The organism is Pseudomonas sp. 2822-17, from assembly GCF_002742485.1.
Classification (GTDB): domain Bacteria; phylum Pseudomonadota; class Gammaproteobacteria; order Pseudomonadales; family Pseudomonadaceae; genus Aquipseudomonas; species Aquipseudomonas cyclaminis.
Genome location: NZ_LJRZ01000926.1, coordinates 1 through 57671, shown reverse-complemented (window position 1 = coordinate 57671; position 57671 = coordinate 1). Strand labels below are relative to the sequence as shown.

The window sequence follows — 57671 nt, the reverse complement described above, 5'->3', positions numbered from 1 at the left end:
CGGCGACTGGAACATGGGCCCCTACGAAACCATGCAAGGCCCCAACGAATTCCTCTACGTCGGCAACCTCAAGGACTGGAACCGCATCCCCGAGATGGCCGACTTCACGATGCCGATCCTGATCACCACCGGCCAGCACGATGAGCTCACCCCGGCCTGCGCCATGCGCATGAAGATGGCGGCCAAGCACGCCGAACTGCACGTATTCCCCAACAGCAGCCATATGCCGTTCTACGAAGAACCCCAGGCATATTTCCCGGTGCTGCTGGACTTTCTCGCTCGCCACCGAGGCTGACGGATGAACCTGGCGCGCTACCGTTTTGTGCTGTCCCGGCCACTGCAATTGCTGCCGGTGCTGTTTGGCATCAGCCTGATTACCTTTGTGCTGGTGCGCTCCATTCCCGGCGACCCCGCGCGAGCCTTGCTCGGCTCGCGCAGCACACCGGACGCGTTGCTGAAGATCCGCGCCCAGTACGGCCTTGATCAGCCGTTGTGGCTGCAATACTTCTACTTTCTCAAGAACCTGCTCAAGGGCGACCTCGGGCAATCCCTGCTGTACAAAGTCGACGCGCTGAAGCTGATCGTCACCCGTATCGAGCCGACCTTGGTGCTGGTATTCGGCAGCGTGGTGCTGGCGCTGCTGATCGCGGTGCCGCTGGCGACCTGGGCGGCGCGCAATAAAGGTGGCTGGGCGGACAACCTGATTCGCGTGTTCACCACGGTGGGCCTGGGCATGCCGGCGTTTTGGCTGGGCTTGATGCTGATCCTGCTGCTGAGTGTGAAATGGGGCCTGTTCCCCGTGTCCGGCTACGGTCGCACCTGGCCGGACAAGGCGCACCATATGGTCCTGCCGTGCCTGACCATCGCGCTGGCGCTGTCGGCGGTGCTGGTGCGCAACCTGCGGGCGAGCATGTTGATGGAGTTGCAGGCGGACCACGTCACCGCCGCCCGTGCGCGCGGGCTGTCGGAAGCCGCGGTGTTTCGCCGCCATGTGCTGCCCAACTCTCTGGTGCCGGCGGTCAATCTGCTGGCGGTGAACATCGGCTGGCTGATCAGCGGCACGGTGGTGATCGAAAGCCTGTTCGCCATTCCCGGTATCGGCCAGTTGTTGGTGCGCGGCATCTTTACCCGCGATTACATGGTGGTGCAGGGCGTGGCCATGGTGTTGGCCTGCGCCACGGTGGTGGTCAACTTCATCGCGGATGTGGCGACAGTGGCCCTCGACCCACGGGTGAAGATGCAATGAGCAGCCGCCCGATGATCGCCCCATGGCGCTTGCGCCTGCGTTTTGGTTTTCGCAATGGCCGGCTGACTGCCGCGTGGGGGCTGTTGATCCTGTTGATATGGTTGGCCCTGGCGCTGTTTGCGCCGTGGATCGCGCCGTTTGATCCGATTGCGCAGAACACCGATATCAGCTTGATCGGTCCCAGCCTGGCTCATCCATTTGGCACTGATAACTACGGCCGTGACATTCTTTCGAGGGTGATTTGGGGCGCACGCATCGACCTGCAACTGGCGATCATCGGGGTGATTTTCCCGTTCATGATTGGCACCTTTGTGGGCGCAGTCTCGGGTTATATCGGCGGGCGTTTCGACAGTGTTTGCATGCGAGTGATTGATGTGATCCTCGCGTTCCCCTTCCTGGTGCTGATGCTGGCGATCATGGCCATCCTCGGCCCTGGCTTGAAGAGCTTTTATATCGCCATGGCGCTGGTGGGTTGGGTTTCGTATGCGCGGCTGATCCGTTCGCAGATCCTGGTACTCAAGGAAAGCGACTTCGCCCTGGCGGGCAAGAGCCTGGGCTTTGGTCACGGGCGCATCCTGTTCCGGCATTTGCTGCCCAACGCGATGTTTGGCTCGATTGTGTTTTCCATGTCCGATGCGGTGCTGGTGCTGCTTAACGGCGCCGCCGTGAGCTACCTGGGCCTGGGCGTGCAGCCGCCGACGGCGGAGTGGGGCACGATGGTCGCCGAGGGCCAGGCCTTTATCACCACGGCCTGGTGGATCTGCACCTTTCCTGGGCTGGCCATCGTGACCCTGGCCATGGGCTTCAGCCTGCTGGCCGATGGCGTTGCCCAAGTGCTGGGGGATCGCGCATGAGCCTGCTGCAAGTGCGCGACCTCAGTGTTATCGCCAACAATGCCGGGCGTGATGTGACGCTGGTCGATCGTGTGTCTTTCGACCTCGCCGAAGGAGAAATCCTGGGTCTGGTGGGCGAAAGCGGCTCTGGCAAAACCATGGCCTGTCGCGGCCTGATGCGCTTGCTGCCGTCGCCCAGCCTGCGGGTGCAGGGCGGTGCGGTGCGCCTTGCCGGCAAGGATCTGTTGCAACTGGATGACGCGGGCATGCGTGCCATACGCGGCGGGCAACTGGGCATGATTTTCCAGAACCCCAGCAGCCACCTCGACCCGTTGATGCGCATCGGCGAGCAGATCGCCGAGGGTATTCGCCTGCATCAGGGCGCGTCGAAAAAAGACGCCCGGCGACTGGCCATCGACGTGCTGCGCCAAGTGGGCATTCCCGATCCCCTGGCGCGGGTCGACAATTATCCGCACGAGTTTTCCGGCGGCATGCGCCAGCGCGCCATGATCGCCGTGGCCTTGGGCTGCAACCCCAAGGTGCTGATCGCCGACGAGCCGACCACCGCCCTGGATGTGACCGTGCAGGCGCAAATCCTGCGCCTGCTGCTGGACCTGCGCGACCAGCGTGGCCTGTCGATCATCATGATCACCCACGACCTGGGCGTGGTGGCGCAAACCTGTGATTCCATCGCGGTGATGTACGCCGGACGCCTGTGCGAGCACGGCAGCAAGTACGACCTGCTGGCCCATCCGCAACATCCCTACACCGCTGGCCTGATCGACTGCCAGCCGGCCCACAGCAGCGGCCACGCCTTGTTGCGCACCATCCCCGGCCAGCCGCCGTTGCTGGATGCGTTGCCCAATGGCTGCCGGTTCAACCCGCGCTGTCCGCAGGTCGGCGCCTTATGTACCGAGTTACTGCCCGAAGGCGCGCGCGTAGCCTGTCACTATCCGCTGGGAGAGCGTCCATGAGCCTGTTGCAGATCAAGGATCTGGAGGTGCGCTTCGCGGCGTCCGGCAGCGGTTTGTTTGGCCTGAACAAGCAGTGGGTGAGGGCGGTGAACGGTGTATCGCTGAACCTGGCGGCGGGCGAAACCCTGGGGTTGGTGGGCGAGTCCGGCAGCGGTAAAAGCACCCTCGGCCGGGCGATCCTGCACCTCAACCCGATCAGCGCCGGGCAGGTGTTGTTCGATGGCGTCGACATGGCCCATGGCAGTGCCATCGACATCGCCCGCCTGCGCCATGAAACGGCGATGATCTTCCAGGACCCCTATGCGGCGTTGAACCCGCGCCACACCATCGGCGAAACCATCGCTGAAGTGCTGCGGGTACAGCGCAAGGTTCCCGCCGAGCGCATCCCGGCGCGTGTCAACGAACTGCTTGATCTGGTCGGCTTGCGCCCCGAACTGGCCAATCGCAAGCCCGGTTCCCTCAGCGGCGGCCAATGCCAGCGGGTGGGCATTGCTCGCGCCCTGGCGGTAGAGCCGCGGTTGATCATCGCCGATGAGTGTGTGGCGGCGCTGGATGTGTCGATCCAGGGGCAGATCATCAACCTGCTGCTGGAACTGCAACAGCGCATGAACCTGGCCATCCTGTTTATCGCCCATGACCTGGCCATCGTGCGGCGCCTGTGCGACCGCGTGGCGGTGATGTACCTGGGCAAGATCGTCGAGGAAGGGCCGGTGGAGGCGGTGTTCAGCGCACCGCGCCATCCGTACACAGCGGCGTTGATCCAGGCGATCCCGGAGATCGATCCCCATCGGCCGTTGCCTGCAGAACCTTTGCTCGGTGAGCCGCCGAGCCCATTGAGTTTACCCACCGGCTGTGCCTTTCACCCACGTTGCCGGTATGCGCGCGCGATGTGTTCCGTGGTGTTGCCGCCTACTCATTTCCTGCACGAGCATCGATACAGTTGCGTGCTTGAAGCACCTTTGCTTTGACCTTTCCCTGCCATTCATGAACAAGGAGTTATGACATGCAATCCCGTCACTTGAAGTTGCTCGCCGCCGCTACGCTTACGGCTTGGTCCCTGACCGCTGGTTTGGCTCAGGCCGCTGGCGTGCTCACCATCGGCTGCCGTGAAGACAGCACCACCTTCGACCCGATCAAAAGTGCCCAAAACCGCGACACCTGGGTGTTCGCCAACGTCTACGACACCCTGGTGCGCGTGGATAACCTGGGCACCAAGATGGAGCCGGGCCTCGCCGAAAGCTGGGACATCTCCAAGGATGGCCTGACTTACACCTTCAAACTGCGCGATGCGAAATTCTCCGATGGCTCGGCGATCACCGCTGAAGACGCGGCGTTCAGCCTGTTGCGCATCCGCGATAACAAAGCCTCGTTGTGGGCTGATCCGTTCAACCTGATCAACACGGCCAAGGCCGCCGACGCGAAAACCCTGGTCGTCACCCTGAAGACGCCGGCCGTGGCTTTCCTCTCGCAACTGGCTTCGCCGACGGTCTCGATCCTGTCGGAAAAAGCCATGACCAAAATGGGCGAAGACGCCTACTCGGAAAACCCGGTGACGTCCGGCGCGTTTACCGTGGAAGAGTGGCGCAAGGGTGATCGGGTGATCCTGAAGAAGAACCCGAACTTCTGGCAGGCCAAGAACGTCAGCCTGGATGGTGTGGAATGGGTCTCGGTGACCGACGACAACACGCGCATGCGCATGGTGCAGAACAACGAACTGGACACGGCGATCTTCGTGCCGTTCTCCCGTGTTGAAGAGCTCAAGAAAGACCAGAACGTGGTGATCCACGCCGACCCGTCCACCCGTGAAGATCACCTGTTGATCAACCACGCCCACGGCCTGCTGGCCAAGCCCGAAGTGCGTCAGGCGCTGGACATGGCCATCGACAAGCAATCGCTGGTCAAGACCGCCACCTACGGTCAGGGCACCGTGGCGTATTCCTACATTCCAAAAGGCTCGCTGTACCACTACGCCAACAATCTGCAACGCCCGTACGACCCGACCGAAGCCAAGAAACTGCTGGCCGCTGCCGGTGCCAAGGATTTGAAGCTGAACTACGTGGTCAACGCGGGCAATGAGGCTGACGAGCAGATTGCGGTGATCATCAAGGACCAACTGGCCAAGGTGGGTGTGACGGCCAACCTGCAGAAGGTCGACCCGACCCAAAGCTGGCAGATGCTGGTGGACGGTGAGTACGATATTTCGGTGATGTACTGGACCAACGACATTCTCGACCCGGACCAGAAAACCACCTTCGTGCTGGGCCACGACACCAACCAGAACTACATGACCCGCTACAAGAACGACAAGGTCAAGGACCTCGTGGCCGCAGCGCGCATCGAGGCCGACCCGGCCAAGCGTGAGCAGATGTATGTCGAACTGCAGAAACTGGCGAAACAGGATGTGAACTGGATCGACTTGTACTATAGCCCCTACATCAACATCTCTCGCAAGAACGTGAGCAACTTCCTGCAGAACCCGCTGGGGCGTTTCACGCTTGAAGAAGTGGTGAAGAACTAAGTTCTAGAGAGCACTGCAATACCAATGTGGGAGGGGGCTTGCCCCCTGCCACATTCAAATCCAGGGCGTGTCAGATGTTACTGCGCGTCAAACGCCTGCCCGTTGATGCCGGTACTGTCCGGCCCCATCAGGTACAGGTACACCGGCATGATTTCTTCCGGCGCCGGCCTTTCCATCGGGTTTTCCCCTGGATACGCCTGGGCCCGCATGCTGGTACGTGTGCCGCCGGGGTTGATGCTGTTGGCCCGCACCGCCGCCACATCTTCAAGCTCATCGGCCAAGGTCTGCATCAAGCCTTCAGTGGCAAACTTCGACACCCCGTAAGCGCCCCAGTACGCCCGGCCCTTGCGCCCGACGCTGCTGGAGGTGAACACCACCGACGCATCCTGGGACAGCTTGAGCAGCGGCAACAAGGTGCTGGTGAGCATGAACATCGCGTTGACGTTGATGTGCATCACCCGCATGAAGTTCTCACCGGACAACTGCTCGATGGGCGTGCGTGGGCCAATGATCGAGGCGTTGTGCAACAGGCCGTCGAGGTGGCCGAACTCCTTTTCGATCATCGCTGCCAGCTCATCGTACTGATGGGGCAGGGCGGTCTCCAAATTGAATGGGATCACCACTGGCTGCGGCCGGCCGGCGGCTTCGATCTCGTCGTACACCTGGGCCAGGTTGGCTTCGGTCTTGCCCAGCAGCAAGACGGTGGCACCATGGGCGGCATACGTCTTGGCCGCCGCAGCGCCAATCCCGCGACCGGCACCGGTCACCAGGATGACCCTGCCTTTGAGCAGTTCTGGACGTGCGGAGTAATCAAACATAAATAGCCTCGACAGAATTCAGCAGCTTATGAACCCCAAATCTGAAAACACTGAAGATCCCCTGTGGGAGGGGGCTTGCCCCCGATGAGGGCCTGTCAGTAATAGGGGTGCGGGCTGGCACACCGCTATCGGGGGCAAGCCCCCTCCCACATTGCATCTTCATAGGGGGCGTTGAATAGTCAGCAACTGCACAGCGCGTTATCCAGCACCTTGCGCAGTTCCAGCGGGTGATCCACCACCACATCCGCTCCCCAATGGCGCGGGTTGTCGTCCGGGTGGATGTAGCCATAGGTCACCGCCGCCGTGCGTGTGCCGGCATCGCGGCCGGACTCGATGTCACGCAGGTCATCGCCCACGAACAACACGCTGGCCGGGTCCAGGCCGAGCATCTTGCACGCCAGGATCATCGGCTCCGGGTCCGGCTTGCTGTTTGTCACGTGGTCCGGACAGATCAGCAAGGCCGAGCGCTCGGCCAGGCCCAACTGCTGCATGATCGGTTCGGCGAAGCGCAGTGGCTTGTTGGTGACTACGCCCCAGACCAGCTTGGCCTTCTCGATGTCTGCCAGCAGCTCGGCCATGCCGTCGAACAGCTTGCTGTGCACCGCGCAGTCCTTCAGGTAGCGCTCCAGGAATTCCTGGCGCAGTTCCTCAAAACCCGGCGACTCCGGGTCCATCGAGAAGGTCACGGCGACCATCGCCCGCGCACCGCCGGAGATTTCATCGCGGATGTGCTGCGGGTTGACCGGTGGCAGGCCACGGTCGGCGCGCATGGCCTGGCAGATGGCGATAAAGTCCGGCGCGGTGTCCAGCAGGGTACCGTCCATGTCGAAGAGAACCGCTCGCAACTTCACAGGCTTACTCCTCGCGCAGAGTCTGGATCATGTAGTTGACGTCAACGTCGTTGGCCAGCTTGTAGTGCTTGGTCAGCGGGTTGTAGGTCAGGCCGATGATGTCCTTGACGGTCAGGCCGGCCTGGCGGCTCCACGCGCCCAGCTCGGACGGGCGGATGAATTTCTTGAAGTCATGGGTGCCGCGCGGCAGCAGCTTCATGATGTATTCGGCGCCGATGATCGCGAACAGGTAAGCCTTGGGGTTGCGGTTGATGGTGGAGAAGAACACCTGGCCGCCGGGCTTGACCATGCGGAAACAGGCGCGGATCACCGAGGACGGGTCCGGCACGTGCTCAAGCATCTCAAGGCAGGTGACCACATCGAACTGCTCGGGCATCTCTTCAGCCAGGTCTTCGGCGGTGATCTGGCGGTATTCCACGCTCACGCCGGACTCCAACTGGTGCAACTGGGCCACGGCCAGCGGCGCTTCACCCATGTCGATGCCCATTACTGTGGCGCCGCGCTGGGCCATGGCTTCGCTGAGAATGCCGCCGCCGCAGCCGACGTCCAGCACCTTCTTGCCGGCCAGGTTGACGCGTTCGTCAATCCAGTTGACCCGCAGCGGGTTGATGTCGTGCAGGGGCTTGAACTCGCTTTCGCGGTCCCACCAGCGGTGGGCCAGGGCTTCAAACTTGGCGATTTCGGCGTGGTCGACGTTGCTCATGGTGCATCCTCTAAATCTGATAAATCGGGTTGTCGGTCCTGGACACGCGGGTCCAGGGCCGGCGTTATTCGGTGTGCCCGCTGATGCGTTTGCCCCAGGCAATGGCCGTGGCGGTCAACTGGTGTTCATCCATGCGGGTCAATTGCCGGTCGTCGAGCAACTGCTTGCCGGCGGCCCAAACGTGTTTCACGCAATCGCGTCCGGTGGCATATATAAGCTGTGAGACCGGATCGTAGATCGGTTGTTGCGCCAGTCCTGACAGGTCGAACGCGACGATATCCGCTGCCTTGCCCACTTCCAGTGAGCCAATCTCGCTTTCCAGGCCCATGGCTCGCGCACCGTTGAGCGTAGCCATGCGCAGTGCACGGTGCGCGTCCAGGGCAGTCGCCGAGCCGGCGACCGCCTTGGCCAGCATCGCAGCGGTGCGGGTTTCACCCAACAAATCCAGGTCATTATTGCTGGCGGCGCCATCGGTGCCGATGGCCACATTGACCCCAGCCTGCCACAGACGCTCCACCGGGCAAAAGCCGCTGGCCAGTTTAAGGTTGGATTCCGGGCAATGGATGACGCTGGTGTTGCTTTCTACCAGTAAAGCCAGGTCGTCCTCGCTGATTTGGGTCATATGAACGGCCTGGAAGCGCGGACCGAGCAGCCCGAGGCGGCCCAGGCGTGCCAGCGGGCGTTCGCCGGTCTGTTCGACGGCTTGCTGCACCTCGAAGGCGGTCTCGTGCACGTGCATATGGATTGCGGCGTCCAGCTCTTCGGCAATTACCCGGACCTTTTCAAGGTTGGCATCGCACACGGTATAGGGCGCGTGGGGGCCGAACGTGATCTTGATGCGCGGGTGGTGCTTGAGGTCGCCGAACAGCTCGATGCCCTGACGGATCGCCTCATCGGCGCTGCTGGCGCCGGGAATCGGGAAGTCGAGGATCGGAATTGCGATCTGTGCACGTATGCCGCTGTTGTGCACGCAATCGCTGGCGACTTTGGGGTAGAAGTACATGTCAGAGAAGCAGGTGATGCCGCCCTTGAGCTGTTCGGCGATGGCCAGGTCGGTGCCATCACGAACGAAGGCTTCATCGACCCACTTGGCCTCGGCGGGCCAGATGTATTTTTCCAGCCAGGTCATCAGGGGCAGGTCATCGGCGAGGCCGCGAAACAGGCTCATCGCCGCGTGGCCGTGGGCGTTGATCAGGCCGGGGCTGAGCAGCATGCCCGGCAGTTCGCGCACTTCGCTGGCCGCCAGCTTCAACGCCGCGGCCCGTGGCCCGATAAAGGCAATGCGCCCATCGCGGATGCCCACGCCATGTTCCTTGAGCACTACGCCAGCAGGTTCGACAGGTACCAGCCAGGTTGGCAGTAGCAGTAAGTCGAGCGGGGCGGCAGTGGAGGTCATCGCAGGCTTCTTCCCGGGCAGCTATAAAAGAAGCGCGAAGTATACCCGAGCGTCCTGGCTGGCGGATCGCTATAATCGGCGGCTTTTGTTCATGAGTGCGGAGTAAGGGATGCGCGATCGACTGTTGGCAGCGGAGAAAGTGAAGGCCATCGATTGGCGTGATGGCACGCTGTACCTGCTCGATCAACGTGCCTTGCCCTCCCAGGAAACCTGGGTGGCCTGCTCCACCGTCGATGACGTCGCTGCCGCCATTCGCGCCATGGTCGTGCGCGGTGCGCCGGCCATCGGTATCAGTGCGGCCTATGGCCTGGTGCTGGCCGCCCGTGATCGCGTTGCCGAGGGCGGTGACTGGCAGGCCGCGTGGGAGGAAGACTACGCGCTGTTGGCCGATACGCGTCCCACTGCGGCGAACCTGTTCTGGGCCCTCAAACGCATGCGTGACCGCCTGGATCGCGTCAAGACACACGCTGACCCGCTGGCTGTCCTGGAAACAGAGGCCATTGCAATCCATGAAAGTGATCGCGAAGCCAATCTGGTGATGGCCCAACTGGGCGTCGAGCGGATTCGCAAGCACCAAGGCAACGCCCAGGCGATCCTGACCCATGGCAACGCCGGCGCATTGGCGACGGGGGGTGTCGGCACGGCCCTCGGGGTGGTGCGTGCCGCCTTTCTTGAGGGGTTGGTCGAGCACGTCTATGCCAATGAAACCCGGCCCTGGCTGCAAGGTTCGCGGCTGACGGCCTGGGAGTTGGCGGGCGAGGGCATCCCGGTTTCGGTGAATGCTGATTCTGCGGGCGCACATATCCTCAAGACCAAAGGCGTGACCTGGGTAATCGTCGGGGCTGACTGCATTGCGGCCAATGGCGATGTGATCGGCCCGATCGGCACGTACCAGTTGGCGGTGTGCGCCATGCATCACGGCGTGCGCTTTATGGTGGTGGCGCCGAGTTCGACTCTGGATCTGATGATGGCCACTGGCGATGATGTTGCGTTGGAAGAACGTGATCCCGGCGAGTTGCTGGACGTGAAGGGTCAGCGCCTGGAAGTGGCTGCTTTTAATCCGGTATTTGATGTGACCCCGGCTGATCTTATTGATGTGATCGTGACCGAGAAGGGGGTTGTCGAGCGGCCGGATACAGCCAAACTGGCCAAGTTGATGTGCCGTAAGCGGTTGCATTGAGGGCCTTGGCGTCTGTGAAAATGCTATCGGGGGCAAGCCCCCTCCCACACTTGGATTGTGAGCACAGTCAAAATGTGGGAGGGGGCTTGCCCCCGATGGGTCTATAAAGTCAACAAAACCCTCGGATCCGATCTCAAAAAATGGCACCACCGCGCCTCTGAGCCCCTCTCGTCTCCCTCACGCCTGTCATCCGTCAAATTACTAGTCTCCATGCGCATCAGGGGGATAGGTGCGTGGCGGCGATTGTGATAACATCCGGCGGTTTCCAGGGCCGCCCCGAGGGGTTGCCTATAACGTGCAGATCCGTGTCATAACTCGTTGATTTGTCGTAAGTCGTTGTCAGGCACTCTGCCGGCAGCGGCGAGCTTCGTTCGTCCCATATGGATGTGACGAGGTTTCACCCGAAAAAGGAATCAGGCTTCTCATGGGCGAACTGGCCAAAGAAATCCTCCCGGTCAATATCGAAGACGAGCTGAAACAGTCCTACCTCGACTACGCGATGAGCGTGATTGTCGGTCGGGCACTGCCTGATGCGCGCGATGGCTTGAAGCCCGTGCACCGGCGTGTGCTGTTCGCGATGAGCGAGCTGGGTAACGACTGGAACAAGCCGTACAAGAAATCTGCCCGTGTTGTCGGTGACGTGATCGGTAAGTATCACCCTCACGGCGACACTGCGGTGTACGACACCATCGTTCGGATGGCCCAGCCGTTTTCCCTGCGCTACCTGCTGGTAGACGGCCAGGGTAACTTCGGTTCCGTCGACGGCGACAACGCCGCGGCCATGCGATACACCGAAGTGCGCATGACCAAGCTGGCACACGAGCTGCTGGCCGACCTGCATAAAGAAACCGTGGACTGGGTGCCGAACTACGACGGCACCGAAATGATCCCGGCTGTCATGCCGACCCGTATTCCCAACCTGCTGGTCAACGGTTCCAGCGGTATCGCCGTGGGCATGGCGACCAACATCCCGCCGCACAACCTCGGTGAAGTCATCGACGGTTGCCTGGCCCTCATCGACAACCCCGAGCTGACCGTCGATGAGCTGATGCAGTACATCCCGGGTCCGGATTTCCCGACTGCCGCGATCATCAACGGTCGCGCCGGCATCATCGAAGCCTACCGCACCGGCCGTGGCCGCATTTACATGCGTGCCCGCTCGATGATCGAAGACATCGACAAGGTCGGTGGCCGCCAGCAGATCGTCATCACCGAACTCCCGTACCAGCTCAACAAGGCGCGCCTGATCGAGAAGATCGCCGAGCTGGTCAAAGAGAAGAAGCTGGAAGGCATCACCGAACTGCGCGACGAGTCCGACAAAGACGGTATGCGCGTCGTGATCGAGCTGCGTCGTGGTGAAGTGCCTGAGGTGATCCTCAACAACCTCTATGCCCAGACCCAGCTGCAAAGCGTGTTTGGTATCAACGTGGTTGCCCTGATCGATGGCCGTCCACGCATCCTGAACCTCAAGGACCTGCTGGAAGCCTTCGTGCGTCACCGCCGCGAAGTGGTCACCCGCCGCACCGTGTTCGAACTGCGCAAGGCCCGCGAACGCGGCCACATCCTGGAAGGCCAGGCGGTTGCACTGTCGAACATCGACCCGGTTATCGCCCTGATCAAAGCTTCCCCGACCCCGTCGGAAGCAAAAGAAGCACTGATCAAGATGCCGTGGGAATCCAGCGCCGTAGTGGCCATGGTTGAACGTGCCGGTGCCGACTCGTGCCGTCCGGAGACGCTGGACCCGCAATACGGTCTGCGCGAAGGCAAGTATTTCCTGTCGCCGGAACAGGCCCAGGCCATTCTGGAACTGCGTCTGCACCGTCTGACCGGCCTGGAACACGAGAAACTGCTGGCCGAGTACCAGGAGATCCTCAACCAGATCGGCGAGCTGATCCGCATCCTCAACAGCGCCGTGCGCCTGATGGAAGTGATCCGCGAAGAGCTGGAAGTGATCCGCGCCGAATACGGCGACGTGCGTCGCACCGAAATTCTCGATGCCCGCCTCGACCTGACCCTGGGCGACATGATCCCGGAAGAAGAGCGCGTGGTGACCATCTCCCACGGCGGCTATGCCAAGACCCAGCCATTGGCTGCGTACCAGGCCCAGCGTCGTGGCGGTAAAGGTAAATCGGCTACTGGCGTGAAGGATGAGGACTACATCGCTCACCTGCTGGTCGCCAACAGCCATACCACGCTGCTGCTGTTCTCCAGCAAGGGCAAGGTGTACTGGCTCAAAACCTACGAAATCCCGGAAGCCTCCCGCGCCGCCCGTGGTCGTCCGCTGGTCAACCTGCTGCCGCTGGACAGTGATGAATACATCACCACCATGCTGCCGGTAGACGAATACACCGAAGGTCACTTCATCTTCATGGCGACTGCCAAAGGCACCGTGAAGAAGACCCCGCTGGAATCCTTCAGCCGCCAGCGCAGCGTGGGCCTGATCGCCCTGGAGCTGGACGAAGGCGACGTGCTGATCTCCGCCGCCATCACCGACGGCGAGCGTGAAGTCATGCTGTTCTCCGACGGCGGCAAGGTCACGCGCTTCAAGGAATCCGACGTGCGTGCCATGGGCCGTACCGCCCGCGGTGTGCGCGGCATGCGTCTGCCGGAAGGGCAGAAGCTGATTTCGATGCTGATCCCGGAAGAAGGCAGCCAGATCCTGACCGCTTCGGCGCGTGGCTATGGCAAGCGTACGGCCATCGGCGAGTTCCCGGAGTACAAGCGTGGCGGCCAGGGCGTTATCGCCATGGTCAGCAACGATCGCAACGGCCGTCTGGTCGGCGCAGTCCAGGTGCTCGACGGCGAGGAGATCATGCTGATTTCCGACCAGGGCACCCTGGTGCGTACCCGTGTGGCTGAAGTGTCGAGCCTGGGCCGTAACACCCAGGGCGTGACGCTGATCAAGCTGGCCAGCGACGAGACACTGGTTGGCCTGGAGCGTGTCCAGGAACCATCGGAAGTGGAAGGTGAAGAGCTGGACGAGGCCGATGCCGAGTTCGCACGTGAGGTAATGGCAAGCGGCGATGATATCGTCGACGAGCCAACCCTCGACGCTGCCGCAGACGAAGAAGAACCGCAGGAATAAGCGGACACACAGGGGGCGGATGAAGATTCGCCCCCTTGTTGTTTGTCCCTTATGAAAGTATTGAAATACCCGTTTATTGCACCACCCCACCAGATCAGAGTGAGATTGGATGTGAGCAAGAGAGCCTATAACTTCTGTGCCGGTCCCGCGGCGCTTCCTGAAGCAGTCCTGCAGCGTGCGCAGGGTGAACTCCTCGACTGGCATGGAAAAGGCCTCTCCGTGATGGAAATGAGCCATCGCAGTGATGAGTTCGTGTCCATTGCGACCAAGGCCGAGCAGGATCTGCGCGACTTGCTGGACATCCCCTCCCATTACAAAGTGCTGTTCCTGCAAGGCGGCGCGAGCCAGCAGTTCGCTCAGATCCCGCTGAACCTGCTACCGGAAGACGGCACGGCCGACTACATCGACACCGGCATCTGGGGTCAGAAGGCTATTGAAGAGGCCTCGCGCTACGGTCACGTCAATGTGGCCGGCACCGCCAAGCCCTACGACTACTTCGCCATTCCCGGTCAGAACGAATGGAAGTTGTCGAAGGACGCTGCCTACGTGCACTACGTGCAGAACGAAACCATCGGCGGCCTGGAATTTGACTGGGTGCCGGAAGTTGGCGATGTGCCATTGGTGTGCGACATGTCTTCGGACATCCTTTCGCGCCCGATCGACGTGTCCAAGTACGGCATGATCTACGCCGGTGCGCAAAAGAACATCGGCCCAAGTGGCATCCTGGTCAACATCGTCCGCGAAGACCTGTTGGGGCGTGCCCGTTCGCTGTGCCCGACCATGCTCAACTACAAGGTCGCGGCCGACAATGGCTCGATGTACAACACCCCGCCGGCGTTTTCCTGGTACCTGTCCGGCCTCGTGTTCGAGTGGCTGAAAGAGCAGGGCGGTGTCGCCGCCATGGGCAAGCTCAACGAAGAGAAGAAGCGCACCCTGTACGACTTCATCGACGCCAGCGGCCTGTACAGCAACCCGATCAACCTGACCGACCGCTCGTGGATGAACGTGCCGTTCCGCCTGGCTGACGACCGTCTGGACAAGCCATTCCTGGCCGGTGCCGACGAGCGTGGCCTGCTGAACCTCAAGGGCCATCGTTCAGTCGGCGGCATGCGCGCCTCCATCTATAACGCTGTCGACATCCACGCGATCAACGCGCTGGTGGCCTACATGGCAGAGTTCGAAAAGGAACACGGCTAATGTCTGAACAAGAGCTCAAGGCCCTGCGTGTACGCATTGACAGCCTGGACGAGAAAGTCCTGGAACTGATCAGTGAGCGTGCGCGATGCGCCCAGGAAGTGGCACGGGTGAAGATGGCGTCCCTGGCTGAAGGCGAAGTGCCGGTGTTCTACCGTCCCGAGCGTGAGGCCCAGGTGCTCAAGCGCGTGATGGAGCGCAACAAGGGGCCGCTGGGCAACGAAGAGATGGCGCGGTTGTTCCGTGAAATCATGTCGTCGTGCCTCGCGCTGGAGCAGCCGCTGAAGGTGGCTTACCTCGGTCCTGAAGGTACGTTTACCCAGGCGGCAGCCATGAAGCACTTCGGCCACGCGGTGATCAGCAAGCCGATGGCGGCCATCGACGAAGTGTTCCGTGAAGTCGCGGCCGGTGCGGTGAACTTTGGCGTGGTACCGGTGGAAAATTCCACCGAGGGCGCGGTCAACCACACCCTGGACAGCTTCCTTGAGCATGACATGGTGATCTGCGGCGAAGTCGAGCTGCGTATCCACCACCACCTGCTGGTGGGCGAGAACACCAAGACCGACAGCATCAGCCGCATCTACTCCCACGCCCAGTCCCTGGCCCAGTGCCGCAAGTGGCTGGATGCCCATTACCCGAATGTCGAGCGCGTGGCGGTGTCCAGCAACGCCGAAGCGGCCAAGCGGGTCAAGGGGGAGTGGAACTCGGCGGCGATTGCCGGCGATATGGCCGCAGGCCTGTACGGCCTGACGCGCCTGGCCGAGAAAATCGAGGATCGCCCGGATAACTCCACGCGCTTCCTGATGATCGGCAGCCAGGAAGTGCCGCCGACCGGCGACGACAAGACCTCGATCATCGTCTCCATGAGCAACAAGCCCGGCGCGCTGCATGAGCTGCTGGTGCCGTTCCATGACAACGGGATTGACCTGACGCGCATTGAGACTCGTCCTTCGCGCAGCGGTAAATGGACCTACGTGTTCTTTATCGACTTCATCGGCCATCACCGCGACCCGCTGGTCAAAGGTGTGCTCGAGAAAATCAGTCAAGAGGCCGTGGCACTCAAGGTGCTGGGCTCTTACCCGAAAGCGGTTTTGTGAGGCGTTAACATGAGTGGCAACTTCCTCGCCCTGGCTCAGCCGGGCGTGCAACAACTGTCGCCTTACGTCCCGGGCAAGCCTGTGGACGAGCTGGCGCGTGAGTTGAACCTGGATCCTTCGAAGATCGTCAAGCTGGCGAGCAACGAGAACCCGCTGGGCCCGAGCCCCAAAGTGCTCGCGGCGATTCGCGAAGAGCTGGCCGAGCTGACCCGTTATCCCGATGGCAACGGCTTTGCCCTCAAGTCGTTGCTGGCGGAAAAATGTCGGGTCGAGCTGAACCAGGTGACGCTGGGCAATGGCTCCAACGACATCCTTGAGCTGGTCGGTCGTGCCTACCTGGCGCCGGGCCTGAATGCGGTGTTCAGTGAGCACGCGTTTGCGGTCTACCCGATCGTCACTCAGGCCGTCGGTGCTGACGCGCGTGTGATTCCTGCCAAGGATTGGGGCCATGACCTGCCAGCGATGCTGGCGGCCATCGATGCCCAGACCCGCGTGGTGTTTATCGCCAACCCGAACAACCCGACCGGCACCTGGTTCGATGAGCAGGCGCTGAACGAGTTTTTGCAGGATGTGCCAGAGCACGTGCTGGTGGTGTTGGACGAGGCCTACATCGAATACGCCGAAGGCGGCGACCTGCCGGATGGCCTGGACTTCCTGGCGGCGTACCCGAACCTGCTGGTGTCGCGCACCTTCTCCAAGGCTTACGGCCTGGCCTCGCTGCGGGTTGGTTATGGCCTGTCCACGGCGGTCGTGGCTGATGTGCTGAACCGCGTGCGCCAACCGTTCAACGTCAACAGCCTCGCCCTGGCGGCGGCCTGTGCAGCGGTGAAGGATGCCGAGTACCTGGAAGAGGGTCGCCGGATCAACGAAAGCGGCATGCTGCAGTTGCAGGCAGGCTTGCATGAGTTGGGCCTGGGCTGGATTCCGTCCAAGGGCAACTTCATCTGCGTCGACCTCGGCCAAGTGGCTGCGCCTGTGTTCCAGGGCCTGTTGCGCGAAGGCGTGATTGTGCGTCCGGTGGCCAACTACGGCATGCCGAACCACCTGCGTATCACTATCGGTTTGCCGGCTGAAAACAATCGTTTCCTGGAGGCGCTGGCCAAGGTTCTGGCTCGTGGTTGATGTCACTGCATTGCAACCTGCTGTGCCTATGATCGGTCGCCTGGTGGTGGTCGGGCTGGGGTTGATCGGCGGCTCTTTCGCCAAAGGCCTGCGTGAAAGCGGGCTGTGTGGCGAAGTGGTCGGCGTCGACCTGGACCCGCAGTCGCGCAAGCTCGCGGTTGAGCTGGGCGTGGTGGATCGCTGTGAAGCAGACCTGGCGCTCGCGTGCCAGGGGGCTGATGTGATCCAACTCGCGGTGCCGATCCTGGCGATGGAGAAGTTGCTGGCAGTGCTGGCTGGCATGGACTTGGGTCAGGCGATTCTTACGGACGTCGGCAGTGCCAAAGGCAATGTGGTGCGCGCGGCGCAACTGGCTTTTGGCGGTATGCCTGCGCGCTTCGTGCCGGGCCACCCGATTGCTGGTTCCGAGCAGAGCGGGGTGGAGGCGTCCAATGCGCAGCTGTTCCGTCGGCATAAGGTGATCCTGACGCCGCTTGAACAAACCGACCCGGCTGCGTTGGCCGTGGTGGATCGTCTCTGGCGCGCGCTGGGAGCGGACGTCGAACACATGCAAGTCGAACGCCACGACGAAGTGCTGGCGGCGACCAGCCATTTGCCGCATTTGCTGGCATTCGGCCTGGTGGATTCCTTGGCCAAGCGCAACGAAAACCTGGACATTTTCCGCTACGCCGCCGGTGGCTTCCGCGATTTCACGCGGATTGCCGGCAGCGACCCGGTGATGTGGCACGACATCTTCCTTGCCAATCGCGAAGCGGTGTTGCGCACCCTGGACACCTTCCGCAGTGACCTCGACGCGCTGCGCGATGCGGTCGATGCGGGTGATGGTCATCAGTTGTTGGGCGTGTTCACCCGTGCGCGGGTGGCGCGTGAGCATTTCAGCAAGATCCTGGCGCGGCGTGCCTATATGGAAACCGCTGTGAACGTCGATGAGCTGGCCTTTCTCGCCAATCCGGGCGGCCGCTTGAGCGGGCGTATCCGGGTGCCGGGTGACAAGTCGATCTCCCATCGGTCGATCATGTTGGGCTCATTGGCTGATGGCGTGACCGAGGTTGAAGGTTTTCTTGAGGGCGAAGATGCCCTGGCGACCTTGCAGGCGTTTCGCGACATGGGTGTGGTCATTGAAGGCCCGCACCATGGGCGCGTGATCATTCATGGCGTGGGCTTGCATGGCTTGAAGCCAGCGCCGGGGCCGATTTATCTGGGGAACTCGGGCACGTCCATGCGGCTGTTGTCCGGGTTGCTGGCGGCGCAACGCTTTGACAGCGTGCTGACAGGCGATGCGTCGTTGTCCAAGCGGCCGATGAGCCGGGTGGCCAAGCCGCTGCGGGAAATGGGCGCAGTGATCGAGACCGCGCCGCAAGGGCGTCCGCCGCTGACCATTCGTGGCGGGCAGTCGCTTAAAGGCTTGGACTACGCGTTGCCGATGGCCAGCGCCCAGGTCAAATCCTGCTTGTTGCTGGCCGGGTTGTATGCCGACGGCAAAACTGCAGTGACCGAGCCTGCACCGACCCGCGATCATACCGAGCGCATGTTGCGCGGTTTTGGCTATCCGGTGCTGGTGGAGGGCGCTACTGCGTCGGTTGAATCGGGACATGCACTGACGGCTACCCATATTGAAGTGCCAGGGGATATTTCCTCTGCTGCGTTTTTCCTGGTGGCGGCGTCGATTGCCGAGGGTTCCGAGCTGCTGCTGGAGCATGTCGGCATCAACCCTACTCGCACCGGGGTAATCGATATCCTGCGGCTGATGGGCGCAGATATCACCCTGGAAAACCAGCGCGAAGTCGGTGGTGAGCCTGTCGCAGACCTGCATGTGCGTGCTGCGTCGCTGAAGGGTATCAAGATCCCAGAAGCCCTTGTGCCATTGGCCATCGATGAATTTCCAGTGTTGTTTATTGCGGCGGCCTGCGCAGAGGGTCGGACCATTTTGCGTGGGGCTGAGGAGCTGCGCGTAAAGGAGTCTGACCGTATCCAGGTGATGGCCGACGGTCTGCTGGCGCTGGGCGTGAAGTGTGAAGCCACCTCCGATGGGATTATCATTGACGGCGGCCTGATGGGCGGGGGTGAAGTTCATGCCCAGGGTGATCACCGGATTGCCATGGCGTTCAGCGTAGCGTCCCTCAGGGCGACTGCGCCGATTCGTATCCGTGACTGCGCCAATGTTGCTACGTCTTTTCCGAATTTTCTTACACTGTGTGCCCAAGTCGGCATCCGTGTTGCCCAAGAGGCTCAATTGTGAATATCAAATCACCGGTGATTACCATCGACGGGCCAAGTGGCTCGGGCAAAGGCACGATCGCCGGCATCCTGGCCAAGCGCCTCGGCTGGTGCCTGCTGGATTCCGGCGCGCTGTATCGCCTGCTGGCATTTGCCGCACGCAACCATGGCGTGGACCTGACCAACGAAGAATCCTTGAAACTCCTGGCGGCGCACCTTGATGTGCAGTTCGTCGGGGCGACGGAAGGTCATCCTCAGCGCATTATCCTGGAAGGGGATGATGTGACGGATGACCTGCGTAACGAACAAGTGGGTTCCTGGGCCTCCCAGATCGCCGCGCTGCCGGCGGTGCGCGACGCGTTGCTGCAGCGTCAGCGGGCTTTTCAGGAGCCACCGGGCCTTGTGGCAGATGGTCGTGACATGGGCACGGTGGTGTTTCCCGAGGCGCCGCTGAAGATTTTCCTCACCGCCAGCGCCGAGGAGCGGGCACGCCGCCGTTACTTGCAGTTGAAGGGCAAAGTCGATGGTGTTAGTCTGTCGAGTCTGCTAGATGAGATCCGTGCACGCGATGAGCGTGATACCCAGCGCGCAGTAGCCCCGCTCAAGCCGGCGGCTGATGCCATACAGCTGGATTCCACGGAGTTGTCCATCGAGCAGGTGCTGGAACGCATCATGAGTGAAATCGCCATTCGCGATATCGCCGGGTGATCAAGAAGGCCGCAGGGGACCAGTCATAGTCCTGCGGTGGCTTCTTTTAACTGAAACTGACCCACACCGTCTGGGGTGTGGAGATGGGCGTATTATTCGCCCTTATCAACAGGAATTAAAATGAGCGAAAGCTTTGCGGAACTCTTTGAAGAAAGCCTAAAAACCCTGAACCTTCAGGCAGGCTCCATCATCACCGGTGTTATCGTTGATATCGATTACCAAGCTCGCTGGGTAACCGTTCACGCTGGTCTGAAGTCTGAAGCTCTGATCCCGCTGGAACAGTTCTACAACGATGCTGGTGATCTGACAATCAATGTCGGTGACGAAGTTCACGTTGCTCTGGACTCGGTTGAAGACGGTTTCGGTGAAACCAAGCTGTCCCGTGAAAAAGCCAAGCGCGCTGAATGCTGGATTGTTCTCGAAGCAGCCTTCGCAGCTGAAGAAGTGGTCAAGGGCGTTATCAACGGTAAGGTTAAAGGCGGCTTCACTGTCGACGTTAACGGCATCCGTGCGTTCCTGCCAGGTTCTTTGGTCGACGTTCGTCCTGTGCGCGACACCACGCACCTGGAAGGCAAAGAACTCGAATTCAAGGTCATCAAACTCGACCAGAAGCGCAACAACGTTGTCGTTTCCCGTCGCAGCGTCCTGGAAGCAGAGAACTCCGCCGAGCGTGAAGCTCTGCTGGAATCCCTGCAGGAAGGCCAACAAGTCAAAGGTATCGTCAAGAACCTCACCGATTACGGCGCATTCGTCGATCTGGGTGGCGTCGATGGCCTGCTGCACATTACCGACATGGCTTGGAAGCGTATCAAGCATCCTTCCGAAATCGTCAACGTTGGCGACGAGATCGATGTCAAGGTTCTGAAGTACGATCGTGAGCGTAACCGCGTTTCCCTGGGCTTGAAGCAGCTGGGCGAAGATCCATGGGTTGCTATCAAAGCTCGTTACCCAGAAAGCACCCGCGTAACCGCGCGTGTTACCAACCTGACCGACTACGGCTGCTTCGCTGAGCTGGAAGAAGGCGTGGAAGGCCTGGTGCACGTTTCCGAAATGGACTGGACCAACAAGAACATCCACCCTTCGAAAGTCGTACAAGTCGGCGACGAAGTGGAAGTTATGGTTCTGGACATCGACGAAGAGCGTCGTCGTATCTCCCTGGGCATCAAGCAGTGCAAATCTAACCCATGGGAAGATTTCTCTGGCCAGTTCAACAAGGGCGATAAAATCTCCGGCACCATCAAGTCGATCACCGATTTCGGTATCTTCATTGGTCTGGACGGCGGCATCGACGGCCTGGTTCACCTGTCCGACATCTCCTGGAACGAAGTTGGCGAAGAAGCTGTTCGTCGTTTCAAGAAGGGCGACGAGCTGGACACCGTTATCCTGTCGGTTGACCCAGAGCGCGAGCGCATCTCCCTGGGTATCAAGCAACTGGAAAGCGATCCGTTCTCCGAGTACGTTCAAGAGAACGACAAAGGCGCCATCGTTAAAGGCACTGTGAAAGAAGTTGACGCCAAAGGCGCCATCATCGTCCTGGCCGACGATATCGAAGCGACTCTGAAAGCCTCCGAAATCAGCCGTGACCGCGTTGAAGACGCGCGCAACGTTCTGAAGGAAGGCCAGGAAGTAGAAGCCAAGATCATCAGCGTTGACCGCAAGAGCCGCGTGATCCAACTCTCCATCAAGTCGAAAGATGAAGTTGAAGAGAAAGAAGCTATCCAGAGCCTGAAATCCGCTCCGGAAGCTGCAACTGGCGAGACCACCATGGCCTCCCTGCTGCGCGAAGCAATGGCTAAGCAGAACTAAGTTCTGTAAAGCTGTAAAAAGGGCGACTTCGGTCGCCCTTTTTTGTGCCTGAAATTCGTTGAATCAACAAGTGAGAACCAAGGCCTACAGCTCAGTGTCAGAGCTGACTATAGTCTTGATAAAAGCACTCTCCTGTTGCTGTTTTAATAAGGTTCCCAATGAACAAGCTTGTCGTAGTGTTCTTAGTGGTAATGCTTGCAGGCTGCTCCGCCACCAGCGCCAAAACTCACGCCAGGCGCGGCGTCAGCGGGATTGAAGTCGACTGCTCGGGACTTGGCAATCATTGGGAGAGATGCGAGCAGCGCGCCGCCCGCGAATGCAAGATGCAAGGCTACAAGGTCATCACCAGGTCAAGCGAGGCCAAGGATGAGGAGGGCGACTACCTGTTCGGCTGGAACCCGGCTGGGGCAGTTACTCGCACGATGCTTGTGATCTGCAATTAAGCGCATTACGTGTTCGCCACGAGTGCTTATTCAGCCAGCAGATAAGTTGATGCATGGGCTGTTCAAATTCATCAAGTCATGCTAAAACCTTCGAAGCGCTTTTCCTAGCTGCTTGAAAAAGAAGGGAAAAATATGACGAAGTCGGAGTTGATCGAACGAATTGTCACCCATCAAGGGCTGCTTTCATCCAAGGATGTGGAGCTGGCTATCAAGACCATGCTTGAGCAAATGTCCCAATGTCTGGCTACCGGCGATCGGATTGAGATTCGCGGGTTTGGGAGCTTTTCGCTTCACTATCGCGCGCCGCGGGTTGGGCGAAATCCCAAGACCGGGCAGTCTGTGAGTCTTGATGGTAAGTTCGTGCCTCACTTCAAGCCAGGCAAGGAGTTGCGGGATCGGGTGAACGAAGACGAAGAAGAGGGCGTCTGAGTGTTTTTGGATAGGGGGAAAAGTTATGAGTGGGGTTAAGCGCGTTTTGTTGGTGTTGACCATTCTGGCGTTTGTCTTGGTGACCCTTGCGTTTGTGCTTGAGAATCAGCAGGGCGTCGCGCTGTCGTTTTTGGGTTGGAGTAGTGCGCAGTTACCCGTGGCGGTGTTTGTAACGCTGGCGTTGATTGCGGGCATGCTGATTGGACCGTTGCTCGGTGGAGTGATCAGGCTTGCGGGGCGTCGTAAACAAGGTTTATAGCCCTTGGATGCATACCCCGCTCAACCCTGATCTGCCTGCGGCCAGTGAACGCAGTTGCTCGTCCATCACATCCAGCGGTTCTGCCAAGTCATGAGGCTGGTCGTTTACGCAATTCGTAGAGCTTGAATGGCAGTTTGAACAGCAGCATCAGTATGTTGGTGTAGAGCCCATTCGTGCGACAGGCATTAACGATTTCCAGGTTCAACTTCAAGCTGCTCCTTAGTCCAGCTGTACTGGCGCCTCCTGATCGCATCCGTACCAGCACTTGATTAATATAAGAATACTTGAGGGCGTGCACCTTAAACAGTCGTACAAAAAACTCGTAATCCGCAGAAATCCTGTACTTCAACGAGTACTGGCCGACGACGTTGTAAGCTGATTTACGAATGAATGTCGCCGGATGAGGTGGCATCCATCCAAAGCGCAACTTCCATGGTGCAAAGCGGTTTGCGCGGTAAAAGCGTGTCACTTTGTGCAGGTCGGTTGGATTGACAAAAACCACATCGCCAAACACCGCATCGCTCTCTGGGCGACGTTCGAATGCTTTCGCCACAGACGAAAGACTGGTGGTGCTTTCATAAAAGTCATCGGAATTCAAAATGCCGACCACGGCACCGGTAGCCATGGCTACACCTTTATTCATTGCATCGTAGAGGCCCTTGTCCGGCTCGCTGACAAAGCGACGGATACGGTCTCCATAAGATTCGACAATCGCCTGCGTCCCGTCCCTTGAGCCGCCGTCCACAACGATGTATTCGATATCACCATAGTCTTGTGAAAGAACGGACTCAATCGTGTCTCGAATGGTGCTCGCGCTGTTAAAACAGACTGTAATAATTGATAACTTCAAGACAACCTCTTATGTACGACCATACAGGTCTTCGAAGCGTACGATATCGTCTTCACCCAAATAGGAGCCGGACTGCACTTCAATCAGCTCCAGGGGTATAACGCCAGGGTTCTCCAGCGTGTGGACCTGACCAATAGGGATATACGTCGACTGGTTTTCAGTGACCAGATAAGTTTTCTCACCATTGGTAACCCGGGCGGTGCCACTCACGACAATCCAGTGCTCAGCTCGATGGTGATGCATCTGCAGTGATAGCTTCGCGCCTGGATTAACGGTGATGCGCTTCACTTGGTAGCGGCTGCCATTATCAATGGAATCGTACATCCCCCAAGGCCGATAGACTTCACGATGATCAAGGGATTCGCATCGGCCTTCGGCTTTCAATCGATCAACGATCTTCTTGACGTTCTGCACTTGGCTTTTGTGGGCGACCAGGATGGCATCCTTGGTTTCCACGATCACCAGGTCCTCAACACCTACGGTGCTCACCAGGCGACTCTGGGAATGTACGAATGTGTTGTGGGTCTGTTCGACCAGAACGTCCCCGTTGCACACGTTGCCTTGTGCGTCCTTCTTGCCAACCTCCCACAGCGCTGCCCATGATCCAATATCGCTCCAGCCGGCATCGAGCGGTACGACGACAGCGTCAGCCGTTTTCTCCATTACCGCATAATCGATCGACTCCGACGGACACGCTGCGAAGGCCTCTTTGCCGACACGCGTGAAATGCATATCTTGGGCACCCACTGAGATAGCGCTGCGACAAGCTGCGAGGATGTCCGGACGGAATTTTGCCAACTCTTCCAGGTACCTGCCCGCGCGGAACATGAACATGCCACTGTTCCAGAGATAGTTTCCGCTGGAAAGGTAAGCGCGTGCAGTTTCTTCATCAGGCTTCTCGACGAAGCGCGCGACCTCGAATCCGGCGGCGTTGACGCTATTACCCTTTTCGATATAGCCATAACCTGTTTCCGGCTGAGTCGCCACAATACCGAAGGTCACCAACTTGCCGTCGAGCGCCAGGGGAAGCGCTTTGTGGATGCACGCTTGGAATGCGGCGACATCCTGGATCAGGTGATCGGCTGCCAGTACCAGCAAGAGCGGATCCTGCCCGTCGACGCACGATTGCAGTGCTGCCAGTGCGACCGCTGGAGCCGTATTGCGCCCCACGGGTTCCAGCAGGATGTTGGCGCTTTCCAGGCCCAGTTGCCGAAGCTGTTCGGCGGCCAGGAATCGATGTTCTTCGTTGCAGATTAATCGGGGGACATCGACTTCAAGTCCTTCCAGGCGCTTGATTGTGGCCTGCAACATGGACAGCTCGCTGTCAGCCAGGCAAAGAAACTGCTTGGGGTTGAGCTGACGCGAAAGCGGCCAAAGGCGTGAGCCAGAACCGCCGGCCATAATTACCGGAATCAACATTTATTCTTCCCTTGCGTTCAATTCGTTGGTCACGCCGACAGACGGTTTTAAAGCGATATCCAGCATGGTCTTCGCGACGCTCTCCCAATCTTTAGGGATCGTTTTCAACTGTTCTGTCCAGTCAGGCCAGTAGCCTGTCGAGAGTTTTGCGTGCAGTTCGTTTACCGCATCTTTCAACGAGTCTGCGCTATTGGCTTGAAAGTATATCGCCTCGTCGCCACATAAAACCCGCGCATAAGGCAGGTCCGGACATACGATGGGCAGGCCTGCAAACATGGCTTCCACAAGTGGAAACCCATAACTTTCATCCGTTGAGAGAAACAGTAGCGCATCCACTCGGTTGTAGGCATCAATCATCTGTTGCGCAGTCAGTGTGCCCAGGCAGTGAAGCCATGGAAGATTGGGTGCTGGATTGCTTTTTTCGTCGAGCGTTATAGCAAGGCGCGCCAAGGGCCACTGTGCAGCCTGGCGGTCATCAATGCTGGCAAGCAGCTTGTGATTTTTATGCGGATATCCGGCTGCGGGATAGATCAGGTGCAGCGGATCACCCTCGGCCGTGATGCGCCCGGTGCGTTTGATTCCGGCGTTCAACAACCATGCAGGAACAGGTTGTGCCACAACGTGTACGCGCGAGTGCAGGGACGGGTACGACTTGATAAGAGCGTCACGCATCAATGTAGTTTGGACGATAAACGCCTGCGCGTATTTGATGTTGGACCGAAACACCCATCTGAGTAGTGCCTGCTTCATTTTTCCAAGGCGCCAAGAGAATTTTTCCGGGCGCAAGAGGTGGGGTGTTTGAACAAAAACCGTCTGTTGGCTCGTGCAACGAATGGGCAGGTCGCCCATGACCAGAAGCGGAAGCTCCCCACTAAAGCGCTGTCCTAAAAACAGGCACTCCGCCAAGCGTGATAGCGAATTGGGAAGGTAGCGACGGTAACGTGTCAAGGCGACTGACGTGTCGTTATTCTGATAAGACGATAAGTCTCCCTTGTCGGGCAGATAAACCTCGACAACGCGTACGGTTTTATTCCTCTCCAGGGCGGGCAGCAATGACTTGATCAATTGCACCGCGCCCAGTCCGGCAATGTTGGTCAGGTGAAGACGAACAGCATCTTGTCTCATGGCGATGATTATTCCAGATACCAAGGAGAGATAACGGCAGCTTTGCTTTGGGGATTGGCGCGAATAACGGCCAGCATGTAGCGGGCCGCGACCTCCGGTTGAATGGCCGCAGCAGCACGGGATGTGGCAGCGCGCATGGTAAGCAGGCGTGTGCGGTCGGTGTGCAATGCACTGATGAGCGATTCCAGAGAATCCGGATCATCGGCCACGAATACGTCCCCGGCACCAAATGTCTCCACCAGAACCCGAGCGCCTACCTGATCGCTGCAGATCACAGGAACGCCCGCGCACAACGCTTCATTCACCACGACTCCCCAGCCATCATAACGACTAGGCAAGACCAAGATGTCGTACTCGGACACTACTTTCTGGGTCATGCCGAACGGGATTGTCCCGCGCAAGTGAATCCTGTCGCTGTCGAAGGCAAGCAGCGTGGAGTCGCCAGGGCCGTAGATATCCAGAATGATCGGCGCTTTAGAGCGGGTAACGGCTTCAATGAGCAGATCGATGCCTTTGCGCGCGATCAATGCGCCGACAAAGACAATTCTTAATGTCGTGTCGTCTTCACCGGGGTCTTTTGAATTCGACGCGAGTGCCCCGATGGCCGGAACAAAGTAGCCGAAAGGAAACAGTTTGTTTTTTGCTATCCCCGACGTTGAGTATTGTTCAATCGCCTTTGCCGAGATTGTAAAGACTCCGGATATATGTCGCTTGAGCAGCGCCGTGTACAGCCTGTAAAGACAAGGGCGTAACGCTGCCTTGAGCTTTTCGCGTGTGCGCAGCTTATCGTTGAAGTAGCCTTGGGCAATCGGGGAGTACGGCTCCGAGATGATGTAGAACTCCACTCGAAACAGGACGGCCAGCATCAGGCAGTAGAGCATTTTCAGATTCTGAAATGCGCTGCCGAACAGGTGGACTTCATGTCGGTGCTCGCGCATTTTCCGGTAGCAGTAAAGCATCCCGCCGCGCTGCGGTATCAGTCGACGTTCTATCGACGTTACCTGAGTGTCTTGCCAACCCTGAGCGCGACGGGTCGCATCTTCCATCGTCAGCACATAAGCCAGGAGCGGTGTCTGTGCTTGCTGGGACAGTGCTTCATACGTAAACGCCTGATGATCCGTCAGGACCGGTTGCCAGGTAATGAATAGAGGCTGCTTTGTCATGAGCGCTCACCCCATATAAAACCTAGCACTGCCTGACCAGCCAGTTGTGGAGAACATCGAGTCACGACGGCCTCTGTGCCCCTGAGGGCGCATGCCAGTGTTTGCCCTGGTTCCTCGACGACGCTGCGAAGCAGGTCGGCCAGCGCCTTTGGGTCATTGCGTGTCAGGTACAGCGCCCCCGAGCCCAATACCGCGCGCACATCGCTGATGTCTGTACTCAATACCAGCAAGCCTGCCTCGGCGAATTCAATAACCTTGGAAGGGAAGGTTGTGTCAGCCAGAGGGCCACCCACCGGCTTCAGCGCCAGGCCTACGTTGCATCGATGGAGTATCTCGGCGTACTCAATATCGGTGGTGCGCCCGTGCACCGTCACTCTGGGGGGCGCGCCTTCATTGGCCAGCTCCCGGAGGGCTTCGAGTGACTCACCTTTGCCGGTCACTTCAAATTGCAGGCTGTGTACCCACGCGTCGGAGTCCTGGCGAAGCAGGCGGATGGTATCAATCAGCAGATCCGCACCGGTATCGGCATTGAGCGTACCGGCCATCAGGACTGATTGCGGGTTGGCACTCGATTTAACGCCAAATGTCTTTGTAGAGGTCGCGCCATAATAACAATGGACTGGACGAATGCCGGTCATGCCTGCCAGCGCGCTGCACGCCAGCAATGCGCCATCTGGACAAAGGCGGTCGTACAGCCAGGTAATAGAGCGCCCCAGTAGTGCTTTCAGCGCACCGCTGTTCTGGCCCGCGACTTCTCCGTCCTCAAGGTCAAGGAAGCGTTTGTAGCCGCTGACGGATGCTGCTATCAGCAAGGGAAGATAAGCACTCATGCGGTTGTAAAAAATCACCGCTTTCTTCGGGCTTGACGAAAGTCGGAGCAGGGCGCCGATCAGAAAGAACAATGAGAGAAACTGGGAAAAAAACCGAACATGTGAAAACGGCGCGTACACGACGGGCACGCCCGCCACCCGCCTGACTGTGCGGGGGAAATAGTTGAAGGAGCCGTTGGCGCGTCCTCGCCCAAGGCTCAGGATGCAGGGGCGTGCGCCTGCTTCGCGTAATGCCTGGCAGAGCATAAGCACCTTGCGGGAGGCGGCAGGGCTATCACTGACAATGCCCCTCTCAAGGCGAGTCTTGTCATCCAGCGCATTGCACACTACCAGGACCAGCGGGCGCTTCATGGCAGTTGTCTCTTAGCGACTGCCGGCACGCCAGCGACCAGCGTATGGGCGGGAACGTCGCGTGTCACCACGGCTCCGGCGGCAACGATGGCACCGTCACCAATGGTGACGCCCCCCAAAATGATGCTTTTGGCGCCAATCCAGCAGCCGTCACCCACCACAATGGGGCGTGCTGTTCCGGTGCCTGCGCGTCGCTCACGGGGTCCGAGTTCGTGGCTGCCGACGATAAATTCAACGCCATGTCCCATGTCGCAGCGGGAGCCGATTTGGATATCGGCTTCTTGATGGGTATGAAACACCACCCCAGGGCTAAGCCAGGTGCCTTCGCGGATGATCAGGCGTCCCCGGCCATAGATCCATCCACGCCCGCAGAACTTGACGTCCGGGTGCATCTCGATGCCTGCCCAGCGCAGAAGCGCCGATCGGGCGGTAAACAGACGCGATGGAGGGAGGAGCGACAGAATGATGTTGATTAGGTGTCTGATCATAGGTACCGACTAAGCCTCGACCGGGAGCGCCCCGGTCAGAGACTGTTGCTTCCTGCAGAGTAGGAATTGAGGTGAGAGAGGTGCATTGAGTGGCTCCAGGATGAACCATCCCACGCACCTTTTACTAACGCGAACGCACGCGCAAAGCATTCTCGGAAAACCAGCTATAGGCGTCCCTCAGTCCATCTTCGAGGGTGATTGTCGCTTCCCAACCCAACTGCTTCAGGCGGGAGACGTCCATCAGTTTTCTTGGGGCACCGTCCGGCTTGCTCGCATCAAAGCTCAGGCGGCCCTTGAACCCGGTGACCTTGGCGATGGTCTGAGCCAGCTCACGGATGGTGCAGTCCTCACCCGTCCCGACGTTGATATGAGAGAGCATAGGCTGGGTATGGGCGCCATATAGCTCAGGGCTCAATTCCATGATATGGACGGATGCACTTGCCATGTCATCGACATGCAGGAACTCACGCATCGGCGAACCGCTGCCCCAGATCACGACTTCTTCGACATTCTGCTCGGTGGCATCGTGAAAGCGACGCAGGAGAGCAGGAATGACGTGAGAGTTTTCTGGATGGAAGTTGTCGTTCGGCCCATACAAGTTGGTAGGCATGGCGCTACGATAATCACGGCCATATTGACGGTTGTAGCTTTCGCACAACTTGATCCCGGCAATTTTTGCGATTGCGTATGGCTCGTTGGTAGGCTCAAGCACGCCGGTCAGCAAGGCCTGTTCAGCCATGGGCTGTTGAACCTTGACCGGGTAAATGCAGGACGATCCTAGAAACAGCATCTTCTGCACATCATGTTGATGTGCAGCGTGGACGATGTTGGCCTGCATGGTCAGGTTTTCATAAATGAACTCGGCCGGGTAGGTGTTATTGGCATGGATGCCCCCCACCTTGGCGGCTGCCATATAGACCTGCTCAATCTTGTTCTCGGCAAAAAACGCGGCGACCGAGTGCTGATCCAGGAGATTCAATTGAGCCCTGTCTCGGGTCACAATATTTGTGTAACCCAACGCTTGCAGGCGACGGACAATGGCCGAACCGACCATTCCTTTATGGCCGGCAACAAAAACACACTCGCTCAATTGGCGTGACATCCTAGTTCTCCAGCGACACCGGCAGATCGTAACCATGGTTCTTCAGCAGCGCATGACGCTGGGCGACTTTGAGATCTTCGCGAACCATCTCGGCACACATTTCCTGTGCGGTGATTTCCGGTACCCAACCCAGCTTGGTCTTCGCTTTGGTCGGATCACCCAGCAGGGTTTCAACCTCAGCGGGACGGAAGTAGCGCGGGTCGACGCGAACCAGTGTGTCCCCGACCTTGAGTGCTGGGGCGTTGTCGCCAACGATGGACTCGATAATGGCGCATTCGTCCACGCCGGTCCCTTCAAAGCGCAGGGTCAGGCCGAGTTCGGCTGCAGACCAGCGAATGAAGTCACGAACGGAATATTGCACGCCTGTCGCGATCACGAAATCTTCAGGGGTATCCTGTTGCAGCATCATCCACTGCATGCGGACGTAGTCCTTGGCATGTCCCCAGTCGCGCAGTGCATCCATGTTGCCCATGTACAGGCACTGTTCAAGGCCCTGGGCGATGTTTGCCAGGCCGCGCGTGATCTTGCGGGTCACGAACGTTTCGCCGCGGCGTGGAGATTCGTGGTTGAACAGAATCCCGTTGCAGGCGTGCATGCCGTAGGCTTCACGGTAGTTGACCACGATCCAGTAGGCGTAGAGCTTTGCTACCGCGTAAGGCGAGCGCGGATAGAAGGGTGTGGTTTCTTTTTGAGGCGTTTCCTGCACCAGTCCGTAGAGTTCTGAAGTGGAGGCCTGGTAGAAGCGGGTTTTTTTCTCCAGCCCGAGCAGGCGGATTGCTTCAAGAATGCGCAATGTTCCCATTGCATCGACATCGGCGGTGTATTCAGGCGATTCGAAGCTTACCGCTACGTGGGACTGCGCGCCCAGGTTGTAGACCTCGTCAGGCTGCACTTCCTTGATGATACGGGTCAGGTTGGACGAATCGGACAAGTCGCCGTAATGCAGGATAAAGCGCTGGTTATCAACATGCGGGTCCTGGTAGATGTGATCAACGCGCTGGGTGTTGAAGGACGATGCACGTCGCTTGATGCCGTGGACCTCGTAGCCTTTTTCCAACAACAACTCAGCCAGATAGGAGCCGTCCTGGCCGGTGATCCCGGTGATCAGCGCTTTTTTCAGGGTCATGTCTACGTCCTAGAATTCTTTGAATATGTAGTTAAATTGCATTTAGCATGCTGGTAATGATATCGGTCATCGTCGACTTTGCCTTCCAGCCCAGAACGCGTTCGGCCTTGGCAGGGTCCGCGCGACTGATCAGCAGGTCTGTTGGCCGGAAGAACTCCTGCGATTGGTCGACATAGTCCGTCCAGTCGAGTCCCAATTGTGTGAATGCTTCAGCAACGAATGCTTCAAGTGTGTGCGTCTGGCCGGTGGCGATCACGAAATCACTCGGTTCATCGCACTGCAGCATGCGCCACATGGCATCGACGTACTCTGATGCCGCTCCCCAGTCACGAGCAATATCCAACCGTCCAAGCGTCAACCGTTCGCCCGAACCCGCAGCAATGCGCTTGGCCGTACTTATAATTTTTTGTGTAACAAACCTGGATGGGCGTAATTCGGATTCGTGATTGAACAGGATACCCGTACACGCAAAAAGATTATAAGCCTCACGATAATTATCGACTAGCCAGAAAGCAGATGATTTAGCCACCGCATAAGGGCTGCGGGGATGGAATGTGGTGTTCTCTGACGCCGGTTCACCATTCGTGTCGCCGAAGCATTCGCTGGAACCCGCTTGGTAAAAGCGAATGGGCCGCTCGGTCATCCGGCAGGCCTCAAGCATGTTCAGCGTTCCAAGGGTGATGCTTTGGATGGTTTCGGCGGGCTGTTCAAATGACAATCCGACAGACGACTGCCCGGCGAGAAAATACACTTCGTCAGGCTGGCTGCGTTTCAGCGCCATGAATACACTGCGAAAGTCTTCTGGCACCATCGACAACAATTTCACCTTCGAGACAATACCCAGTCGCTTCAGGTTGGCGAATGAAGAGCCCTGAGCGTCTCGCGAAGTCCCCCAGACGGTATAGCCCTTTTCGAGTAGGAGCTTTGCCAGATAAACACCGTCCTGACCACTCACGCCACAAATCAGGGCTGTTTTTTCTGAGTATTCCAAAAAATCACCTTTATAAGGACTTGTAGATCGAGAGTGTTTCCTGGGAGCAGCGCTGCCAGGAAAACTGCTTCAACCGCTCACGGCCACGCTCAATCAATCTCGCGATTTCACTGTCAGAGTAAACCACTCTTTCTATCGCTCCGGCCATTTCGTCGCCATTGAGTGGGTCGAACAAGGCCCCGGCATCGCCGATGACTTCGGGCATTGAACTTGTACCGCTGCTGATGACGGGGCAGCCGTGCGCCATGGCCTCCAGTGGTGGAAGACCGAAACCCTCATAAAGAGAGGGATAGACGAAGGCTTTGGCGCCTTCGTAAAGTTGACCGAGGACCGCGTCATCACCGCCGACCTGGCGTACCTGTCCGGCGGCAAAACCTAACCGTTGAACCTGCTCCAACTCGCTTGGCGAAAAGGCACCGCCGCCGAAGGCGACAATATCAAAGTCGGCCTTGAGGCGTTTCGAGTGGGAAACCGCATTCAGTAAGCCGGAGAAGTTTTTGTAACCGTGTCGACTTCCGACATACAACAGATAAGGCTTGACGGGCGAGGCGGCCGTTTCCCGGGCGCAGGGTTTGAACTGCTCGAACCCCAGGTGTGCCACCGATAGTTTGCTTTCGGGCACCGAGAACAGTTTCATCAGGTCCTGGCGGGTGCTCTCCGAAATGCAGATGACATGATCCGCTCGCTCAACGGCGCGTCGCTTTAACGCCGTTGTCTGGTCCCGGGCGGAGAAATTCTCGGGGAACAGTTCGTGAATCATGTCGTAGACAGTCAGTACGATCGGGCAGCCCTTCGGGGCAGCGCTGAAACGTGAAAAATAGGTTTCATGCACAACCTCAGGCTTCCAGGCACGCATGGCGCGCTGACCCAGCAGGTGGTTGTAGATCAGCGCCAGCCGCGTCGTACGAGGCGGGTACTGTTCGGCTTTCTGGCCGTGGACAATGCCCTCGGGCAGGTCGTTGAGATAAAAGTTGCGGTGAAGCGGCGAGAAAATGCCCACCTCGTTGTCGGTGATGGCCATCTGCTCGGCAATGCGAGAAAAATAGCGAGAAATGCCGCCGTAGTTTTGTAGGCAGAATATCTGGTGATCAAAAGCAACGCGCATTTTTATGCTTCGCCTCGTGAGAAATAAGACCTTGATAGATCAGGAAATCGAGTGTGCACCTTAGCAAAATCAGTGCCTCTGGCGGCTGTTTTGGTGCGGTGACGGGCCAGCATTCTCAGAGCGGGTTTCTCCACTCGATTTTTCGGGCAGCAAAGCGGATGACAAATACGCGGAGCCCAACGAGCAGGTAGGTGGCTCCCAGGGAGAATGCCATTGTGAAAGGGTTGTTTAACGCCCAAGTGTCGAACAGTGCTCTCATTGCAAACAGCGCACATAAGGCGATGGCGGCGGGTATCAGGATTGTTTCGGTGTACCAGATTCTGGCCGGTTTGATACTGAGTTTTCGAAAAATAACGGGTGAGCATATCACCACGTAACTCACGTTCAGAATCAACCAGGGCAATGCACTGCCGTCCAGTCCGTAGTGGGTGGCCAGGTAGTAAGTCAGCGGGATGATGAATACAACAGCCACAGCGTTCTGCCATACGCTGAACCGCGTCCAGCCGTGGGCCAGTTGGAGTGCGTAAGGCATCTGCATGAATGCATAGAACATGGTCCCAATCGCCAGAAACCATAGCGGAGTACTGGCTAGTGCCGCAACGTGTTCATCTCTCGTCCATAACAGCAGTAACGGCTGGCTATATAGCGCGACCCAGATAGAGAATGGGATCACCAGCAATGAAAGTACTTGGCTGGCCCTTGTAAACGTGCCAAATGTTTCGACGTTGTTGTGTGTAGTGACAAGGGATACCAGTTTTGGGTAGTAGACATTAAACACTGGGGAGACCAGCCGGAATGCCACCGAACCCACGGTCCAGGCCAGCATGTAACACCCGAACTCCTTGAGTGGGAGTATTTTTGACAGGATGATCTTATCCACTTGCATTAACAGAAAAGCAAGGATGTTGGTGGTCGCTACGCCTGCCGCAAAGCCACCGAGGCGTTTAATGATGTCCGTGGAAAATACGCCCACTTCTCGCCACTCTGGAAGTTCACTGATCAGTTTTCTACGCAATACCAGAACGGTGGCGAGGCTGTTGATGCCCTGCCATATCAGAAACCACTCTACAGTCGGTGAAACAATCCATAAAACCAACGCCGCGCCGGCGGCACGCGTGGTGGCGAATACAGAACTTATCGAGTTCAGTGTGACGTGTTTTTGAAGTCCGATGAGGCCGCCATAGTAAAGCCCGATAGGGAACTGTAACAGCAGTGCAATCCCCATTATTCTCAGCGAACGCGTGGCCGATTCAACGTTGTCCGCATTGACGGTGAGCCAGTGGTCAGCTATCAGTGGGGCCAGCAGTGTGATGCATGCACCGAGCGCGATTGCGACAGACCAGAAGATACATTCCACGCTTTTAATGGTCAGTACTATCTTTTGTTTTTGGGCTGTAGAGGCGGCTTCATAAGTGGATGCCTCTCGCGATGCCACGGCCCCAAATCCGCCGTCAAACATCGTCATGGCTGACGAAAGAATGATGAAAAATCCAACCAGCCCGTAACCTTCTACACCAATGAACTTAAGGTAGAGTGGAACAAAGCAGATACCCATCAGGGCGATCCAGCCTTGCCCTACAAAGTTGGCGGAGATATTTTTAAATAGGCCACTCATTCGCCGGGGTCCTCAACGTGCCCGCTCAATAGGCAGGGTCCATGCGGGGTATCAATGAAATCGAAATAAGGTTTCGATTGAGTGAGCAACGTACTCTTTGACGGTATGACCCTAAACAGAGCAAGTAATAAAATCGTGTATTTCATTATAGAAAAAGATGTGCTGACGTGACGCAGGGAACGAGGATATGGCGGGTCTCGGGAGGGCGTGTGCCCAATCCGTTCGCCAACATTGCTGCCGTCATGGGAAACCTCTCATGCAAGCGCCTTTGAAACCCGCTCAATCAACTGGTGGGTGGGGGCGAAGACCCATATGGCACGAGTGCTACAGCAGAATTGGCAGGCGGGGAGACTAGCATAGACTCTTGAATTTACATATTAAAAAGCGCCATTTATGTGGCGCTGCAGCCGCCCGATCCCAGGACCAAGAGGATTTTCTGAGGTTGCGTGGATCGATGCGTTCGACGACAAGCCGGGCGCTCGCGCAGAACCTGTGGTACAGGCTTTCGCATGCACTTTCAAACCTGTGGCGTGCCATAGATGCCCTGTCTGCCCATTGCTTGTAGCGCTCAATATCGTATTGATCAATGTATACGCGATGTACAGTGCTACGAAACGCGTCCAGGCACGCTCGGAACCTGCGGAGTCAGGGCTTCAAGTGGTACTCTACACCCCTTGCGAAGTGATGACGCGAGCGCGCAAAGTCGGGGCTCGCTGTAAACCCTGCTAAGTGCGGGGCTTTGGGCGTTGTAGACGCGCAGTTTGCTCGGCGTTTGAAGACTGGCGACGCGAGTACCTGAGCATGTTCAAACTTATCGGGAATTTCACCTGGGTCTTGCTGGTTGCTCCCTTCATTGCGAGCGACAGCGATTCGTGCAGGCGTGTGTAGAAAAATTGTGGAGCAACATGTTGATGTGTCTAGGCGGTTGGAGAATGCGGATTGAGTCATAAGAAAACATTCTTCGTGACCGGAGCAAGTGGCTTTGTCGGGGCTGCGCTTGTAGAGCGTCTTGCGTCGAATGCTGATTGTCAGGTGCTTGCACTCGTACGTCGTGACGATGTGGTATTGCCTTTGGGGGCGACCAGGGTGCGCGTGGGTGAAGACTACCTTGCCTCGGAGGACCTGCCTCTCACCGGTGTTGATGTGCTGGTTCACTGTGCGGCCCGTGTTCACGTGATGTCCGATGCATCGAACGATCCGTATTCGGCCTATCGCCGGATCAATGTAGAAGGCACGTTGAGGTTGGCCGAGCAAGCCGCGCGGTCGGGGGTCAAGCGTTTCATTTTTATCAGTTCGATCAAAGTCAATGGCGAGGGTACCCGGCCAGGGGAAGCGTATACGGCAGATGATCCACCCGCCCCGGCTAGCCCATACGGCGTCTCCAAGATGGAGGCTGAGCAGCAACTTCAGTTGCTCGCTCAGCGGACCGGCATGGAGGTCGTTATTATTCGTCCCGTCCTCGTGTATGGCCCGGACGTGAGGGCGAACTTTCGCAGCATGATGGTATGGCTGAACAAAGGCATTGCCTTGCCGCTGGGGGCTATCCGCAGTCAGCGCAGCTTGGTGGCGCTGGATAACCTGGTGGACCTGATTGTGACGTGTCTTCAGCATCCCGCAGCGGCCAATCAGGTGTTTCTGGTGAGCGACGGTGAGGATATGTCGACCACGGAACTGTTGACCCGTATTGGGCTGGCATTGCACAAGCCTGCGCGGCTGATTCCTGTTCCCGCAGCCCTGCTGCGCTGGGGCATGTTCCTGATCGGGCGCAGAGGAATGGGGCAGCGCCTGTGTGGCTCTCTACAGGTTGATATCCAAAAAACGCGTGAGCTCCTGGGATGGACACCGCCTACATCCGTGACGGTCGCTTTACGCAAGACGGCAGAGCATTTTCAGGGGAGTTTGAAGTAGTGGTGTGTGTGAATATGAACCCGACAGGGAGCCGTTGATGAACCACTTACTTTGGCTCGTGCCGATTGTCGCCGTCCTTGCAGGTGTATTGACTTGGTTATTGCGCGGTTATGCACTGTCCCGAAGCCTGATTGACGTACCCAACGCACGCAGCTCTCACTCGGTGCCCACGCCCAGGGGCGGCGGTGTCGCGATTGTTGTGAGTTTTCTCGTCGCGCTGCCCCTGTTGTTCGTGAGTGGGGCGGTTTCTCCCGCCCTCACCTGGGCACTCATGGGGGGCGGTGCAGCGGTCGCGGTGCTGGGCTTTCTCGACGATCATGGTCACATTGCCGCACGTTGGCGTTTATTGGGACACTTCAGTGCCGCCTCATGGGCACTCTTCTGGATCGGCGGTTTACCCGCTGTGAGCTTGCCGGGCATTACCACCGACCTCGGTTGGGTGGGCCATGTGGCCGCTGTTTTTTACCTGGTATGGGCACTCAACCTTTACAACTTCATGGACGGCATTGATGGGTTGGCGAGTATCGAGGCGATGTGCGTATGCCTCGGCGCCTGCCTGGTCTATTGGCTGGGCGGGTATGGGGCGGCTATCTGGGTGCCACTGTTATTAAGCATGGCAGTGCTGGGGTTTCTCTATTGGAATTTCCCTGCGGCAAGAATATTCATGGGCGATGCCGGCAGTGGTTTTCTCGGGTTCGCCCTTGGCGTGCTGTCGCTGACTGCGGCCTGGCAGAATGCCAATTTGCTGTGGGTCTGGTTGATTCTCTTGGGTGTGTTTATTGTCGATGCAACATTGACGTTGATCCGGCGATTGGTGCGGGGGGACAAAGTCTACGAAGCCCATCGCAGCCACGCCTACCAGTTCGCGTCTCGTGAAGTGGGCAGTCATTTGCCTGTGACGCTGTCGGTCCTGGCGATCAATGTGCTGTGGCTGACCCCCATCGCAATAGGCGTCGGTGTTTTGGGTTTGAATGGCCTGCTGGGATTGGTTATCGCTTATACGCCATTGGTCGTTTTAGCCATCAAGTACAAAGCCGGTGAGCTGGAAACCTGATGTTATTTTTGCAGTAAACGCGTTATAGAGGCGGTGAGCGTTTAGCCGCGAGTAAAGGAGCTGCACAGGTGTTTGAAGGGTTTATGGGTACCATCCGGTCATGTCTACTGGGCCTTCCTCGGCGAAGGAAGCGCTTTCTGCAAGTCATCACAGACGTTCTCCTGGTCTGGCTGGCATTGTGGATGGCGTTTGTCGTTCGCCTAGGTGTGGACGATATGATCAACCCTGTGGCGCAACACTTCTGGCTGTTTTTGAGTGCGCCAGTGGTGGCTATTCCGCTTTTTGTGCGTTTCGGAATGTACCGCGCCGTGATGCGTTATTTCGGTAACGATGCGTTGATCGTGATAATCAAGGCGGTCAGCCTGTCCTCTCTGATTCTGGGGGTCGTGGTTTACCTGTACAGCAATCATCAGGCCGTCGTACCTCGTTCTATTATTTTCAACTATTGGTGGCTGAGCGTGATAATGGTCGGCGGATTGCGGCTGGCCATGCGCCAGTACTTCCTCGGCGATTGGTTCACGGCTGCGCAGCATGTGCCATTCACCAGCCGGGAAGACGGTTTGCCGCGAGTTGCAATTTACGGTGCAGGCGCCGCAGGCAACCAACTGGTCGCTGCTTTGCGCATGGGCCGCGTCATGCGCCCGGTTGCGTTTATCGATGACGATGATGGTATTTCTGACCGCGTCATTTCAGGGTTGCAGGTTTATAAGCCCAAACATATCCAGCGGATGATCGAAGCCACTGGCGCACAGGAAATCCTTCTGGCCATACCGTCTTCCAACAGAGGCCGTCGACGCGAGATCTTGGGGTTTCTGGAAGGTTTTCCGTTGCATGTACGCAGCGTGCCGGGGTTTATGGACCTTGCCAGCGGGCGGGTCAAGGTAGATGACATCCAAGAAGTTGATATCGCTGATTTGCTTGGGCGCGATACCGTTCCCGCGCAATCCGAACTGCTGGAACATTGCATCATGCGACGAAGCGTTCTGGTGACGGGGGCCGGAGGTTCGATAGGCGCTGAATTGTGCCGCCAGATATTGACGTTGAATCCGACGACGTTGTTACTGTTTGAACACAGTGAGTTCAATCTTTACAGCATTATGTCTGAGCTTGAACAGCGCATCGCCCGAGAGTCGCTATCGGTTAGACTGCTCCCTATCCTGGGATCGGTACGTAACCCGAACAAACTGCTGGATGTCATGAAAACCTGGCGGGTAGACACCGTGTATCACGCGGCTGCCTATAAGCATGTGCCGATGGTCGAACACAATATCGCCGAAGGCGTACTGAACAACGTGATCGGCACACTCAATACCGCACAGGCTGCTCTCCAAGCCGGCGTTTCCAACTTCGTGCTCATCTCGACCGACAAGGCTGTACGTCCCACCAATGTCATGGGCAGTACCAAGCGCCTTGCCGAGTTGACCCTTCAAGCGCTGAGCCGGGAGCTGGCGCCTGTGCTGTTTGATGATAAAACGAACATTTCCCGCGTCAATAAAACCCGGTTCACCATGGTCCGGTTCGGTAATGTACTGGGCTCTTCCGGTTCGGTTATCCCGTTGTTTCACAAGCAAATCAAGTCGGGTGGGCCTATCACGGTGACTCATCCGAAAATCACCCGCTACTTCATGACCATTCCCGAAGCCGCACAGTTGGTGATTCAGGCGGGCTCAATGGGCCAGGGCGGCGATGTATTCGTCCTGGACATGGGGGAGCCGGTGAAGATCGTAGAATTGGCCGAAAGAATGATTCATCTCTCGGGCTTGAGCGTGCGCTCCGATAGAAATCCCCAAGGCGACATCGCCATCGAATTCACCGGCCTACGCCCCGGTGAAAAGCTTTACGAAGAGTTACTGATCGGCGACAACGTTGTCGCTACACGACACCCCATGATCATGAGCGCCAACGAAGATCATTTATCCTGGGATGTGCTCAAAGACAAGCTGACGGAGCTGCTGGCCGCGGTGGAACAAGATGACTACACCCGCGTCCGCCAACTCCTGCGCGACACTGTAAGCGGCTACTCCCCTGACGGAGAAATCGTCGACTGGATCTACCAGCAACGTCGCTTGGAACCCTGATTTAACACTCTGTTACGCAAGCATTTTTGACGAATCCCCAACATCGCCTAAGTTTGAAAAGCAGCTTCGGAAAAGCTGCTTTTCCCTCAACGATGTCAAGGAGCGTCACCCATGCAGAAAACCTACATTTCTTCGCTGATCTTCGCCTTCCTCACAACCCTCTCCGTCGCCGCCACCGCAGCGCCGTCCATCAAGCCAGAAGCCCCAACCCCTGTCACCGCGCAGATGACTCAGGTCGAGCAGTCCGCCAAGGTCAACCTGAACGCCGCCGACGCCGAGACCCTGCGTCGCGATCTCTTCGGCATTGGCGCGGCCAAAGCCAAGGCGATCATTGCCTACCGCGAAAGCAATGGTCCGTTCACGGCGGTGGATGAGTTGTTGGAAGTGAAGGGGATCGGCAAGGCGTTGCTGGAGAAGAACCGCGACAGGTTGGTGATCAACTAAACGTCCAAGAGGCCGGTCATTGATCGGCCTCTTTATCCTGCAGATTTTGCGTTTTCAGGTTCTCCCGTACTACTTCCATGATCCGTCTTGCCAATTGTGGATCTTCAACACTCCTGGCCAAGACCAATGCGCCTACCAGTGTCGACATCATCATCAGACTTTCTGCGTCGCAACGTCCCGCGCCCAGTGCCGTTTCAATTTGCTTGAGCCTTGCGTCGAGCACGTGGTCGGTGGTTGCACTGGGTTGGCCTCTCAAGCCCAGTTCGGAAGACATCGTTGGCAACGGGCAGCCCTGGTCCGGTGAGGTCAGGTGCCATTCCGACAGGTAGCTGTCGATAAACGCGTCCATCGGCCGTTCCTGGCTGAACAGCATGTCGCAATGGGCATCCAGGTCGGCCGCCGCAGCCTGTAGCGCTTTTTCCACCAGCTCTTTCTTGGACCTGAAGTGCGCGTAGAAGCCGCCATGGGTCAGGTTGAGCGCTTTCATCAGCGGCTGCAGGCCTGTGGCGTCGATGCCGTCACGGCGAAAGCGGGCTGACGCTTCCTTGATGATGCGTTGGTGGGTCTGGGCTTTGTGGTCTTGGGAATAACGCATAGGGCGGCCTCGGTGACAGGCTGGCATTTTAACCAACCTGAACTTTTTTACACGGTTGGCGAAGCTAAGGTGTTGGCATGAAAAGTGATTACCTCTACGCAAAAGATTGTTCAACAATCGTGAGGGAATGATGACTCCCAATTTGTCTTTAGCCGACCAGATTGCCTTGGAGCTGCGCGCCGACATTATCGGCGGGCGGTTATTGCCAGGTATGGCATTGGTCGAGGTGGATCTGGTCCGGGCCTACAGTGCGTCGCGTAACACCATTCGCGAAGCCCTGCACCGTTTGGGTCAGGAAGGGCTTACCCGTTACGTGCGCAACAAGGGTGTGATGGTCCGGCGACTGCAGCGGGAGGAGGTTCGCGACCTGTTTGTCGTGCGCCGCACCCTCGAATTGCAGGCGATCGCCGGAAGCAGCGTGTTGACGGATGAACAATCTGAACGCATGCAAAACGCCATCGACGCCACCACCCTGGCCCGTGAGCGCGAAGACTGGCGCGCCGTGGCCACCCACAGTTTGTTGTTCCATCAGCACATTGTCGGGTTGATGCGCAGCCCGTTGTTCGATGAGTTTTTCGCCCAGGTCATCGCCCAATTACGCTTGGTGTTTTGCGCGGCGCTCGATGAGCAGCGATTCCAGTCGCCCTGGCTGGAACGTGACCGCGAGATTTACACGTTACTGGTCCAGCCGAATAAAGCCGCGGCAGGGGAGGCGATGAGCCTGTACCTGGAGGATTCCGAACGCATCTCGTTGGCTCTTTTTACCCACCCCTGATTGAGGATCTGCACCATGTATAAAGACTATCCGGCCGCTTATCAGGTCAGCAAAGGCTCGGCGTTGCAGGTCGATACGGCGTTTTACGAGCGTATTCGTGACCGGGCGGATCAGCGCACGTTGATCGAACAGTTTGAAGTGCCGATTCGCACGGGCAGGGCGTGGAAGGTGCCGGCCGGGCATGTGTTTCGTGTCACCACGCCGGTGGGGCCGCAGGTGGGTGACTTTAACGTATGGAATGCCAATGACCCTCGCGAACGTCTTTGGGCGGCGCGCACCCGCCAATTGCAGGGCGCTCATGTCAGCACCCATGACCGCTTGTGGTCGAATCTGCCGTTTTTGCGGCCTTTGGTTACGATCACGGATGACAGCCTGGCCGGTTACGGTATCGACGAGCACGGCGGGCGCTTGCATGACTTGCTGGGCACGCGTTGCGACCCTTACGTGAACCGCATGCTGACGGGGGAGGATTTCCATCACCACTGCCACTCCAACCTGACGCGTGCGGTGTTGCCCCACGGTCTGACGGAATTCGACGTGCATGACGTGTTGAATATTTTCCAGTGCACCGGTCTCAATCACGACGACATGTATTTCATGAAGGCGTGTCCTGCACAGAAGGGCGATTACCTGGAGTTTTTTGCCGAAATTGATTTGCTGTGTGCGCTGTCGACCTGCCCGGGTGGGGATTTGTCACTGCCGATGTGGGGCCCGGATGCGCAGGATCCACTGACGGTGTGTCGTCCGCTGGGTGTCGAGATCTATCAGTTGGAGGATGAGTTACTGAATGGCTGGAGCCAGCCAGAGCGTGCTGCCTACAAGGGGCAGCACGGGTTGCAGATTGCCAAGGCGGATTGGGAGTAATCGATCCTAGCGATCCTGTGAATCCTTGGCATCCGCCTGGGCATTGCGCTCGGCCACGCGTTTGCGTTGCTCGTCGGTGAGCTCCACTTTGTTGGCGCTGTCTCGCAGCATCATCAGCCCCCCGACGATCGACCCGATCGCGACCACCATAATCAACCACGCATACCACGGCATAAGGCTCTCCTTGAGGCAGATTGCCGTGGGAGAATTTTCCCACGGCAATAGCTGCTTTGAGTAACGGGCTTTCTGAGTAGTTCAGTGTAGGCCCGTTCTGCCTCGTAAACCTTAGAGCCCGGTCAACATTGCATCTGCCGGCGCATCGGCACGGTCTTGCGCGGTGAGTTGGAAGTACACAAAACCCACCACCATGAAGCCCAGGAAGATCAACCCGATCAGCGTGTTGAACCACGCCATGGCCACCAGGCACACCACCGCCAATACCAACGCAATGCCTGGCACGATCGGATAACCCGGCGCGCGGAAGGTGCGTTCCAGCAGCGGTTCGGTCTTACGCAATTTGAACAGGCTGAGCATGCTCATGATGTACATGACGATCGCGCCGAACACTGCCATGGTGATCATCGCTGCAGTCAGGGTCATGCCGCCTAGGTTGATCAGGCCGTCGCTGTAGATAGCGGCGATGCCGACCACGCCGCCGGCGATGATGGCCCGGTGTGGTGTCTGAAAACGCGACAGTTTGGCGAGGAATGACGGCAGGTAGCCGGCGCGGGCCAAGGCGAAGAATTGGCGCGAGTAGCCCAGAATAATGCCGTGGAAACTCGCCACCAGGCCGAACAGGCCGATCCACACCAGCATATGCAACCAGCCGGAGCTTTCGCCGACCACGGTTTTCATGGCCTGTGGCAACGGGTCGTTGATGTTCGACAGGGTGCGCCAATCGCCCACGCCACCCGCGAAGAACATCACGCCCATGGCCAGGATCACCAGGGTCAGGATGCCGCTGATGTAGGCCTTTGGAATCGTGCGCTTCGGATCTTTCGCTTCTTCAGCCGCCATGGCTGCGCCTTCGATGGCGAGGAAGAACCAGATGGCGAAGGGAATCGCGGCAAACATGCCCGCAATTGCCGGAGCGCCAAACGTGTCGGAACCCGCCCAGCCGTTCAGGGCGAAGTTACTGAAGCTGAATGCCGGCGCAACCACGCCCATAAACACCAGCAACTCGGCGACGGCGAGCACGCACACCACCAGTTCAAAGGTCGCGGCGAGCTTCACGCCAAGGATGTTCAAGCCCATGAACACAATGTATGCACCGACGGCCGCGTGTTTGGGATCCAGCGCTGGAAACTGCACATTCAGATAAGCGCCGATGGCCAAGGCAATGGCAGGTGGCGCGAAGACAAATTCGATCAGTGTGGCAAGGCCGGCGATCAAACCGCCTTTCTCTCCAAACGCCCGACGGCTGTAGGCAAATGGCCCGCCAGCATGGGGAATTGCGGTGGTCAGCTCGGTGAAACTGAAGATAAAGCAGGTGTACATCGCGGCGACCATCAACGAGGTCACCAGAAAGCCCAAGGTCCCGGCCACGCCCCAGCCATAGCTCCAGCCGAAGTATTCCCCGGAGATCACCAGCCCGACGGCAATGCCCCATAAATGCAGGGTGCCTAGGGTGGGTTTGAGTTGTGTGTTCATTGTGTTGCTCCCTGAACGGTTTGGAATGATTCAAGGTGTTGCAGCGGCCATGCCAGCCTGAGAATCATTGTCGTAAAGGCGCGCAACTGTCGTCTGGGGGATGGTTTGGCGTTTGAAACTTTGCCTTGTTGCACCAGATAAGTGCGGGGGGGACTGTGCCGACGCTATCGGGGGCAAGCCCCCTCCCACATTTTTACCGGTATATGCAGGGCCAAGTGTGGGAGGGGGCTTGCCCCCGATGAGGCCCTCCCAGCCACTGCAAATCCCTCTGTAAACCCCGTATAAACCCACTCTTTACGCCGTCTTTACGCCCCGCCTGCACCCTCGCTCTCGTTCCTTTACACCACTCCTGCGGACAATTGCCCCACACGCGGCACTCGCCGCTGAACGGAGAGACTTCCATGAGCGTTCTGGACGGGGTGTCACTGCTATTGGCCGTGGCGCTGTTCATTTATCTGCTGGTTGCGCTGCTACGCGCGGATCGGAACTAGGAGCTGGCCATGCACAGTTATGACTATTGGCTGATCATTGCCTTCTTTGCCGTGGTACTGGTGCCGGCCCCCTTCCTGGGGCGGTTCTACTACAAGGTGATGGAGGGCCAGCGCACGTGGCTGACTCCGGTCCTGGGGCCTGTCGAAAAAGCCTGTTATCGCCTGTCGGGTGTCGACGCGCAGCAGGAGCAGAGCTGGCAGAAATACATGCTGGCCTTGCTCGCATTCAACCTCGCGGGTTTTCTGCTGCTTTTCGCGATCCTGGTGTTCCAGGACTATCTCCCACTCAACCCGCAGAAATTGCCGGGGCAGGAGTGGACGCTGGCCTTCAACACCGCGGTCAGTTTCATGACCAATACCAACTGGCAGTCCTACAGCGGCGAGGCGTCACTGAGCTACCTCAGCCAGATGGCCGGCCTGACCGTGCAGAACTTCGTCAGTGCTGCGACCGGTCTGGCAGTCCTGGTCGCTCTGTGCCGTGGGATCGGTCGCAAGTCGGCCCAGACATTGGGTAACTTCTGGGTTGATATGACCCGCGCTACCCTCTACGGCCTGTTGCCGCTGTGCCTGGTGCTGGCGTTGTTCCTGGTGTGGCAGGGCGTGCCACAGACTTTCGCCCATTACGTCGATGCCGTGACGCTGCAAGGCGTGGATCAGGTCATCCCCCTCGGCCCGGCGGCCAGTCAGATTGCGATCAAGCAACTGGGCACCAACGGTGGCGGCTTCTTTGGGGTCAACTCGGCGCATCCGTTTGAAGATCCGACCGCGTGGGCCAACCTGTTTGAGGTGGCGTCCATCATTCTGATCCCGGTGGCGCTGGTCTTCACCTTCGGTCACTACGTCAAAGATCTGCGCCAGAGCCGCGCGATCCTTGGCTGCATGCTGGCGTTGTTCCTGATCGGCGGCGCGACGTCTCTGTGGTCCGAATACCAGCCCAATCCGACCCTGAACAACCCGGCCGTGGAGCAGACCGCACCGCTGGAAGGCAAGGAAACGCGCTTCGGTACCACTGGCACGGTGCTGTGGTCGGTGACCACTACCGCGGCGTCCAACGGTTCGGTCAACGGCATGCAGGACAGCCTCAGCCCCCTCAGCGGGATGGTGGCGCTGGTCAACATGATGGTCGGTGAGGTTATCTTCGGCGGCGTTGGCGCCGGCATGTATGGCATGTTGCTCAACGTGTTGATCGCGGTGTTCCTCGCCGGTTTGATGATCGGTCGCACCCCGGAATACCTCGGCAAGAAGCTACAGGCCAAGGAAGTGCAACTGCTCGTCGTGACCTTGTTGGTGATGCCGGTTGGCGTGCTCGTGCTCGGTGCCATTGCTGCCAGCCTGCCAGGCCCAGCCGGTGCCATCAGCAACCCTGGCCCCCATGGCTTCAGCCAACTGCTCTACGCCTACACCTCAGCCAGTGCCAACAACGGCTCGGCGTTTGCTGGCTTCAGCGCCAACACGCCGTTCCATAACCTGATGCTCGGCCTGGGCATGTTGATCGGCCGCTTTGGCTACATCCTCCCGGTACTGGCCCTGGCCGGCAGTCTGGCGATGAAAAAGAGCGCACCGATTGGCCAGAACAGCTTCCCCACCCACGGCCCGCTGTTCGTGACCCTGTTGACCGTCACCATCTTGCTGGTAGGGGGCCTGACTTTCCTGCCGACGCTGGCGCTGGGTCCTATCGCCGAACACTTGAGCATGGGCTTCTGAGAAGGGATATGAACATGAATATGCCTGCAAAAAACGCGGCCCCGGTCAAACCCCAGGAGCCTGCCAAAACCGCCATCTCTGCTCTGTGGCGCCCGGCGCTGGTCCAGGCGTTCGTCAAGCTTGACCCGCGCCAGCTGAAGCGCTCGCCGGTGATGCTGGTGGTCGAATTGACTGCGATCCTCACCACGGTGCTGTGCTTCGTGCCTGACACCACCGTGCCGACTTTCGTTGCCGTGCAGATCGCCGTGTGGCTGTGGTTCACCGTGCTGTTTGCCAACTTCGCCGAAGCCTTGGCCGAAGGGCGCGGCAAGGCGCGCGCCGACAGCCTCAAGGCCGGTAGCGAAGGCCTCAGCGCACGGCGCAAGGAAGCCGATGGCAGCTTCAAGGTCGTGCCCGCCACCAGCCTGCGCAAAGGCGATGTGGTGCGCGTTGCCGCCGGGGAGATGATCCCCGGTGACGGCGAGGTGATCGAAGGCATCGCGGCGGTGAACGAAGCGGCGATCACTGGCGAATCCGCCCCGGTGATCCGCGAGTCCGGCGGCGACCGCTCGGCAGTCACCGGTAACACGCGGCTGGTCTCGGACTGGCTGCTGATCCGCATCACCGCCAACCCCGGCGAGTCGACCCTGGACCGCATGATCGCGTTGGTGGAAGGCGCCAAGCGCCAGAAGACTCCCAATGAAGTTGCGCTGGATATCCTGCTGATCGGCCTCACGCTGATCTTCCTGTTGGTGGTCGTGACGCTGCAGCCGTTCGCCCACTTCGCCAATGGCAGCTTGCCTTTGGTGTTTCTGGTCGCACTGCTGGTGACGCTGATTCCTACGACCATTGGCGGCTTGTTGTCGGCCATCGGCATCGCCGGCATGGACCGCCTGGTACGCCTCAATGTGATCGCCAAGTCCGGCCGTGCCGTGGAAGCCGCGGGTGACGTGCATGTGTTGCTGCTGGACAAGACCGGCACCATCACCTTTGGTAATCGCCGCTGCGCAGCGGTGGTCGCGGCGCCTGGCGTCAGCGGCCGCGAGGTGGCCGAAGGTGCGCTGTTTGCGTCCCTGGCGGACGACACGGCGGAAGGCAAATCCATCGTTGAATACCTGCGCGCCTTGCACCCTCAGGCCGAGCCTGCGCCGGACGAGTTGACCGCCGTGCCGTTCAGCGCCGAAACCCGGCTATCCGGCGTTGACTGCCAAGGCCGCGTGTATCGCAAAGGCGCAGTGGATTCACTGCTGGCATTTATCGGCCAGCAGCGCCTTGACCTTGCACCTGCGTTGTCGCGGGAAATCGACAAGATCGCCCAAAGCGGCGGCACCCCGTTGCTGGTGTGCGCCGATGGCAAGTTGCTCGGTGCGATTCATCTTAAGGACGTGGTCAAGCCCGGCATCCGCGAACGTTTCGCTGAGTTGCGCAAACTGGGCATCCGCACCGTGATGGTTACCGGCGACAACCCGCTGACGGCTGCTGCGATTGCCGCTGAGGCGGGCGTGGATGATGTGCTGGCCGAAGCCACGCCAGAGAAAAAACTTGCACGTATCCGTCATGAGCAGAACGACGGTCGCCTGGTGGCCATGTGCGGCGACGGCGCCAACGATGCACCGGCACTGGCCCAGGCCGACGTGGGCATGGCCATGAACGACGGCACCCAGGCAGCGCGTGAAGCCGCCAACATGGTCGACCTCGACAGCGACCCCACCAAGCTGCTGGATGTGGTGCAGATCGGCAAGGAATTGCTGGTGACCCGTGGCGCGCTGACCACCTTTTCCATCGCCAACGACGTGGCCAAATACTTCGCGATTCTGCCTGCGCTGTTTGCCTCGATCTATCCGCAACTGGGCGTGCTCAACGTCATGCACCTGCAGAGTCCGCAGAGCGCGATTCTGTCGGCCATTGTGTTTAACGCGCTGATTATCGTGGTGTTGATCCCGCTGGCATTGCGCGGTGTGCGCGTACAGGCGGCGAGTGCAGCGGCGTTGCTGCGGCGCAACCTGTTGATCTATGGCGTGGGTGGGTTGCTGGTGCCATTCGTGGGCATCAAGGCCATCGACATGCTGCTGACCGCGCTGCACCTGGTTTGAACTGGCTACCTTGGTTTGCCGATTTATTGAGGATTTGACTATGACTAACATGATCCGCCCGGCCCTGAGCCTGCTGGTCCTCATGACCCTGATCACCGGCGTGGCCTACCCACTGGTGGTCACCGGCGTGGCGCAAGTGGCCTTCCCCGACCAGGCCAACGGCAGCCTGGTGCGCGACGCCGATGGCAAGGTGCGCGGCTCCAGCCTGATCGCCCAGGATTTTACCGGTGACAGCTGGTTCCACCCGCGCCCATCGGCGGGGGCTTTTGCGACCGTGTCGAGCAGCGCCAGTAACCTCGGCCCGAGTAACCCAGCGTTGGCTACCCGTGTATTCGATGACGCGAATAAACAGCGGGTGCCCAGTCAGGGGCCGGTGCCGTTGGCCTCGCTGACTACCTCTGGCAGCGGTCTTGATCCACACTTGCCACCTCAGGCGATTGCCTATCAACTGGCGCGGGTGGCGGCGGCGCGGAATGTGCCGGTGTCGACCTTGCAACGGCTGCTGGATGAGCACATCGAAAGCCCGTTGGTGGGGCCGCCGGTAGTGAATGTGCTGGCGCTGAACATGGCCCTGGAAAAGTTGTAGGCATTGAGACCACCGTCGGGGCAAGCCCCCTCCCACAGGGAAATGCATTCCAAATGTGGGAGTGGGCTTGCCCCCGATGGAGCCCTGAAAAACTTTATACAAACACCTGAAGGAACCCCCACGCATGAGCGACTCCGGCCGCGCCGACGCCCTGCTCGCCGATCTGCCCCGCAACGGCCGTGGCCGGCTCAAAGTTTTCCTCGGCGCCGCACCGGGCGTGGGCAAGACCTACGCCATGCTGCAGGCCGCCCACACCCAACTGCGCCAGGGCGTCAAGCTGGTCGCCGGCGTGGTGGAAACCCATGGCCGCGCCGAGACCGAAGCCTTGCTCAGCGGCCTGCCACAGCAACCGTTGCTGCGCAGCGAATACCGCGGCGTGATGCTCGAAGAAATGGACCTCGACGGCCTGCTCGCCACCAAACCCAAGTTGGTGCTGGTGGACGAACTGGCCCACAGCAACGCCCCGGGCAGCCGTCATGAGAAGCGCTGGCAAGACATTCAGGAATTGCTTGCCGCCGGCATCAACGTGTTTACCACGGTCAACGTCCAGCATCTGGAAAGCCTTAATGACCAAGTGCGCGGCATTACCGGCGTGCACGTGCGTGAAACTCTGCCCGACTGGGTGCTGCAAGAGGCCGACGAACTGCTGCTGATCGACCTGCCATCCCGCGAGCTGCTGGAGCGTCTGCGCGACGGCAAAGTCTACGTCCCGGAACAGGCCCGAGCGGCCATCGATGCGTTTTTCACCCAGACCAACCTGATGGCCCTGCGCGAGCTGGCGATGCAGACCGCCGCCGCCCACGTCGACGACGACTTGGCCCAGGGCTATCGCCAGCTTGGTCAGGCGGCACCGGCGGTGCGCGGTCGTTTGCTGGTGGGCGTGGACGGTGATGCCCAGGCTGAACGTCTGGTGCGGCATGCGAGTCGGGTGGCTCAGCGTCGGCACTTGCCGTGGAGCCTGGTGCATGTCGATAACGGCCGCGCACGGGATGAACAGTCGCGTCTGCGCCTGCAAAACGCCCAGCAATTGGCCGAGCGTCTCGGCGGCGAAGTCGTGTTGCTACGGGCGGGGGAGGTGGCCAAAACGTTGATCCAGCACGCCGCCGAACGCCGCGCCAGCCTGGTGTTGGTCGGGCAGTCACGGATGCGCTGGCGCCGTCGTCTGTTTGGTGGTGGCCTGGCGGCGCGTCTGTTGCGCAATGCGCGGGGCCTGGAAATCAACGTGCTCGACAGCGACGACATTCCCGCACCGCCGCGTATGCCGCAGGTGCGCGGGCTGGTGTGGTTCGATTACGCCTTGGCGGTGTTCGCAACGCTGGTGGCTGCGGGCGTGGCCTGGGCGGTGTCCAGTGTGTTGCCGTTGCCGAATATCTCTTTGGTGTTCCTCGCCGCCGTCTTGCTGGTGGCGGTGCGCAGCAGCCTGGGGCCATCCCTGGTGTGCGCGGCGTTGTCATTTCTGACCTACGACTTCCTGTTTATTCCGCCGAATTTTTCCTTCTCCATCCAGCGCGAAGAAGATGTGCTGACCCTGCTGTTCTTCCTGCTGATGGCGGCGCTCACCGGCAACCTCGCGGCGCGCCAGCGTCGACAATTGCAGGCATTGCGCGACACTCAGGAAGAAACCAGCGAGCTGCTCGACCTGTCACGCAAACTCACGGCCGCCACCGATCGCCAGGCGGTGGTCAGCGCGGCGGCCCATCACCTGGAAGGCTGGAGCGATCTGGACCTGTGCCTGGTCAATCGCGACGGTCAGGGCGGCTGGAAGGTCGAGACCGGCGGCCCGCTGACCCTCAGCGAAGCCGAACGCGCCGCGGCCGACTGGGCCTGGCAACATGACCAGCCCGCTGGCATGGGCACCGGCACCTTGCCGTTTGGGCGTTGGTGGTGGTGGCCATTGTCGGGCGAGGAAGGTCCGCTGGGCTTGCTGGGTGTCAGTGCCAAACCGGGCCAGGCGTTGAGTGGTCAACGCCGCCGCCTGCTCACCGCGTTGAGCCAGCCGCTGGCCCAGGCCCTGGCCCGTGCGCAGTTGGCGCAGGAGCTTGAATCCGCACGCCTGCACGGCGAAACCGAGCAACTGCGCAGCGCCTTGCTCGCGTCGGTGTCCCATGATCTGCGCACGCCGCTGACGTCCATGCGCGGCAGTATCGACAGCCTGTTGGCGTTGGGTGAAGCCATCCCCTTGGAGGACCGTCGCGAATTACTCGAAGGCACGCGCGATGAAGCCGAGCGCCTCGATCGTTATATCCAGAATCTGCTGGACATGACGCGCCTGGGCCATGGCGCGCTCAAACTGGCGCGGGATTGGGTGTCGCCGGGCGATATCGTCGGCAGTGCCCTCGGCCGTTTACGTGCGGTGCTGGCGCCGTTGCAGGTGAGCACCGAGGTGCCGCCTGAGCTGCCATTGCTGTATGTGCATGCGGCCTTGATCGAGCAGGCGCTGGTCAATGTGCTGGAGAACGCCGCACGCTTTTCACCTCCCCTGGGGCGTTTGCAATTGAGTGCCGGCGTGTCGGATAACCAACTGTTTTTCGCGGTGGCCGATGAGGGGCCGGGTATTCCCGAAGACGAGCGTGCGAAAATTTTCGATATGTTCTACACCGCCGCACGCGGTGATCGGGGCGGGCAGGGCACCGGCCTCGGCTTGGCGATCTGCCAGGGCATGGTCGGGGCGCACGGAGGGCATATCCGCGTGGCCGATGGCATTGAAGGGCGCGGCACCTGCATCACCTTGTTTTTGCCATTGCCGACACAGCCTGGCCTGGAGCCTGAGTCGTGAGCTACCCTCTTTTCTCCACGGATTTTGATGGAACACCATGAGCCAGACCGCGACGATTTTGGTCATTGATGACGAACCACAGATCCGCAAGTTCTTGCGCATCAGCCTGGCCTCCCAGGGCTACAAAGTGATCGAGGCCGGTACCGGTAACGAAGGTCTGGCCCAGGCGGCATTGAGCAAGCCGGACTTGCTGGTGCTCGACCTCGGCCTGCCGGACATGGACGGCCAGCAGGTGCTGCGTGAGTTTCGTGAGTGGTCGACGGTGCCGGTATTGGTGCTGTCGGTGCGCGCCAGCGAAGGGCAAAAGGTCGAAGCCCTCGACGGTGGCGCCAATGACTATGTGACCAAACCTTTTGGTATCCAGGAATTTCTCGCCAGGGTTCGCGCGCTGTTGCGCCAGGCACCCGCAGGCGAAGCGCAGGAAGCAGCATTGAGTTTCGGCCCGCTGACGGTCGATCTGGCCTATCGCCGCGTACTGCTGGACGGCGCTGAAGTGGCGCTGACCCGTAAGGAATATGCCGTGCTGGCGCAGTTGGCACGGCATCCAGGGCGGGTGATTACTCAGCAGCAACTGCTCAAGGATATCTGGGGGCCGACCCATACCGAGGACAGTCACTATCTGAGGATTGTGGTGGGCCATCTGCGCCAGAAACTGGCGGATGATCCGACTCAGCCACGTTTTATCGTGACCGAGGCGGGGGTGGGGTATCGGTTGTTGGGGGCTTGAGCCTGAAGAGGTTTGTTATCTGATCCACCGTCGTCGCGGGCAACAGCGAAGTACTCAGGACTGCTCACTCTCATAGCGGTCCAGCGTGTCACTGGCAATTTCCCGGCCCAACGCGATCAACTCCGGCGCCTTGTAGAACTCGAAAAACCTGCACACCCGCTTCGGCACGTTGATCAACACGTCCGGCGGATAGCCTGCAATCTTGTACTGGGCCAATGACGTCTGCATCACCTCGAAACTCTGGTTGATCAGGTCCAGCAACGACGCTGGCCCCACATTATCGATGATGAACGATCCAGTGGCGGACTTCGGCGCGCCGGGTTTTTCCGGAGCGGCGGCGGGTTGTTGGGACTCGGGTTCAGCCGAATCCAGCCACGGGTTGATCTCGGCCGCCTGGGCCTGCAAGGCCTCCTGCTCCAGCTTCATCAACTGCTCGGCCTGCTTGCGGCGAAACGGCAAGTGCGAGCCCAGTGATTTCGCCAGGCTGTTGAAGCGGCTCTTGAAGGCCGGCGGCCGCTGGATCACCGGCAAGTGGTAGTGCTTCTGGTTGGTGGCGTTGAGGTTGACTGCGATGATCAAGTCGCAATGGCTCGACACCACCGGCACGATGGGCAGCGGGTTGAGCAGACCGCCGTCCACCAGCATGCGGTTGCCTTGCATCACGGGGGTGAACAGGCTGGGAATTGCCGCCGAGGCGCGCATGGCCTGGTGCAGGCAGCCTTCCTGGAACCAGATTTCCTGCTGGTTGGTGAGGTCGGTGGCCACGGCTGTGTAGGGGATGCGCAGCTCTTCGATATTGATCTCGCCGACGATCTTGCGGATTTGGCCGAAGACCTTCTCGCCACGAATTGCACCGAGGCGAAAACTCACGTCCACCAGGCGCAGCACGTCGAGGTAGTCAAGGCTTTCAATCCAGTTTCGATACTTGTCCAGCTTGCCTGCAGCATAGATTCCACCCACCACCGCGCCCATGGAGCAGCCGGCAATACAGGCAATGTCATAGCCGCGTCGTTCGATTTCTTCGATCACTCCGATATGGGCATAACCCCGGGCTCCGCCCGAGCCCAGCACCAAGGCAACACGTTTTTTCATGGTCCATATCCTTTGATCGGCAGGTAGCCACAATGCACCCATAGAGGGGGCGGCTTCAATCTTCGCTAAGCGGCGTAATATTTTTCCAGAGTAGCGACTAGGCTCGGGTATGCTCTGGCAATAGGTACTATCGATTTCAGGCTAAGGACAAGGCACTTTTTGTTGTAGGTAACGTCTACAACCGTACGACTGTTTTTCTTTATTTTGAGGTGTCATCGATGAAAGCCTGGATGTGTGTGCCTGTGATTCTGTTGGCCCTGGCCGGTTGTGCCGGCAAAACCGCTTACCGCGACAGTTGCGGTGCGCAATTGGATGCCGCGTGGAAAGAGCTCGACCTGGCAAAGGCCGAAGGCTTCGCCGGTACCGTCAGCTATTCCAAGGCGTTGTCCCTGTTGACCGGTGCCAAGACTCAGCAGCAGTTTGAAGCGTTTGAAGGCTGCTCCAACAAGGCTGAAAAGGCACGGTTCTATATTCGTGAGTCGCGCGCCGGGCGTTGAGCCGTCGGCAGAAAGTAGGATTTTTCATCAAGAAGTGAGGGCAGGATGTCAGCGTTGGTCGATCAGTTAGTCGCTCAGGTCATTGGCCTGGAAGTAGGGTTACTGAGCTGCCAGGCTCGCCTCGCTGCCGTCACCGACGACGAAGCGCTGCATGACTTGCGCACCACGGTGCGGCGCCTGCGTAGTCTGTTGCGGCCCTTGCGCGGGTTGCCGGGCGTCGAACAGCTTGAGCTGGCCGCCAGCAGTGTCGGCCAATTGACCACCCCACTGCGTGATCGTGAGGTGCTGGCCGCCTATCTGCACCAGCATGGTCATCACGACGCGGCGGATCGGCGTCTGCGCCTGCAGCCCGATGCTTATCGCCACGTAGCCCAAAGTCCGGAATTGGCGCACTTGCTGCAGATTCTGGATGCCTTCCCACGCTTTATTCGCGCCTCCCAGCATCAGAAATTGCTCAAGGGCGTGCGCTCGCGGATCGAGAAGCGCCTGGCCAAGCAATGGCATACCCTCGGTGAAGCCCTCAAGGATCCTGGCCATGATCGCCACCGTCTGCGGCTGTTGATCAAGCGCGTGCGTTATGCCGCCGAGGCCTATCCCGAATTGGACAAGTTGCCCGCCAACGCCATGTCGCGCCTGAAGAAAGCCCAAGGTGCCCTGGGCGATTGGCACGACTGCTGGCAGTGGCTGGCCCAAGCTGAACACCAGGCCGATCTGCAACCCTGTGTGGCGGTATGGCACAAAACCATGGCCAAAGCCGAGGGGCAGGCGGATCGGGTGCTGGATAAACTCAGCTCCGATTGTTTCTGAATCGGTCCGGCTTTTGGCCGGAATAGGCGCTGTACCTCACCCCCACGATGGTTAAGATCCCTCATCTGTTTCCTTTGACCTGAGGTTGCCATGCGCTTTAGTGACTTGCTCGACGCTGCCCGTAGCCACCCGCTGGATGTCACCATTCCTGCTGAATGGGCACAAGGTCGCGCGACGTTCGGCGGCCTGGTTGCCGCTTTGCAATACGAAGCCCTGCGCGCCCAGGTGCCTGCGGATCGACCGTTGCGCTCGTTGGCAATCACCTTCGTTGGCCCGGTGGCGCCCGACGTCCCTGCCAGCTATCAAGTCGAAGTGTTGCGCGAAGGCAAGGCGGTCAGCCAATTGCTCGGCCGGGTCATGCAGAACGGTGAAGTGGCGACGCTGGTACAGGCCAGTTTCGGCGCTTCCCGTGAATCAGTCATTGATGTGGCAAGCGAAGCACCGCCAGCGTTCAAACACTGGGACGAGTGCCAGGAGTTGCCCTATATCAAGGGCGTCACGCCTGAATTCATGCGGCACCTGGCAATGCGCTGGAGCGTCGGCGGCCTGCCATTTACCGGCAATAAGTCTCGCGACATGGGCGGCTGGGTTCGCTTGCGTGGGGATGTGAAAGAAGAGCCGCTGACCGAAGCGCATATCCTCGCCCTGGTCGACGCCTGGCCACCGGCCTTGCTCCCGCATCTGAACAAACCGGCTCCGGGCAGCACCCTGACCTGGACCATCGAGTTCATCCAACCATTGCAGGATCTGACAACCCTCGATTGGTGCCAGTACTACGTCAACATCGAACACGCCCGCGACGGCTACGGCCACGCTGCCGCAGCGCTGTGGAGCCCCACCGGCGAGTTGATCGCGATCAGCCGCCAGACCGTTGTAGTGTTCGCCTGAGCATCAGTGCCGATGGCGCTGCCGCCAGGCGCGCCACCAGCCACCGCTCAACACAAAGCGCGGAAAGGTCACGAACTGCTCGACCACCAGGCGTTGCACTGCATCTTTGCGATCACTGAAAGGCTCGCTGGCCTGGGCTTCCAGACTATGACCATGACGCTGCAAACCCAGGCCGGCCAGGATGCCCACCACGCCAATGGCGAAACTGGCCAGGCTCAGGCTGAACACCCCGGAAACGATCAACAGAAACCCGACGATAAACAGTGGCACGGCGATCAGGTGCAAGGCCAGGTTGGTGGGGTGCTGGTGATTCTGCGGGTAGTTACGCCATTGCCAGGCGGGGAGATTGGGGTGCCGTTTGCCCATGATGGTGAGTCCTCTGTCCGTTGAAATAACTTGGATGGAGTTTAGGCGGGCGTGGGCGGGTGGGCGAATTGGGGCTGGCTATAGAGCTCATAGTTTCTGTTATCTAAAACATTTAACCCCCCCCCCAAAAAAAAATCCATTCTAGATAACTTAAGCTGACCAGCTATGATCTCCTGGTTCGGGACAATTTATATAAACTGACGGCCCATCCATAGACAACCATTTTGCTTTGAATTCAATAGAGGCATTTTCTGATTTTGCGTTGAAAAGATAGTGCTCATTTTCTCGCGTAATTTTTGCAATGAAAATTTCTCGGAGAGGAAGATTGATTATCTGCAGGTTACTTATTCCGTGACAGGTCAGTCCAATTCTGCATGTGTTGTATCCTTTGTCCTGCAATTTTGGAGGTAAGAAATCTGGAAAGTCTGGTATGTCAAAGCCAATGCCGAGAGAGGGTTGGTCGTTTTCTATCGTCAGCGAGTGTATATAAATTTCGCGAATTTCAATTGGTTGACTGAACAATTTATTAAAAAATATGGTTCCTTCAAGATCATTCCAATGTTTCATTTTGTAGTGGTCTTTTGTTCCCGGGACTTTGCCGGTCCGCGGTGTATCAAATGGGCGTAGGTTGAAATGAGAGCCTTGATCGCCTGCTCCGTCTTGCGCGCCGAAATTATGCCCCGCTGAATGGTCTTGTATTAATACTTTGGAGCCATCGGCTCTCGTATATTGGTAGACCCTTGTCTGAATTGGTTTTCCTGAGCTATCTAAAATTGCTTTTTCATTTATATCCGACATTTTCACGATTTTGTATTGCTTTTTTACGCCAGAACGCGCGTTGGTAAATACATCAGGTTGTTGCGACATCGGTATGTTGGCGTCCCTTTTTGCTGCGCGGAATGCTCCTTTACGAGATACATCAGGTGCGTCAGGTATCGCGCAGGTTGGATTTTTCTTTACTACGCCAGTGCAGCTGGCATTCAGTCCGAGTGGATCCACCCACCCCGTAGGATTGGGCACGTACTGGTACGCGTTGATCCCGCCCGCCAACTTCACCGGGTCCGGCGTCAGGTAACGACCAACATCTGGATTGTAGTAGCGATGACGGTTGTAGTGCAGCCCGCTTTCCGCATCGAAGTACTGCCCCTGAAACCGCAGCGGGTTGTCGATTTTGCTTTTGTCGAGGCGACTGATCTGGCCGTAGGCGCGGTAGTGCGCGGACCAGACGATTTCGCCGTCTGGGTCGGTGAGTT

Annotated in this window: 53 protein-coding genes (1 of these 53 running past the window's edge); 32 read left to right on the top strand and 21 right to left on the bottom strand. The window is 58.8% G+C overall.

The features are described 5' to 3' along the window. The 6 genes in view from AOA60_RS30000 to AOA60_RS29975 are tightly spaced (at most 35 nt apart) and all read left to right on the top strand, a layout consistent with a single transcriptional unit that may run on beyond the window. Positions 1-295, top strand: the end of a protein-coding gene (locus AOA60_RS30000) for a proline iminopeptidase-family hydrolase (protein ID WP_099587349.1). Its footprint begins 593 nt before the window's first position; only the last 295 of its 888 coding nucleotides appear in the window; its start codon lies off the left edge, out of view; the stop codon is at positions 293-295. A 3-nt stretch (positions 296-298) separates the two neighbouring features. Then, positions 299-1246, top strand: coding sequence for an ABC transporter permease (locus AOA60_RS29995; protein ID WP_099587348.1), 948 nt, complete (start codon positions 299-301; stop codon positions 1244-1246). Then, entirely contained in the window at positions 1243-2100 is an 858-nt protein-coding gene (locus AOA60_RS29990) for an ABC transporter permease (protein ID WP_099587347.1), read from the top strand. The genes AOA60_RS29995 and AOA60_RS29990 overlap by 4 nt, the downstream gene beginning before the upstream one ends. Then, positions 2097-3053: an ABC transporter ATP-binding protein gene (locus tag AOA60_RS29985; protein ID WP_099587346.1), complete on the top strand. Its 957-nt coding sequence runs from the start codon at positions 2097-2099 to the stop codon at positions 3051-3053. The genes AOA60_RS29990 and AOA60_RS29985 overlap by 4 nt, the downstream gene beginning before the upstream one ends. Then, positions 3050-4021, top strand: a complete 972-nt coding sequence (locus AOA60_RS29980; RefSeq protein ID WP_099587345.1) for an ABC transporter ATP-binding protein — start codon at positions 3050-3052, stop codon at positions 4019-4021. Before AOA60_RS29985 ends, AOA60_RS29980 begins: the two co-directional genes overlap by 4 nt. 35 nt (positions 4022-4056) lie before the next feature. Further along, the gene (locus tag AOA60_RS29975) at positions 4057-5571 is read left to right on the top strand and encodes an ABC transporter substrate-binding protein (RefSeq protein ID WP_099587344.1); all 1515 of its coding nucleotides are present in this window, start codon (positions 4057-4059) and stop codon (positions 5569-5571) included. Positions 5572-5648: 77 nt separating this feature from the next. On the opposite strand, the gene AOA60_RS29970 is transcribed toward AOA60_RS29975, so the two are convergent. The 4 genes from AOA60_RS29970 to AOA60_RS29955 form a co-directional block, all read right to left on the bottom strand. Continuing rightward, positions 5649-6389: a YciK family oxidoreductase gene (locus AOA60_RS29970; RefSeq protein ID WP_099587343.1), complete on the bottom strand. Its 741-nt coding sequence runs from the start codon at positions 6387-6389 to the stop codon at positions 5649-5651. A gap of 179 nt (positions 6390-6568) precedes the next feature. Further along, positions 6569-7240 (bottom strand): N-acetylmuramic acid 6-phosphate phosphatase MupP, encoded by a 672-nt coding sequence (gene mupP / locus AOA60_RS29965; RefSeq protein ID WP_099587342.1) that lies wholly within the window; start codon positions 7238-7240, stop codon positions 6569-6571. A gap of 4 nt (positions 7241-7244) precedes the next feature. Beyond that, a complete protein-coding gene (ubiG, locus tag AOA60_RS29960) occupies positions 7245-7943 on the bottom strand; it encodes a bifunctional 2-polyprenyl-6-hydroxyphenol methylase/3-demethylubiquinol 3-O-methyltransferase UbiG (protein WP_099587341.1) in 699 nt (232 codons plus the stop codon). A 64-nt stretch (positions 7944-8007) separates the two neighbouring features. Beyond that, positions 8008-9339, bottom strand: coding sequence for a TRZ/ATZ family hydrolase (locus AOA60_RS29955; RefSeq protein WP_099587340.1), 1332 nt, complete (start codon positions 9337-9339; stop codon positions 8008-8010). A gap of 109 nt (positions 9340-9448) precedes the next feature. Between AOA60_RS29955 and mtnA the strand changes: the two genes are divergently transcribed. From mtnA to AOA60_RS29900, 11 genes are all read left to right on the top strand, one after another. Beyond that, positions 9449-10519, top strand: a complete 1071-nt coding sequence (gene mtnA, locus AOA60_RS29950; RefSeq protein WP_099587339.1) for an S-methyl-5-thioribose-1-phosphate isomerase — start codon at positions 9449-9451, stop codon at positions 10517-10519. A gap of 424 nt (positions 10520-10943) precedes the next feature. Next, entirely contained in the window at positions 10944-13604 is a 2661-nt protein-coding gene (gyrA, locus tag AOA60_RS29945) for a DNA gyrase subunit A (protein WP_099587338.1), read from the top strand. A gap of 111 nt (positions 13605-13715) precedes the next feature. Next, complete coding sequence (gene serC, locus AOA60_RS29940; protein WP_099587337.1) at positions 13716-14801, top strand: 3-phosphoserine/phosphohydroxythreonine transaminase; 1086 nt, start codon at positions 13716-13718, stop codon at positions 14799-14801. Next, positions 14801-15895, top strand: coding sequence for a prephenate dehydratase (pheA, locus tag AOA60_RS29935; protein ID WP_003172650.1), 1095 nt, complete (start codon positions 14801-14803; stop codon positions 15893-15895). The genes serC and pheA overlap by 1 nt, the downstream gene beginning before the upstream one ends. 9 nt (positions 15896-15904) lie before the next feature. Next, complete coding sequence (hisC, locus tag AOA60_RS29930; RefSeq protein ID WP_099587336.1) at positions 15905-17017, top strand: histidinol-phosphate transaminase; 1113 nt, start codon at positions 15905-15907, stop codon at positions 17015-17017. 28 nt (positions 17018-17045) lie between these two features. After that, a complete protein-coding gene (locus AOA60_RS29925; protein ID WP_256592909.1) occupies positions 17046-19256 on the top strand; it encodes a bifunctional prephenate dehydrogenase/3-phosphoshikimate 1-carboxyvinyltransferase in 2211 nt (736 codons plus the stop codon). Then, positions 19253-19942: a (d)CMP kinase gene (gene cmk, locus AOA60_RS29920; protein WP_099587334.1), complete on the top strand. Its 690-nt coding sequence runs from the start codon at positions 19253-19255 to the stop codon at positions 19940-19942. Before AOA60_RS29925 ends, cmk begins: the two co-directional genes overlap by 4 nt. 120 nt (positions 19943-20062) lie before the next feature. Next, positions 20063-21748, top strand: coding sequence for a 30S ribosomal protein S1 (gene rpsA / locus AOA60_RS29915; RefSeq protein ID WP_027604177.1), 1686 nt, complete (start codon positions 20063-20065; stop codon positions 21746-21748). A gap of 158 nt (positions 21749-21906) precedes the next feature. Next, a complete protein-coding gene (locus AOA60_RS29910; RefSeq protein WP_099587333.1) occupies positions 21907-22191 on the top strand; it encodes a hypothetical protein in 285 nt (94 codons plus the stop codon). A 132-nt stretch (positions 22192-22323) separates the two neighbouring features. Then, positions 22324-22620, top strand: a complete 297-nt coding sequence (gene ihfB, locus AOA60_RS29905; protein WP_003218804.1) for an integration host factor subunit beta — start codon at positions 22324-22326, stop codon at positions 22618-22620. A 25-nt stretch (positions 22621-22645) separates the two neighbouring features. Further along, positions 22646-22879 (top strand): lipopolysaccharide assembly protein LapA domain-containing protein, encoded by a 234-nt coding sequence (locus tag AOA60_RS29900; protein ID WP_099587332.1) that lies wholly within the window; start codon positions 22646-22648, stop codon positions 22877-22879. Between the two features lie 88 nt (positions 22880-22967). Here the strand turns inward: AOA60_RS29900 and AOA60_RS29895 are convergent, their stop codons facing one another. From AOA60_RS29895 to AOA60_RS29845, 11 genes are all read right to left on the bottom strand, one after another. Next, positions 22968-23729: a glycosyltransferase family 2 protein gene (locus AOA60_RS29895; protein ID WP_099587331.1), complete on the bottom strand. Its 762-nt coding sequence runs from the start codon at positions 23727-23729 to the stop codon at positions 22968-22970. Positions 23730-23738: 9 nt separating this feature from the next. Beyond that, entirely contained in the window at positions 23739-25148 is a 1410-nt protein-coding gene (locus tag AOA60_RS29890; protein WP_099587330.1) for a mannose-1-phosphate guanylyltransferase/mannose-6-phosphate isomerase, read from the bottom strand. Then, the gene (locus AOA60_RS29885) at positions 25149-26273 is read right to left on the bottom strand and encodes a glycosyltransferase (RefSeq protein ID WP_099587329.1); all 1125 of its coding nucleotides are present in this window, start codon (positions 26271-26273) and stop codon (positions 25149-25151) included. It abuts the gene before it with no gap. An 8-nt stretch (positions 26274-26281) separates the two neighbouring features. After that, positions 26282-27436, bottom strand: coding sequence for a glycosyltransferase family 4 protein (locus tag AOA60_RS29880; RefSeq protein WP_099587328.1), 1155 nt, complete (start codon positions 27434-27436; stop codon positions 26282-26284). Further along, the gene (locus AOA60_RS29875) at positions 27433-28617 is read right to left on the bottom strand and encodes a glycosyltransferase (RefSeq protein ID WP_099587327.1); all 1185 of its coding nucleotides are present in this window, start codon (positions 28615-28617) and stop codon (positions 27433-27435) included. The genes AOA60_RS29880 and AOA60_RS29875 overlap by 4 nt, the downstream gene beginning before the upstream one ends. Then, a complete protein-coding gene (locus tag AOA60_RS29870) occupies positions 28614-29105 on the bottom strand; it encodes a DapH/DapD/GlmU-related protein (RefSeq protein ID WP_099587326.1) in 492 nt (163 codons plus the stop codon). The genes AOA60_RS29875 and AOA60_RS29870 overlap by 4 nt, the downstream gene beginning before the upstream one ends. Positions 29106-29229: 124 nt before the next feature. After that, complete coding sequence (locus AOA60_RS29865; protein WP_099587325.1) at positions 29230-30207, bottom strand: GDP-L-fucose synthase; 978 nt, start codon at positions 30205-30207, stop codon at positions 29230-29232. Between the two features lies 1 nt (position 30208). Further along, positions 30209-31333, bottom strand: coding sequence for a GDP-mannose 4,6-dehydratase (gene gmd / locus AOA60_RS29860; protein WP_178075438.1), 1125 nt, complete (start codon positions 31331-31333; stop codon positions 30209-30211). 31 nt (positions 31334-31364) lie between these two features. Beyond that, the gene (locus tag AOA60_RS29855) at positions 31365-32324 is read right to left on the bottom strand and encodes a GDP-mannose 4,6-dehydratase (RefSeq protein ID WP_099587324.1); all 960 of its coding nucleotides are present in this window, start codon (positions 32322-32324) and stop codon (positions 31365-31367) included. Between the two features lie 10 nt (positions 32325-32334). Continuing rightward, complete coding sequence (locus AOA60_RS29850) at positions 32335-33429, bottom strand: glycosyltransferase family 1 protein (RefSeq protein ID WP_099587323.1); 1095 nt, start codon at positions 33427-33429, stop codon at positions 32335-32337. A gap of 115 nt (positions 33430-33544) precedes the next feature. After that, positions 33545-35044 (bottom strand): lipopolysaccharide biosynthesis protein, encoded by a 1500-nt coding sequence (locus AOA60_RS29845; RefSeq protein ID WP_099587322.1) that lies wholly within the window; start codon positions 35042-35044, stop codon positions 33545-33547. Positions 35045-35983: 939 nt separating this feature from the next. Here AOA60_RS29845 and AOA60_RS29840 point away from each other — a divergent pair. The 4 genes from AOA60_RS29840 to AOA60_RS29825 all read left to right on the top strand — a co-directional run bounded on the left by AOA60_RS29840 (position 35984) and on the right by AOA60_RS29825 (position 40528). After that, a complete protein-coding gene (locus AOA60_RS29840) occupies positions 35984-36952 on the top strand; it encodes an SDR family oxidoreductase (protein ID WP_099587321.1) in 969 nt (322 codons plus the stop codon). A gap of 37 nt (positions 36953-36989) precedes the next feature. After that, the gene (locus AOA60_RS29835) at positions 36990-38006 is read left to right on the top strand and encodes a glycosyltransferase family 4 protein (RefSeq protein ID WP_099587320.1); all 1017 of its coding nucleotides are present in this window, start codon (positions 36990-36992) and stop codon (positions 38004-38006) included. A gap of 83 nt (positions 38007-38089) precedes the next feature. Further along, on the top strand, positions 38090-40084 hold the full coding sequence (locus AOA60_RS29830) for a nucleoside-diphosphate sugar epimerase/dehydratase (protein ID WP_099587565.1): 1995 nt from the start codon (positions 38090-38092) through the stop codon (positions 40082-40084). Between the two features lie 111 nt (positions 40085-40195). Beyond that, complete coding sequence (locus tag AOA60_RS29825; RefSeq protein WP_099587319.1) at positions 40196-40528, top strand: helix-hairpin-helix domain-containing protein; 333 nt, start codon at positions 40196-40198, stop codon at positions 40526-40528. 16 nt (positions 40529-40544) lie between these two features. On the opposite strand, the gene AOA60_RS29820 is transcribed toward AOA60_RS29825, so the two are convergent. Next, complete coding sequence (locus tag AOA60_RS29820) at positions 40545-41123, bottom strand: TetR/AcrR family transcriptional regulator (protein ID WP_099587318.1); 579 nt, start codon at positions 41121-41123, stop codon at positions 40545-40547. 130 nt (positions 41124-41253) lie between these two features. On the opposite strand from AOA60_RS29820, the gene AOA60_RS29815 reads away from it, so the two are divergent. Continuing rightward, a complete protein-coding gene (locus tag AOA60_RS29815) occupies positions 41254-41898 on the top strand; it encodes a GntR family transcriptional regulator (protein WP_099587317.1) in 645 nt (214 codons plus the stop codon). Positions 41899-41913: 15 nt separating this feature from the next. Continuing rightward, complete coding sequence (locus AOA60_RS29810; protein WP_099587316.1) at positions 41914-42762, top strand: DUF1989 domain-containing protein; 849 nt, start codon at positions 41914-41916, stop codon at positions 42760-42762. A gap of 6 nt (positions 42763-42768) precedes the next feature. On the opposite strand, the gene AOA60_RS29805 is transcribed toward AOA60_RS29810, so the two are convergent. Together AOA60_RS29805 and eat are read right to left on the bottom strand one after the other, a co-directional pair. After that, positions 42769-42936, bottom strand: a complete 168-nt coding sequence (locus AOA60_RS29805) for a DUF2897 family protein (protein WP_081797766.1) — start codon at positions 42934-42936, stop codon at positions 42769-42771. Between the two features lie 111 nt (positions 42937-43047). Further along, complete coding sequence (gene eat, locus AOA60_RS29800; protein ID WP_099587315.1) at positions 43048-44412, bottom strand: ethanolamine permease; 1365 nt, start codon at positions 44410-44412, stop codon at positions 43048-43050. Positions 44413-44813: 401 nt separating this feature from the next. Between eat and kdpF the strand changes: the two genes are divergently transcribed. The 6 genes from kdpF (at position 44814) to AOA60_RS29770 (ending at position 52768) form a co-directional block, all read left to right on the top strand. Then, the gene (kdpF, locus tag AOA60_RS29795; protein WP_003218754.1) at positions 44814-44903 is read left to right on the top strand and encodes a K(+)-transporting ATPase subunit F; all 90 of its coding nucleotides are present in this window, start codon (positions 44814-44816) and stop codon (positions 44901-44903) included. A 9-nt stretch (positions 44904-44912) separates the two neighbouring features. Continuing rightward, a complete protein-coding gene (gene kdpA, locus AOA60_RS29790) occupies positions 44913-46607 on the top strand; it encodes a potassium-transporting ATPase subunit KdpA (protein ID WP_099587314.1) in 1695 nt (564 codons plus the stop codon). Between the two features lie 14 nt (positions 46608-46621). Continuing rightward, complete coding sequence (kdpB, locus tag AOA60_RS29785) at positions 46622-48679, top strand: potassium-transporting ATPase subunit KdpB (RefSeq protein ID WP_177411516.1); 2058 nt, start codon at positions 46622-46624, stop codon at positions 48677-48679. A gap of 40 nt (positions 48680-48719) precedes the next feature. Then, positions 48720-49265, top strand: coding sequence for a potassium-transporting ATPase subunit KdpC (gene kdpC / locus AOA60_RS29780; protein WP_099587312.1), 546 nt, complete (start codon positions 48720-48722; stop codon positions 49263-49265). Between the two features lie 124 nt (positions 49266-49389). Then, positions 49390-52041, top strand: a complete 2652-nt coding sequence (locus AOA60_RS29775) for a sensor histidine kinase KdpD (protein ID WP_099587311.1) — start codon at positions 49390-49392, stop codon at positions 52039-52041. A 37-nt stretch (positions 52042-52078) separates the two neighbouring features. Continuing rightward, the gene (locus AOA60_RS29770) at positions 52079-52768 is read left to right on the top strand and encodes a response regulator (RefSeq protein WP_032892766.1); all 690 of its coding nucleotides are present in this window, start codon (positions 52079-52081) and stop codon (positions 52766-52768) included. A 54-nt stretch (positions 52769-52822) separates the two neighbouring features. Here the strand turns inward: AOA60_RS29770 and AOA60_RS29765 are convergent, their stop codons facing one another. Continuing rightward, positions 52823-53860, bottom strand: a complete 1038-nt coding sequence (locus tag AOA60_RS29765; RefSeq protein WP_099587310.1) for a patatin-like phospholipase family protein — start codon at positions 53858-53860, stop codon at positions 52823-52825. A gap of 218 nt (positions 53861-54078) precedes the next feature. Here AOA60_RS29765 and AOA60_RS29760 point away from each other — a divergent pair, with 218 nt between their 5' ends. From AOA60_RS29760 to AOA60_RS29750, 3 genes are all read left to right on the top strand, one after another. Further along, positions 54079-54357, top strand: coding sequence for a hypothetical protein (locus AOA60_RS29760; RefSeq protein ID WP_032888964.1), 279 nt, complete (start codon positions 54079-54081; stop codon positions 54355-54357). A gap of 45 nt (positions 54358-54402) precedes the next feature. Further along, the gene (locus AOA60_RS29755; protein WP_099587309.1) at positions 54403-55164 is read left to right on the top strand and encodes a CHAD domain-containing protein; all 762 of its coding nucleotides are present in this window, start codon (positions 54403-54405) and stop codon (positions 55162-55164) included. Between the two features lie 90 nt (positions 55165-55254). Beyond that, entirely contained in the window at positions 55255-56052 is a 798-nt protein-coding gene (locus tag AOA60_RS29750) for an acyl-CoA thioesterase II (protein WP_099587308.1), read from the top strand. Positions 56053-56055: 3 nt separating this feature from the next. On the opposite strand, the gene AOA60_RS29745 is transcribed toward AOA60_RS29750, so the two are convergent. Further along, the gene (locus AOA60_RS29745; protein WP_099587307.1) at positions 56056-56418 is read right to left on the bottom strand and encodes an Mpo1-like protein; all 363 of its coding nucleotides are present in this window, start codon (positions 56416-56418) and stop codon (positions 56056-56058) included. Between the two features lie 150 nt (positions 56419-56568). Next, the coding region (locus tag AOA60_RS34075) for an RHS repeat-associated core domain-containing protein (protein WP_256592905.1) at positions 56569-57671 on the bottom strand (1103 nt) is incomplete at its 5' end.

What these genes read in the sequence shown, in the direction of transcription:
- AOA60_RS29825 (WP_099587319.1), top strand. Translation starts at nt 40,196, where the DNA reads ATGCAGAAAACCTACATTTCTTCGCTGATCTTCGCCTTCCTCACAACC.
- gmd (WP_178075438.1), bottom strand. Translation starts at nt 31,333, where the DNA reads ATGACCCTGAAAAAAGCGCTGATCACCGGGATCACCGGCCAGGACGGC.
- AOA60_RS29835 (WP_099587320.1), top strand. Translation starts at nt 36,990, where the DNA reads ATGAACCACTTACTTTGGCTCGTGCCGATTGTCGCCGTCCTTGCAGGT.
- AOA60_RS29870 (WP_099587326.1), bottom strand. Translation starts at nt 29,105, where the DNA reads ATGATCAGACACCTAATCAACATCATTCTGTCGCTCCTCCCTCCATCG.
- AOA60_RS29750 (WP_099587308.1), top strand. Translation starts at nt 55,255, where the DNA reads ATGCGCTTTAGTGACTTGCTCGACGCTGCCCGTAGCCACCCGCTGGAT.
- AOA60_RS29900 (WP_099587332.1), top strand. Translation starts at nt 22,646, where the DNA reads ATGAGTGGGGTTAAGCGCGTTTTGTTGGTGTTGACCATTCTGGCGTTT.
- AOA60_RS29755 (WP_099587309.1), top strand. Translation starts at nt 54,403, where the DNA reads ATGTCAGCGTTGGTCGATCAGTTAGTCGCTCAGGTCATTGGCCTGGAA.
- AOA60_RS29820 (WP_099587318.1), bottom strand. Translation starts at nt 41,123, where the DNA reads ATGCGTTATTCCCAAGACCACAAAGCCCAGACCCACCAACGCATCATC.
- hisC (WP_099587336.1), top strand. Translation starts at nt 15,905, where the DNA reads ATGAGTGGCAACTTCCTCGCCCTGGCTCAGCCGGGCGTGCAACAACTG.
- ihfB (WP_003218804.1), top strand. Translation starts at nt 22,324, where the DNA reads ATGACGAAGTCGGAGTTGATCGAACGAATTGTCACCCATCAAGGGCTG.
- AOA60_RS29770 (WP_032892766.1), top strand. Translation starts at nt 52,079, where the DNA reads ATGAGCCAGACCGCGACGATTTTGGTCATTGATGACGAACCACAGATC.
- AOA60_RS29845 (WP_099587322.1), bottom strand. Translation starts at nt 35,044, where the DNA reads ATGAGTGGCCTATTTAAAAATATCTCCGCCAACTTTGTAGGGCAAGGC.
- AOA60_RS29890 (WP_099587330.1), bottom strand. Translation starts at nt 25,148, where the DNA reads ATGTTGATTCCGGTAATTATGGCCGGCGGTTCTGGCTCACGCCTTTGG.
- AOA60_RS29875 (WP_099587327.1), bottom strand. Translation starts at nt 28,617, where the DNA reads ATGAAGCGCCCGCTGGTCCTGGTAGTGTGCAATGCGCTGGATGACAAG.
- AOA60_RS29925 (WP_256592909.1), top strand. Translation starts at nt 17,046, where the DNA reads ATGATCGGTCGCCTGGTGGTGGTCGGGCTGGGGTTGATCGGCGGCTCT.
- AOA60_RS29815 (WP_099587317.1), top strand. Translation starts at nt 41,254, where the DNA reads ATGACTCCCAATTTGTCTTTAGCCGACCAGATTGCCTTGGAGCTGCGC.
- AOA60_RS29910 (WP_099587333.1), top strand. Translation starts at nt 21,907, where the DNA reads ATGAACAAGCTTGTCGTAGTGTTCTTAGTGGTAATGCTTGCAGGCTGC.
- mtnA (WP_099587339.1), top strand. Translation starts at nt 9,449, where the DNA reads ATGCGCGATCGACTGTTGGCAGCGGAGAAAGTGAAGGCCATCGATTGG.
- eat (WP_099587315.1), bottom strand. Translation starts at nt 44,412, where the DNA reads ATGAACACACAACTCAAACCCACCCTAGGCACCCTGCATTTATGGGGC.
- AOA60_RS29985 (WP_099587346.1), top strand. Translation starts at nt 2,097, where the DNA reads ATGAGCCTGCTGCAAGTGCGCGACCTCAGTGTTATCGCCAACAATGCC.
- AOA60_RS29760 (WP_032888964.1), top strand. Translation starts at nt 54,079, where the DNA reads ATGAAAGCCTGGATGTGTGTGCCTGTGATTCTGTTGGCCCTGGCCGGT.
- AOA60_RS29880 (WP_099587328.1), bottom strand. Translation starts at nt 27,436, where the DNA reads ATGACAAAGCAGCCTCTATTCATTACCTGGCAACCGGTCCTGACGGAT.
- AOA60_RS29830 (WP_099587565.1), top strand. Translation starts at nt 38,090, where the DNA reads ATGGGTACCATCCGGTCATGTCTACTGGGCCTTCCTCGGCGAAGGAAG.
- AOA60_RS29980 (WP_099587345.1), top strand. Translation starts at nt 3,050, where the DNA reads ATGAGCCTGTTGCAGATCAAGGATCTGGAGGTGCGCTTCGCGGCGTCC.
- ubiG (WP_099587341.1), bottom strand. Translation starts at nt 7,943, where the DNA reads ATGAGCAACGTCGACCACGCCGAAATCGCCAAGTTTGAAGCCCTGGCC.
- AOA60_RS29810 (WP_099587316.1), top strand. Translation starts at nt 41,914, where the DNA reads ATGTATAAAGACTATCCGGCCGCTTATCAGGTCAGCAAAGGCTCGGCG.
- kdpF (WP_003218754.1), top strand. Translation starts at nt 44,814, where the DNA reads ATGAGCGTTCTGGACGGGGTGTCACTGCTATTGGCCGTGGCGCTGTTC.
- AOA60_RS29975 (WP_099587344.1), top strand. Translation starts at nt 4,057, where the DNA reads ATGCAATCCCGTCACTTGAAGTTGCTCGCCGCCGCTACGCTTACGGCT.
- AOA60_RS29850 (WP_099587323.1), bottom strand. Translation starts at nt 33,429, where the DNA reads ATGCGCGTTGCTTTTGATCACCAGATATTCTGCCTACAAAACTACGGC.
- AOA60_RS29765 (WP_099587310.1), bottom strand. Translation starts at nt 53,860, where the DNA reads ATGAAAAAACGTGTTGCCTTGGTGCTGGGCTCGGGCGGAGCCCGGGGT.
- kdpC (WP_099587312.1), top strand. Translation starts at nt 48,720, where the DNA reads ATGACTAACATGATCCGCCCGGCCCTGAGCCTGCTGGTCCTCATGACC.
- pheA (WP_003172650.1), top strand. Translation starts at nt 14,801, where the DNA reads ATGTCTGAACAAGAGCTCAAGGCCCTGCGTGTACGCATTGACAGCCTG.
- AOA60_RS29970 (WP_099587343.1), bottom strand. Translation starts at nt 6,389, where the DNA reads ATGTTTGATTACTCCGCACGTCCAGAACTGCTCAAAGGCAGGGTCATC.
- AOA60_RS29990 (WP_099587347.1), top strand. Translation starts at nt 1,243, where the DNA reads ATGAGCAGCCGCCCGATGATCGCCCCATGGCGCTTGCGCCTGCGTTTT.
- AOA60_RS29745 (WP_099587307.1), bottom strand. Translation starts at nt 56,418, where the DNA reads ATGGGCAAACGGCACCCCAATCTCCCCGCCTGGCAATGGCGTAACTAC.
- AOA60_RS29995 (WP_099587348.1), top strand. Translation starts at nt 299, where the DNA reads ATGAACCTGGCGCGCTACCGTTTTGTGCTGTCCCGGCCACTGCAATTG.
- gyrA (WP_099587338.1), top strand. Translation starts at nt 10,944, where the DNA reads ATGGGCGAACTGGCCAAAGAAATCCTCCCGGTCAATATCGAAGACGAG.
- kdpA (WP_099587314.1), top strand. Translation starts at nt 44,913, where the DNA reads ATGCACAGTTATGACTATTGGCTGATCATTGCCTTCTTTGCCGTGGTA.
- kdpB (WP_177411516.1), top strand. Translation starts at nt 46,622, where the DNA reads ATGAATATGCCTGCAAAAAACGCGGCCCCGGTCAAACCCCAGGAGCCT.
- AOA60_RS29805 (WP_081797766.1), bottom strand. Translation starts at nt 42,936, where the DNA reads ATGCCGTGGTATGCGTGGTTGATTATGGTGGTCGCGATCGGGTCGATC.
- rpsA (WP_027604177.1), top strand. Translation starts at nt 20,063, where the DNA reads ATGAGCGAAAGCTTTGCGGAACTCTTTGAAGAAAGCCTAAAAACCCTG.
- AOA60_RS29885 (WP_099587329.1), bottom strand. Translation starts at nt 26,273, where the DNA reads ATGAGACAAGATGCTGTTCGTCTTCACCTGACCAACATTGCCGGACTG.
- AOA60_RS29865 (WP_099587325.1), bottom strand. Translation starts at nt 30,207, where the DNA reads ATGTCACGCCAATTGAGCGAGTGTGTTTTTGTTGCCGGCCATAAAGGA.
- AOA60_RS29775 (WP_099587311.1), top strand. Translation starts at nt 49,390, where the DNA reads ATGAGCGACTCCGGCCGCGCCGACGCCCTGCTCGCCGATCTGCCCCGC.
- AOA60_RS29955 (WP_099587340.1), bottom strand. Translation starts at nt 9,339, where the DNA reads ATGACCTCCACTGCCGCCCCGCTCGACTTACTGCTACTGCCAACCTGG.